The organism is Bradyrhizobium aeschynomenes, assembly GCF_013178945.1.
GTDB classification, from domain to species: domain Bacteria; phylum Pseudomonadota; class Alphaproteobacteria; order Rhizobiales; family Xanthobacteraceae; genus Bradyrhizobium; species Bradyrhizobium aeschynomenes.
Map to the genome: position 1 here is coordinate 1 of NZ_JABFDM010000010.1, position 54,999 is coordinate 54,999.

The 54,999-nt window shown below is 66.1% G+C and carries 54 protein-coding genes and 1 tRNA gene (1 of these 55 only partly in view); 24 read left to right on the plus strand and 31 right to left on the minus strand.

Annotation, left to right across the window (positions count from 1 at the left end):
* Window positions 1-1,646, plus strand: a 1,646-nt coding sequence (locus HL666_RS34300; RefSeq protein ID WP_246741621.1) for an OmpA family protein, incomplete at its 5' end; no start/stop codon positions are given.
* A gap of 239 nt (window positions 1,647-1,885) precedes the next feature.
* On the opposite strand, the gene argG is transcribed toward HL666_RS34300, so the two are convergent.
* The 5 genes from argG to HL666_RS25145 all read right to left on the minus strand — a co-directional run bounded on the left by argG (window position 1,886) and on the right by HL666_RS25145 (window position 6,736).
* On the minus strand, window positions 1,886-3,232 hold the full coding sequence (argG, locus tag HL666_RS25125) for an argininosuccinate synthase (protein WP_172184168.1): 1,347 nt from the start codon (window positions 3,230-3,232) through the stop codon (window positions 1,886-1,888).
* Between the two features lie 102 nt (window positions 3,233-3,334).
* Window positions 3,335-4,114, minus strand: a complete 780-nt coding sequence (locus HL666_RS25130; RefSeq protein WP_172113052.1) for a phosphatase PAP2 family protein — start codon at window positions 4,112-4,114, stop codon at window positions 3,335-3,337.
* Window positions 4,115-4,153: 39 nt separating this feature from the next.
* On the minus strand, window positions 4,154-4,621 hold the full coding sequence (locus HL666_RS25135) for a hypothetical protein (protein ID WP_172113051.1): 468 nt from the start codon (window positions 4,619-4,621) through the stop codon (window positions 4,154-4,156).
* Window positions 4,622-4,796: 175 nt separating this feature from the next.
* The gene (gene rlmN / locus HL666_RS25140; protein WP_172184170.1) at window positions 4,797-6,008 is read right to left on the minus strand and encodes a dual-specificity RNA methyltransferase RlmN; all 1,212 of its coding nucleotides are present in this window, start codon (window positions 6,006-6,008) and stop codon (window positions 4,797-4,799) included.
* 101 nt (window positions 6,009-6,109) lie between these two features.
* On the minus strand, window positions 6,110-6,736 hold the full coding sequence (locus HL666_RS25145) for an invasion associated locus B family protein (protein WP_172113049.1): 627 nt from the start codon (window positions 6,734-6,736) through the stop codon (window positions 6,110-6,112).
* Between the two features lie 51 nt (window positions 6,737-6,787).
* On the opposite strand from HL666_RS25145, the gene HL666_RS25150 reads away from it, so the two are divergent.
* The 4 genes from HL666_RS25150 to HL666_RS25165 all read left to right on the plus strand — a co-directional run bounded on the left by HL666_RS25150 (window position 6,788) and on the right by HL666_RS25165 (window position 10,868).
* The gene (locus HL666_RS25150; RefSeq protein WP_172184172.1) at window positions 6,788-7,060 is read left to right on the plus strand and encodes a hypothetical protein; all 273 of its coding nucleotides are present in this window, start codon (window positions 6,788-6,790) and stop codon (window positions 7,058-7,060) included.
* Window positions 7,061-7,070: 10 nt separating this feature from the next.
* Entirely contained in the window at window positions 7,071-8,045 is a 975-nt protein-coding gene (locus HL666_RS25155) for an NADPH:quinone oxidoreductase family protein (RefSeq protein WP_172113048.1), read from the plus strand.
* 511 nt (window positions 8,046-8,556) lie between these two features.
* A complete protein-coding gene (locus HL666_RS25160) occupies window positions 8,557-9,546 on the plus strand; it encodes a hypothetical protein (protein ID WP_172184173.1) in 990 nt (329 codons plus the stop codon).
* Window positions 9,547-9,692: 146 nt separating this feature from the next.
* Complete coding sequence (locus HL666_RS25165; RefSeq protein WP_172184175.1) at window positions 9,693-10,868, plus strand: TAXI family TRAP transporter solute-binding subunit; 1,176 nt, start codon at window positions 9,693-9,695, stop codon at window positions 10,866-10,868.
* A 133-nt stretch (window positions 10,869-11,001) separates the two neighbouring features.
* Here HL666_RS25165 and HL666_RS25170 read toward each other — a convergent pair whose 3' ends face one another.
* From HL666_RS25170 to HL666_RS25185, 4 genes are all read right to left on the minus strand, one after another.
* The gene (locus tag HL666_RS25170) at window positions 11,002-11,418 is read right to left on the minus strand and encodes a YkvA family protein (protein ID WP_172184177.1); all 417 of its coding nucleotides are present in this window, start codon (window positions 11,416-11,418) and stop codon (window positions 11,002-11,004) included.
* A gap of 172 nt (window positions 11,419-11,590) precedes the next feature.
* On the minus strand, window positions 11,591-12,343 hold the full coding sequence (locus HL666_RS25175) for a hypothetical protein (RefSeq protein WP_172133714.1): 753 nt from the start codon (window positions 12,341-12,343) through the stop codon (window positions 11,591-11,593).
* Between the two features lie 67 nt (window positions 12,344-12,410).
* Window positions 12,411-14,219: a vanadium-dependent haloperoxidase gene (locus tag HL666_RS25180; protein ID WP_172184178.1), complete on the minus strand. Its 1,809-nt coding sequence runs from the start codon at window positions 14,217-14,219 to the stop codon at window positions 12,411-12,413.
* 379 nt (window positions 14,220-14,598) lie between these two features.
* Window positions 14,599-14,859: a hypothetical protein gene (locus HL666_RS25185; RefSeq protein WP_172133712.1), complete on the minus strand. Its 261-nt coding sequence runs from the start codon at window positions 14,857-14,859 to the stop codon at window positions 14,599-14,601.
* A gap of 571 nt (window positions 14,860-15,430) precedes the next feature.
* Between HL666_RS25185 and HL666_RS25190 the strand changes: the two genes are divergently transcribed.
* The 3 genes from HL666_RS25190 to HL666_RS25200 are packed head-to-tail and all read left to right on the plus strand — an operon-like array spanning window position 15,431 to window position 19,894.
* Complete coding sequence (locus tag HL666_RS25190) at window positions 15,431-16,621, plus strand: hypothetical protein (RefSeq protein ID WP_246740003.1); 1,191 nt, start codon at window positions 15,431-15,433, stop codon at window positions 16,619-16,621.
* A 22-nt stretch (window positions 16,622-16,643) separates the two neighbouring features.
* Window positions 16,644-17,744: a phosphatase PAP2 family protein gene (locus HL666_RS25195; RefSeq protein WP_172133710.1), complete on the plus strand. Its 1,101-nt coding sequence runs from the start codon at window positions 16,644-16,646 to the stop codon at window positions 17,742-17,744.
* Entirely contained in the window at window positions 17,741-19,894 is a 2,154-nt protein-coding gene (locus HL666_RS25200) for a S8/S53 family peptidase (protein WP_172133709.1), read from the plus strand. The genes HL666_RS25195 and HL666_RS25200 overlap by 4 nt, the downstream gene beginning before the upstream one ends.
* Window positions 19,895-19,913: 19 nt before the next feature.
* Here the strand turns inward: HL666_RS25200 and HL666_RS25205 are convergent, their stop codons facing one another.
* Complete coding sequence (locus HL666_RS25205; RefSeq protein ID WP_172184180.1) at window positions 19,914-20,225, minus strand: 4a-hydroxytetrahydrobiopterin dehydratase; 312 nt, start codon at window positions 20,223-20,225, stop codon at window positions 19,914-19,916.
* A gap of 376 nt (window positions 20,226-20,601) precedes the next feature.
* Here HL666_RS25205 and HL666_RS25210 point away from each other — a divergent pair, with 376 nt between their 5' ends.
* Together HL666_RS25210 and HL666_RS25215 are read left to right on the plus strand one after the other, a co-directional pair.
* Complete coding sequence (locus HL666_RS25210) at window positions 20,602-21,948, plus strand: TAXI family TRAP transporter solute-binding subunit (protein WP_172113082.1); 1,347 nt, start codon at window positions 20,602-20,604, stop codon at window positions 21,946-21,948.
* 146 nt (window positions 21,949-22,094) lie between these two features.
* Complete coding sequence (locus tag HL666_RS25215; RefSeq protein ID WP_172184182.1) at window positions 22,095-23,666, plus strand: alkaline phosphatase D family protein; 1,572 nt, start codon at window positions 22,095-22,097, stop codon at window positions 23,664-23,666.
* Window positions 23,667-23,688: 22 nt separating this feature from the next.
* On the opposite strand, the gene HL666_RS25220 is transcribed toward HL666_RS25215, so the two are convergent.
* A complete protein-coding gene (locus HL666_RS25220; protein WP_172113036.1) occupies window positions 23,689-24,063 on the minus strand; it encodes a response regulator in 375 nt (124 codons plus the stop codon).
* Window positions 24,064-24,229: 166 nt separating this feature from the next.
* On the opposite strand from HL666_RS25220, the gene HL666_RS25225 reads away from it, so the two are divergent.
* From HL666_RS25225 to HL666_RS25260, 8 genes are all read left to right on the plus strand, one after another.
* Entirely contained in the window at window positions 24,230-24,991 is a 762-nt protein-coding gene (locus HL666_RS25225; protein WP_172113035.1) for a Crp/Fnr family transcriptional regulator, read from the plus strand.
* 69 nt (window positions 24,992-25,060) lie between these two features.
* Window positions 25,061-25,780, plus strand: a complete 720-nt coding sequence (locus HL666_RS25230) for a prolipoprotein diacylglyceryl transferase (protein ID WP_172113034.1) — start codon at window positions 25,061-25,063, stop codon at window positions 25,778-25,780.
* Window positions 25,761-27,173, plus strand: coding sequence for a radical SAM protein (locus HL666_RS25235; RefSeq protein ID WP_172113033.1), 1,413 nt, complete (start codon window positions 25,761-25,763; stop codon window positions 27,171-27,173). The genes HL666_RS25230 and HL666_RS25235 overlap by 20 nt, the downstream gene beginning before the upstream one ends.
* 46 nt (window positions 27,174-27,219) lie before the next feature.
* Window positions 27,220-27,468: a hypothetical protein gene (locus tag HL666_RS25240; protein WP_172113032.1), complete on the plus strand. Its 249-nt coding sequence runs from the start codon at window positions 27,220-27,222 to the stop codon at window positions 27,466-27,468.
* A complete protein-coding gene (locus HL666_RS25245; protein WP_172112831.1) occupies window positions 27,465-27,692 on the plus strand; it encodes a hypothetical protein in 228 nt (75 codons plus the stop codon). The genes HL666_RS25240 and HL666_RS25245 overlap by 4 nt, the downstream gene beginning before the upstream one ends.
* A complete protein-coding gene (locus tag HL666_RS25250; protein ID WP_246739279.1) occupies window positions 27,685-27,954 on the plus strand; it encodes a hypothetical protein in 270 nt (89 codons plus the stop codon). The genes HL666_RS25245 and HL666_RS25250 overlap by 8 nt, the downstream gene beginning before the upstream one ends.
* Before the next feature lie 281 nt (window positions 27,955-28,235).
* The gene (gene typA, locus HL666_RS25255) at window positions 28,236-30,062 is read left to right on the plus strand and encodes a translational GTPase TypA (RefSeq protein ID WP_172133704.1); all 1,827 of its coding nucleotides are present in this window, start codon (window positions 28,236-28,238) and stop codon (window positions 30,060-30,062) included.
* Window positions 30,063-30,188: 126 nt separating this feature from the next.
* Window positions 30,189-31,433: a flavin monoamine oxidase family protein gene (locus HL666_RS25260; RefSeq protein WP_172184183.1), complete on the plus strand. Its 1,245-nt coding sequence runs from the start codon at window positions 30,189-30,191 to the stop codon at window positions 31,431-31,433.
* Between the two features lie 95 nt (window positions 31,434-31,528).
* Here the strand turns inward: HL666_RS25260 and HL666_RS25265 are convergent, their stop codons facing one another.
* The 6 genes from HL666_RS25265 to HL666_RS25290 all read right to left on the minus strand — a co-directional run bounded on the left by HL666_RS25265 (window position 31,529) and on the right by HL666_RS25290 (window position 36,842).
* Window positions 31,529-32,419: a LysR family transcriptional regulator gene (locus HL666_RS25265; protein ID WP_172184185.1), complete on the minus strand. Its 891-nt coding sequence runs from the start codon at window positions 32,417-32,419 to the stop codon at window positions 31,529-31,531.
* A 109-nt stretch (window positions 32,420-32,528) separates the two neighbouring features.
* Window positions 32,529-33,599: a YeiH family protein gene (locus HL666_RS25270; protein WP_172133702.1), complete on the minus strand. Its 1,071-nt coding sequence runs from the start codon at window positions 33,597-33,599 to the stop codon at window positions 32,529-32,531.
* 108 nt (window positions 33,600-33,707) lie between these two features.
* Entirely contained in the window at window positions 33,708-34,133 is a 426-nt protein-coding gene (locus tag HL666_RS25275; RefSeq protein ID WP_246741622.1) for a thiol-disulfide oxidoreductase DCC family protein, read from the minus strand.
* Window positions 34,130-35,458: an SDR family oxidoreductase gene (locus HL666_RS25280; RefSeq protein WP_172184187.1), complete on the minus strand. Its 1,329-nt coding sequence runs from the start codon at window positions 35,456-35,458 to the stop codon at window positions 34,130-34,132. The genes HL666_RS25275 and HL666_RS25280 overlap by 4 nt, the downstream gene beginning before the upstream one ends.
* 10 nt (window positions 35,459-35,468) lie before the next feature.
* Entirely contained in the window at window positions 35,469-35,936 is a 468-nt protein-coding gene (locus tag HL666_RS25285; protein WP_172184189.1) for a DUF2269 family protein, read from the minus strand.
* 21 nt (window positions 35,937-35,957) lie between these two features.
* A complete protein-coding gene (locus tag HL666_RS25290; RefSeq protein ID WP_172184191.1) occupies window positions 35,958-36,842 on the minus strand; it encodes an alpha/beta hydrolase family protein in 885 nt (294 codons plus the stop codon).
* A 240-nt stretch (window positions 36,843-37,082) separates the two neighbouring features.
* Here HL666_RS25290 and HL666_RS25295 point away from each other — a divergent pair, with 240 nt between their 5' ends.
* Window positions 37,083-37,592 carry a GNAT family N-acetyltransferase gene (locus HL666_RS25295; RefSeq protein WP_006611902.1) on the plus strand — a complete coding sequence of 170 codons (510 nt, stop codon included), beginning with the start codon at window positions 37,083-37,085 and terminating at the stop codon, window positions 37,590-37,592.
* A 188-nt stretch (window positions 37,593-37,780) separates the two neighbouring features.
* Window positions 37,781-38,317, plus strand: a complete 537-nt coding sequence (ppa, locus tag HL666_RS25300; protein WP_172113024.1) for an inorganic diphosphatase — start codon at window positions 37,781-37,783, stop codon at window positions 38,315-38,317.
* 69 nt (window positions 38,318-38,386) lie between these two features.
* Here the strand turns inward: ppa and folD are convergent, their stop codons facing one another.
* The 3 genes from folD to HL666_RS25315 form a co-directional block, all read right to left on the minus strand.
* Window positions 38,387-39,271, minus strand: a complete 885-nt coding sequence (gene folD, locus HL666_RS25305; RefSeq protein WP_172184193.1) for a bifunctional methylenetetrahydrofolate dehydrogenase/methenyltetrahydrofolate cyclohydrolase FolD — start codon at window positions 39,269-39,271, stop codon at window positions 38,387-38,389.
* Between the two features lie 134 nt (window positions 39,272-39,405).
* On the minus strand, window positions 39,406-39,735 hold the full coding sequence (locus HL666_RS25310) for a DUF167 domain-containing protein (RefSeq protein WP_172113022.1): 330 nt from the start codon (window positions 39,733-39,735) through the stop codon (window positions 39,406-39,408).
* Window positions 39,736-39,748: 13 nt separating this feature from the next.
* Window positions 39,749-40,039: a YggT family protein gene (locus HL666_RS25315; RefSeq protein ID WP_172113021.1), complete on the minus strand. Its 291-nt coding sequence runs from the start codon at window positions 40,037-40,039 to the stop codon at window positions 39,749-39,751.
* Window positions 40,040-40,237: 198 nt separating this feature from the next.
* Between HL666_RS25315 and HL666_RS25320 the strand changes: the two genes are divergently transcribed.
* Window positions 40,238-40,313: transfer RNA gene (locus HL666_RS25320), tRNA-Ala, on the plus strand.
* 133 nt (window positions 40,314-40,446) lie between these two features.
* Here HL666_RS25320 and HL666_RS25325 read toward each other — a convergent pair.
* From HL666_RS25325 to HL666_RS25350, 6 genes are all read right to left on the minus strand, one after another.
* On the minus strand, window positions 40,447-41,256 hold the full coding sequence (locus HL666_RS25325; RefSeq protein ID WP_172133731.1) for a glutamine amidotransferase: 810 nt from the start codon (window positions 41,254-41,256) through the stop codon (window positions 40,447-40,449).
* Window positions 41,257-41,338: 82 nt separating this feature from the next.
* Window positions 41,339-42,118 carry an SDR family NAD(P)-dependent oxidoreductase gene (locus HL666_RS25330; RefSeq protein ID WP_172133699.1) on the minus strand — a complete coding sequence of 260 codons (780 nt, stop codon included), beginning with the start codon at window positions 42,116-42,118 and terminating at the stop codon, window positions 41,339-41,341.
* 206 nt (window positions 42,119-42,324) lie between these two features.
* Window positions 42,325-42,792, minus strand: coding sequence for a tellurite resistance TerB family protein (locus HL666_RS25335; protein WP_172113018.1), 468 nt, complete (start codon window positions 42,790-42,792; stop codon window positions 42,325-42,327).
* 128 nt (window positions 42,793-42,920) lie between these two features.
* A complete protein-coding gene (locus tag HL666_RS25340; protein WP_172113017.1) occupies window positions 42,921-44,336 on the minus strand; it encodes an adenylate/guanylate cyclase domain-containing protein in 1,416 nt (471 codons plus the stop codon).
* Between the two features lie 46 nt (window positions 44,337-44,382).
* Window positions 44,383-45,765, minus strand: a complete 1,383-nt coding sequence (locus HL666_RS25345) for a cytochrome P450 (protein WP_172133698.1) — start codon at window positions 45,763-45,765, stop codon at window positions 44,383-44,385.
* A 219-nt stretch (window positions 45,766-45,984) separates the two neighbouring features.
* Window positions 45,985-47,352: a hydrolase gene (locus HL666_RS25350; RefSeq protein WP_172133697.1), complete on the minus strand. Its 1,368-nt coding sequence runs from the start codon at window positions 47,350-47,352 to the stop codon at window positions 45,985-45,987.
* Window positions 47,353-47,556: 204 nt separating this feature from the next.
* On the opposite strand from HL666_RS25350, the gene HL666_RS25355 reads away from it, so the two are divergent.
* Entirely contained in the window at window positions 47,557-49,239 is a 1,683-nt protein-coding gene (locus HL666_RS25355) for an MFS transporter (RefSeq protein WP_172133696.1), read from the plus strand.
* 23 nt (window positions 49,240-49,262) lie between these two features.
* Here HL666_RS25355 and HL666_RS25360 read toward each other — a convergent pair whose 3' ends face one another.
* Both HL666_RS25360 and HL666_RS25365 read right to left on the minus strand, forming a co-directional pair.
* Window positions 49,263-49,490 carry a hypothetical protein gene (locus HL666_RS25360; RefSeq protein WP_172133695.1) on the minus strand — a complete coding sequence of 76 codons (228 nt, stop codon included), beginning with the start codon at window positions 49,488-49,490 and terminating at the stop codon, window positions 49,263-49,265.
* A gap of 129 nt (window positions 49,491-49,619) precedes the next feature.
* A complete protein-coding gene (locus tag HL666_RS25365; protein ID WP_172113012.1) occupies window positions 49,620-49,907 on the minus strand; it encodes a hypothetical protein in 288 nt (95 codons plus the stop codon).
* A gap of 324 nt (window positions 49,908-50,231) precedes the next feature.
* Here HL666_RS25365 and HL666_RS25370 point away from each other — a divergent pair, with 324 nt between their 5' ends.
* Complete coding sequence (locus HL666_RS25370; RefSeq protein WP_172133693.1) at window positions 50,232-51,278, plus strand: polysaccharide deacetylase family protein; 1,047 nt, start codon at window positions 50,232-50,234, stop codon at window positions 51,276-51,278.
* A 135-nt stretch (window positions 51,279-51,413) separates the two neighbouring features.
* Here HL666_RS25370 and HL666_RS25375 read toward each other — a convergent pair whose 3' ends face one another.
* The gene (locus HL666_RS25375; RefSeq protein WP_172184195.1) at window positions 51,414-51,812 is read right to left on the minus strand and encodes a hypothetical protein; all 399 of its coding nucleotides are present in this window, start codon (window positions 51,810-51,812) and stop codon (window positions 51,414-51,416) included.
* A gap of 432 nt (window positions 51,813-52,244) precedes the next feature.
* Here HL666_RS25375 and HL666_RS25380 point away from each other — a divergent pair, with 432 nt between their 5' ends.
* Window positions 52,245-52,823 (plus strand): hypothetical protein, encoded by a 579-nt coding sequence (locus HL666_RS25380; RefSeq protein ID WP_172113009.1) that lies wholly within the window; start codon window positions 52,245-52,247, stop codon window positions 52,821-52,823.
* Between the two features lie 22 nt (window positions 52,824-52,845).
* Here the strand turns inward: HL666_RS25380 and HL666_RS25385 are convergent, their stop codons facing one another.
* Window positions 52,846-54,252, minus strand: coding sequence for a GSCFA domain-containing protein (locus tag HL666_RS25385; protein WP_172133690.1), 1,407 nt, complete (start codon window positions 54,250-54,252; stop codon window positions 52,846-52,848).
* 427 nt (window positions 54,253-54,679) lie between these two features.
* On the minus strand, window positions 54,680-54,999 hold the 3' portion of the coding sequence (locus tag HL666_RS25390; RefSeq protein WP_172184196.1) for a hypothetical protein. The gene runs 130 nt beyond the window's last position; only the last 320 of its 450 coding nucleotides appear in the window; its start codon lies beyond the right edge, outside the window; it ends in the stop codon at window positions 54,680-54,682.

Sequence of the window (54,999 nt, forward strand, 5' to 3'; positions counted from 1 at the left end):
CGCGCCCGACGCCACCACCGCCTGCCGCCGCGCCGGTCACGCCGCCTGCTCCCGCGCGGCCGACCCCACCGGCGCCGCCCGCCGCAACTCCGGCGCCGCCGCCTGCCCCCAACGCGGTTCCGGGTCCGCGGCCGGGATCGCCTCCGCCGCCCCCTCCAGCCGCGACCACGCCGCCGCATTCGCCACCTCCGGGCGCCGCACCCTCGCCGCAGCCGTCCCCGGGCCAGACTCCTCCGCCTCCCGGAGCCGAGCAGCGTCCGGGCCGGCCGGGTGCTGGCGGGCCGCCTCCGGGCGCCCAGCCGGGAGGCCCACCGCCGCGTGGCGCGCCGACGCCGCCGGCTGGAACGGTGGCGCCTGCACCGGGAACGCCACCGTCACCATCCCCGGCAACGCCTCCGGCAGCCCAGACCCCTGCGCCGGGCACGCCTCCGGTCGCCGGCAATCCGCCACCGGGCGGACGTCCCGGCACGCCTCCGGGCGGTCCCGGCGCACCCCCGCCAGTGGCAGGACCTGGTGGGGCTGGTCCCGGTGGACCGGGAGCTGGACCCGGTGCGGGCCCCGGCGCGCCGCAGGCCGGGCCCGGCGCCGTACCTCCGGCCGGACCGCCGGCGATGTCGAATCGCCCGCCACCGCAAGTGGCTGCGCCGATTCCGGCACCGCCACCCCCGACGCAGCAGCAGCTGACGCCCATCGCGCCCGGCGCGCCCATGCAGGGACCGCAGCGGCTCGAGGACTTCCGTGGCCAGCGCCGCGAGGTTCAGGAGGGCGGTCGTACGCTGATCTACGAGCCCGGCCGCGTCATCGTGCGCGATCCGAGCGGTCAGACCTTCGTGCGTCACGACGAGCTCGAGCGCTTCCGCTACGGCGCGCGTGACATCCGCGTCCAGCAGGAGCGGGGCGAGACGCGCACCGTCGTGATCCGTCCCGACGGCAGCCAGATCGTCACGATCACCGCTCCGGACGGCCGGCTCTTGCGCCGTATCCGCCGTGACATCGGCGGCCGCGAGATCATCATCATCGACAACACCTACCGCGATCCGCAGGCGGTCGGCGGCTTCTATGTCGATCTGCCGCCGCCGGAGATCCGCATCCCCTACAACCGCTACATCGTCGACGCCGAGGAGGCGCCGCCGGACGTCATCTACGACACGCTGATCGCGCCTCCGGTGGAGCGCGTGCAGCGGCGCTACTCGCTCGACGAAGTCCGCTACTCGCCCTCGGTGCGTCAGCTGATGCCGTCGATCGATCTCAACACGATCACCTTCGAGACGGGGTCGTGGGAGATCAGCCCTGACCAGGTGGCGAAGCTGCAGGTCATCGCCGACGGCCTCAACCAGGCGATCCAGCGCAATCCGCGCGAGGTTTTCCTGATCGAGGGCCACACCGACGCGGTCGGCAACGAGACCGACAATCTCTCGCTGTCGGACCGCCGTGCCGAATCGGTGGCCACGCTGATGACGCAGCAGTTCGGCGTGCCCGCCGAGAACCTGACCTCGCAGGGCTATGGCGAGCAGTACCTCAAGGAGCAGACGCAGGGCCCGAGCCGCATCAACCGCCGCGTCACGGTCCGCCGCATCACGCCGCTGCTGAACGGCGGCCAGGCCGCGCTACCGCCGCCGCCCCCGGGCACCGCGCCGCCGCGCTGAGGCGATGGAGAAAGAAAATGGCCGGGAGCGATCCCGGCCATTTTTTCTTAGTGGCAACCCGTCGCGTCTAACTCGGTGTCGTCCCGGCCTCGAGCCGGGACCCATAGCCACCGAGTCAAGTTTTGCGATGGCTGGAGCTACAGCCAGCTTTCACCATTCCAAGCGGTAATTATGGGTCCCGGCGTTCGCCGGGACGACGTCGGTAGTTGTTGTGCGAGTCTCGCTCCGAGGCAATCAGCTCAGCTCTTGTCGCCCTTGTCGTGGCCGAGCTGGAAGATCTGCGCGCCGTCCGCGCCGGACAGCAGGCCGGTGTCCGAATAGAGCTTCAGCTTGGTGCGGGTGTCGGTGATGTCGAGGTTGCGCATGGTCAGCTGGCCGATGCGGTCGGCCGGCGTGAAGGCGGCGTCCTCGACCTTCTCCATGCTCAGCCGCTCCGGCTGATAGGTCAGGTTCGGGCTCTCGGTGTTGAGGATCGAATAGTCGTTGCCGCGGCGCAGCTCCAGGGTCACTTCGCCGGTGATGGCGCGTGCGACCCAGCGCTGGGCGGTTTCGCGCAGCATCAAAGCCTGCGAGTCGAACCAGCGGCCTTGATAGAGCAGGCGGCCAAGACGCATGCCGCTGATGCGGTACTGCTCGATCGTATCCTCGTTGTGGATGCCGGTCAGCAGCCGCTCATAGGCGATGTGCAGCAGCGCCATGCCCGGCGCTTCGTAGATGCCGCGGCTCTTCGCCTCGATGATGCGGTTCTCGATCTGGTCGCACATCCCGAGGCCATGGCGGCCGCCGACCGTATTGGCCTCCAGGAACAGCGCGACGGGATCGGTGAACGTCTGGCCGTTGAGCGCGACGGGCTGGCCCTCCTCGAAGCGCACCACGACGGTCTCGCGCTTGACGACGCAGTCCTCGCGCCAGAACGGCACGCCCATGATCGGGTTGACGATGCGGATGCCGCTGTTGAGGTTCTCGAGATCCTTGGCCTCATGGGTGGCGCCGAGCAGGTTGCTGTCGGTCGAATACGCCTTCTCGGCGCTCATCTTGTAGTCGTAGCCGTTGGCGGTCAGGAATGCCGACATCTCGGCGCGGCCACCGAGCTCGTCGATGAACTGCTGGTCGAGCCAGGGCTTGTAGATCTTGAGGTTGGGATTGGTGAGCAGGCCATAGCGATAGAATCGCTCGATGTCGTTGCCCTTGTAGGTCGAGCCGTCGCCCCAGATGTTGACGCCGTCCTCCTTCATCGCGGCGACCAGCATGGTGCCGGTCACGGCGCGGCCGAGTGGCGTGGTGTTGAAGTAGGTCGCGCCGCCGGTCGAGATGTGGAAGGCGCCGGACTGGATCGCGGCGATGCCCTCGTGCACCAGCTGGGTGCGGCAGTCGACCAGGCGCGCCTTCTCGGCGCCGAAGCTCATCGCCTTGCGCGGAATCTCGTCATAGTCGGACTCGTCGGGCTGGCCGAGATTGGCGGTGTAGGCGAAGCAGCGCGCGCCCTTCTGCTTCATCCAGAGCAGCGCCGCGCTGGTGTCGAGGCCGCCGGAAAAGGCGATGCCGACTTTCTCGCCCTTGGGAAGGCCTTTGAGGATCGTGGTCATGGGGAGTCCAACCGGTGTTGAGGGCTGCGCCGTTCAGAAATTCGGGCGCGGATAGCAGATTTCGACCCGCGGGGCACGCGATTAATGTCGCAGGAGCCGCGCTCAGGCCGCGGGGCTGGTGTCCGGCTGGCGGCGGCCGAACAGGCGGCGCATCAGGCGGAAGCCCGGCATGGCAAAACGAGTCAGCGCGGCATCGACGCCGGCATCGGTCAGGCGCGTGGACGGCCAGCGGTAGATATAGCCATGCAGCAACCAGATCACGAGGAAGGTGACGAGCCCGGCGGCGGCAATGTCGGTGAAGAAGTGGCCGCCGAACGCCATCCGCAGCACCGAGGTGGCGAGGCCGAACAGCACGGCGGCGCCGTAGGCGACCGGCCGGATGGCAGGCGGGGTGAGCGCGGCCGGCGCCAGCGTCCAGAATGCGGTGGCGCCTTCGCCGGAGAAGAACGAGCAGTTGCGGCCGCAGCCGCCGCGCGGATCCCAATATGGCACGAACTGCATGTCGCCGCCGAACTCGGTCACGACCACCGGGCGCGGCCGGCCCCAATAGGATTTGAAGGTGAAGTTGGTGAGCACGCCGGCCGATAGCGACAGGGTCAGCAGCAGGAAGGCAACGGTGCGGCCCTTCACCAGCAGCGGCCGGTCGGGACGGATCAGCTTCACGACCAGCGCGACGATGGAAGGCAGGGCAATGCCCCAGGCAATCCACATCGCCGCATCGCGGGCGAACGACGCGGTGCCGTCGAGCTTCACGGGAAAGCTGCGCGTGTGCGGATCGTAGAACAGCGCGGCGAGCTTGAGGTCGAGCTCGGGATAGACGCCGAACAACACGCCGATGACGAGCGCGAGCGACAATGCGATGAAGAGGCCGTTGCGGTTCATGACGCGCGGTTTAGCGAAAGCGGGTGGCGATGGAAAGGCTCAGCGCGGCGAACCCGACGGTAGGGGCGGCGGCGATTCGCGCCAGCGGCCGGCATTGCGGCCGGCGATCAGCCAGTAGACGAGGCCGCCGAGGATGCCCGCGCCGGTCAGGATTTCGAGCTGGCGGCGGACGATGCCGTCGAACTGGAACGTCTCGGGATCGAACGGGATCAGGCCGAGATAGCAGGCGACACCGACCAGGCCGCCGCCGATGGCGTAAGCGAGCACGCTGCGGATGGAGAACGCCTCGGTGATGAGGGCGATCAGCAGCGCCGGGATCAGCGCGAAGCCGGACACGAAGATGAAGCCGAAGCCGATGACGACCTGGAGCGCGCTCTGGTCGATCGGGCCGATGCCGATGTCGGAGAATTCCGGAATCAGGATCGCGGTGACGACGACAAGCCCCGCGACGAAGCTCGCGAGCAGGAACGCGAACGCGATCACGATGAGCCGGCCGATCAGCGCCATGGCGTCGAACCCATGTTGGTCATCGCGTGAGTCAATCGAGGACTCGCTTCCTCCACTCGTCATGGCCGGGCTTGACCCGGCCATCCATCTCCGACGAGTTTTGCGGAGGGAGATGGATGCCCGGGTCAAGCCCGGGCATGACGATGGTGCTGGGAGATGCAGGCGCGGACAATTTTCAATCCGTCATCGCCATCGCGCGCAGCGCTTGGCGCTCCCTCGCCGACAGCTTCTCGGTCTCCGACTTCAGCTGGCCGCAGGCGGCGAGGATGTCGCGGCCGCGCGGCGTGCGCACCGGCGAGGAGTAACCGGCGTTGAAGACGTATTCGGAGAACTTCTCGATCTGCTCCCAGTCCGAGCATTCATAGGCCGAGCCCGGCCACGGATTGAACGGGATCAGGTTGATCTTGGCCGGAATGCCCTTGAGCAGCTTGACCAGCAGCCGGGCATCATCAAGCGAATCGTTGACGCCCTTCAACATCACATATTCGAAGGTGATGCGGCGCGCATTCGACGCGCCGGGATAGTCGCGGCAGGCCTGCAAGAGCTCGGCGATCGGATATTTACGGTTGAGCGGCACCAGCTCGTTGCGCAGCTCGTCGCGAACGGCATGCAGCGAGATTGCCAGCATCACGCCGATCTCCTCGCCGGCTCGCTTGATGTTCGGCACCACACCGGAGGTCGACAGCGTGATGCGGCGGCGGGAGATGCCGATGCCTTCATTGTCGGAAACGATCAGCAGCGCATCGCGCACTGCGTCGAAATTGTAGAGTGGCTCGCCCATGCCCATCATCACGATGTTGGTGACGAGGCGGTTGCCGAGCGGCGTCTCGCGGTCGGCCCAGTCGTTGAGCCGGTCGCGCGCCACCATGATCTGGCCGACGATCTCGCCGGCCGTCAGATTGCGCACCAGCCGCTGCGTGCCGGTATGGCAGAACGCGCAGTTGAGGGTGCAGCCGACCTGGGAGGAGACGCACAAGGTGCCGCGGTCGGTCTCGGGAATGTAGACGCATTCGACCTCGTGCGCCTTCTGCAGGTCGTCGCCGCTCGGCAGCCGCAGCAGCCATTTGCGGGTGCCGTCGTTGGAAATCTGCTCAGCCACCACCTCGGGGCGGTCGACCGTGAAGCGCGCGGCCAACGCGGTGCGCGTGTCCTTGGAGACCGAACTCATCTCGTCGAACGATTGGGCGCCGCGGAAATAGATCCAGTGCCACAGCTGCTGCACGCGCATCTTCTGCTGCCGTTCCGGCACCCCGAGCTCACCGAGTCTCGCGGCCAGCTCCGCGCGCGACAATCCGATCAGCGACGGCTTGGCCGGCGGCACGTAGGTTTCGAGCGGAATCTTCTCGAGGGGCGCGGCGGCGTCGCGCAGCCCGGCAGTCGTTGCCATGTCGATGGGCCCAAAATGCTGCCCGGCCGCTGCGGCCGAAGGCGTTCAGCGGGGTTATATAACGATCCGGCCGGCAAATGCGACCCGTACGACCGGCGGTATCAGCGGCGGCAGTCCTGGGCGATGCGGTCGAGCGCCTGAGCGAGGCCCTTCAGCGAAAAGACGTCGGTGGTCTCGGTGCCCTTGGCGGAGACGCCCTTCACCACGGCCTCGGAGCCCTTGCGCATGGCTTCGACCATGCGCTCCTCCTCGGCGGCATTCTTGATCCAGAGCCCGTCGCCCTGAGTGTACATCGCATAGGAGGCGCCGCCGACATCGAGCGAGGCGTCGGAGCCCGGCTTCAACGCATAGCCGATCATGATCGACACCTCGTTGAACACCTTCTCGGACGGCCGGGTCGAGACGAAGGCATAGGCCGGATCACGCGGGCGATTGGCCGGATTGGTCTTGGAGGAGGAGGGCTTGGCCAGTGCGAAGCACACCTTCTTGCCGGCCGGCATCGCCGTATAGGCGCCCCAGCCCCCGAACTGCCCGATCAGCGTCGGTTCCGCGCCGCCGATGCTGGGCACCGCCGGCTTGGTGTCGGCCTTGGGTGCGGCCTTCGGCTGCGGGGCGGGCGCGGCCTTGGGCTGTGCCTTCGGTGCAGCCGTCTGGGCTGCAGCCAGGCCTGGAACTCCGAGCACGAGCGCGCTGGCCGCCAGCGCTATCGACAATCGCAAAAACAACATGATTAAGCTAAGTCCCCCGCGATCTCGTTCCACCAACATTGTGACTGGAAAATGGCCCGGATTCGCAGACGGCCTGTGGCGAGGGATAGCGGCTTCGGGCGTTGCTTGCAAAGCCGGATCGATCGGGCGGCCCGGCGCAGCTTCGAGCATGTTGTCGACATCGAGCGCGACCGCGGCCGGGAGTGCATCGTCTTGAGGGCCATGTCGTTCCGAGAGACGGTATTTGGTCGGCGGACGAAGCGGCTGCTCGCCTTGCCGATTGTCGCGCGATCGCAAATCCGGCATGACGTTCCAAAAGCCGGACACGATCCGGACAACAGCTGAAGGAGCGCCCATGAAAGCCATTCTCTGCTCGCAATTCTGCCAGCCCGACGATCTCGTGCTTGCCGACGTTCCTGATCCGGTGGCCGGTCCAGGCGAGGCGGTGATTGCGATCAAGGCTGCGGCGCTGAACTTCTTCGACATCCTGATGATCCAGGGCAAGTACCAGATCAAGCCGCCGTTCCCGTTCTCGCCTGGCGCCGAGGTCGCAGGCGTCATCGAGAGCGTCGGCGACGGCGTCACGGACCTCAAGGTCGGTGATCGCGTGGTCGCTTCCTGCGGGCACAACGGGGCAAGGCAGAAGATCGCGCTGCCGGCCGCGTCCATCGTCAGGATTCCCGACAATCTGGACTTCGACCGCGCGGCAGGCATCATCATTATCTACGGCACGGCGCTGCATGCGCTCGAGGACCGCGCCAGCCCGAAGCCGGGCGAGACGCTGGCGGTGCTCGGTGCTGCCGGCGGAACGGGACTTGCCGCCTGCGAGCTCGGCAAGCTGATGGGCCTCAAGGTCATTGCCTGCGCGTCGTCCGACGAGAAGCTCGAATTCGCCAGGCAGCATGGCGCGACGCTGACCTTGAACTACGCCAAGGAGGATCTGAAGGAAGGCCTGCGCCGGCTGACCGACGGCAAGGGCGCCGACATCATCTTCGATCCGGTGGGCGGAGCCTATGCGGAACAGGCGCTGCGCTCGATCGCCTGGGAAGGCCGCTTCCTGGTGATCGGCTTTGCCGCCGGCGACATCCCGAAAATGCCGCTCAATCTGGCGCTGCTGAAGGGCTGCGATATCCGCGGCGTGTTCTGGGGCGCCTGGACCCGGCTCAATCCGGCCAAGAACCGCGCCAATCTCGAGAAGCTGGTGCAGTGGACCGCGGAGGGCAAGCTGTCGTCCCATGTCGACCGCACCTTCCCGCTGGCGCAGACCGCCGACGCGCTCAAGGTGCTTGCCGGCCGCCAGGCCATGGGCAAGGTGATCCTGCATCCCTGAGCGGCGGGATTGAATACGGGGCCGCGGGACGCCGTCGTCCGGTTTGAGAACTCGTGCAAGGGATCGAACCGAATGCGGGCCCGCGGTCAGGCGGGATGCTCCGCGTGCCTGCCGGGATGATCGCGGCCGATTGAGGCGCCGCACAGCCCGGCAATTGTGCGAAGGCCGCCCGTCCGTTCTCCCGAATCTGCAACCTGAAGCCGAAAATCCGAAAACGAGCGTTTCTTGGTTAACGCAACCTGCACCGATTGTGGCAGGGTTAATTCACCATCTTATCCCTTGTTATCTCGCCATTTCTCGATTTGCTGCCGTGCGACGTCGCATGTGCGTCGTCACAATCAGATCAAAATATTTCCAGAATCATGCCGGGTCTCGTCCACTTTTAGTCGGATTCAATTAGTCAATTAGTTGTCGGCAGTGGGGTGCCTCTAGCAATCGTGACGTGTCTCGAGCTTCTGACGGGCTTGGGACCAAAAGTATGTTGCGTGAAGTTGAGATGGGGAAGAAGGCCATGGCTGAGCGGATGACGCGCGGGCGGTTCAACGACAGATCTTCAACCAGTCCTGATTTCAGGCCGTTCCCAGACGAACCTCCTCAGGAGCGCCCGCCGAATTATCGGTTCGGCCGGTCCGTTCAGGATCACTATCCGGCCGACGAATCGATGCCGATGTTCCTCTCCGAGTATGACGGCGGCAACCAGATCGAGAGCACCGAGTTCGAAGATCAATGGCCGACGCGGGCGCGTCGTACCTCGATCTCCTCGCGCATCCTTCTCGCCGTGGTCGCCGCCGCGGGCGTCGCCGTGCTGTTTGCACTGGTCACCTCCGACGCAACGCGCGACCTGATCGCCAGTGCCAAGGCATCGATCGTCGGCTCCGCGCCGGATCCGACCGCGCCGCCCCAGGCGAGCGGCACGGAGCTGACCGCCCGCGACATGCAGCTCAACGAGCCGGCGCGGCTGGCGCCCGAGCCTCCGGCCGCGGCAGCGGCGCCGGCGCAGATGGCCGCGGTTGCGCCGACCCGCGATGACATCGCCAACGCCTATCAGACCGCCCTGCAGAACCGGGTTCCGACGCCGCCCGCGCCAGCCGCGCCCAGCGCCGCCGCCGTGCCTCCGGCCATGGCGCCTTCGTCCATCACCTCACCCGGTGCCGGAGCTGCGATCGTGGCGCCGGGTCTCGGCGCGGTGACGGCCGCGCCGCCGCCGCCCCAGGCTCGGCGGTTGGAGCCGGATGAGCTGTCGGGCATCATGAAGCGGGCCAAGGGGCTGCTCGCCGCCGGCGATATTCCGTCGGCCCGCCTGTTGCTCGAGCGTGCGGCCGAGGCCCAGGAACCAGCCGCCGCGCTGATGCTGGCGCAGACCTACGATCCTCACGTTCTCGGGACCAAGGACATCCGCAACATCAATGCTGATCCCGCCGCGGCGCGGAATTGGTACCGGCGTGCCGCCCAGCTCGGCTCGTCCGAAGCCCAGCGCCGGCTCGATCAGCTGCAGAATTGAAGCCACGTGACGGCAGCGCTGCCGCCGCGTTTCATTTTTTCGTTTCACGCATGATCATCGCGTCGTTCATGGGCAAGTCCGGGCGAGTCCCGGCGCTGCACGCGTTCCGGCCCGCAATCATGTACCAGCTTTGATCGAGGGGACACATGCGACGTCTTATTGGAGCGGCGATGGCCGCAATGATGATAGCGTGCGGCTTTTCCGCTCACGCCGAGGAGGGCGAGTTCGATCCCGCCAAGGTCAGCGACAGCCTGAAGGCGATCTTCCAGTTCGGGTCGGTTCAGACCAAGCAGGCGCTCAACGCCAATACGGTGACGCTGATCACAGGCACGATCGGCGGCACCTATGTGCAGTTCGGCGCCGACCTGGCTTCGCTGCTCGATGACGGCAACAACCTGCGGGTCCTGCCGATCGTCGGACGCGGCTCGGTGCAGAGCGTCGCCGACATCCTGTTCCTGCAGGGCGTCGATCTCGGCGTCGTCCGCGCCGATACGTTGGACTATCTGGAGCGCAAGGGCTTCGCCAAGGACATCAAGCGCCAGTTCACCTACGTCACCAAGCTCTACAATGAGGAAATGCAGGTCATCGCGCCGCGCGCGGTGCGCAATCTCCGCGACCTCGAAGGCCGCCGCGTCAGCGTCGACCTGCCGAATGGTGGCACCTTCGTCACGGCTCTGACCGTGTTCGAGCGGCTCGGCCTGCGCGCCAACTTCGCCTATATCGAGCAGCGCATCGCCATGGAGAAGCTGAAGCGGGGCGAGCTCGACGCGGTCATCGTCGTCGGCGGCAAGCCCTACAAGTCGGTCAGCACCTTCGTGAATGACGGCCGCTTCCATCTCGTCAATGTCGACTACGACCGGCCGCTGCAGACCGATTATCTGCCGGCGACGCTGACGGCGAAGGACTACCCGAACCTGATCGCCGAAGGCGAGAAGGTCGATACGATTGCGGTCCCGGCCGTGCTCGCCGCCTATAACTGGGCGCCCAACACCGACCGCTACCGCAAGCTGGCGACCTTCGTCGACGCGTTCTTCACCAAGTTCCCGGCGTTCCAGAACCCGCCCTTCCATCCGAAGTGGAAAGAGGTCTCGCTCTCGGCGCCGCTCGCCGGCTGGCAGCGCCTGCCCTCCGCCAGCAAATGGCTGGAGAGCCACGCGATGGAAGGCGCGCAGCGCGATCGCTTCGATGACTTCCTGAAGCAGAGCAGCACCGGCAGGGCGCTGCCCAGCGAAGCCGACCGGGAAGCGCTGTTCAAGCAGTACCAGGCGTGGGAAGCCGAGAAGACCGGCAACGCCCGCGCGCAGGCGCGGCCCCAGCGCTGAGCCGCTGCCGCCTGGCGTCCGTTCGCGGTCGATATCGACGGAAGAGAAAAGCCCTGCTCGCGCAGGGCTTTTTTTGTCGTCCGCGCACCGTCTGATGCCTACGGAGGGGATGACGCAATCGGCGCCGGTCAGTTCAGCCGCTCGCCGCGCCTTCCTGTTCCAGATCGACGTCCTCGTCCGCCTCGAGCCGCGCGAGCGCCGCACGGGCTGCCGCGCGATGGTCGGGCGTGATGTGCGAGGCCACCATGCGGATGGCCGTGGCGAGCACTGCGGCATCGTCGGTGAAGCCGAGCACCGGCATGACATCGGGCAGAAAGTCGAACGGCAGGATGAAATAAGCGAGCGCGCCGAGCAGCGCGACCTGCACATGTCGCGGCGTCTCCTTGTCGAAGGCGCAGTAATAGGCGGCGAGCAGATCCGCGGCGAACGGGATCCTGGCCACGACCTGCTTGAACTTGATCCAGAACCGCCGGCGAACGCTGTCGCGATCCCGCGCCAGCCGGTCGGCCGGCTCGAAGCCAACGCTGTAATCGGTCGTATCCGGCGCCATTTGCGCAATCTCCCGAGGTCTCCGCGACACGCCATTGGCGCGGGCCCTACCCGTCATGTGGGGACCCGGTGCGGTGCTGCAAGATGATCCGGCAGCGGTGCCGCCGCAAATGGGACAGGCAGGTCACATTGACGGCGAGCGCAACCCGGCAGGCGCTGCGCTCGCCGGCATGTCATTTCGGCACGGCCTTGTAGGCCAGATAGGCCGCGTGGCTCAGGCCAAGCAGCGAGACGAAGCCGCCGTCGACCGGCGGAAACGTCGAGACCGGCGTCATGGTCTTGAGCACATTGAAGATCGAGCTGCCATAAACGATCAGCAGCAAGGCCGTGAAGGTGAGCTGCTGGACCTTGCTGATGTCGACATAGTCGGCATCGTTGGTATCCCCCCGGATGATATCGAGCCAGCGGGCGTCCCCAGGCGTCGCCTTCGTCACGACCTGGCCGCGCGAATCCGGCGGGGCCGTGAGCGTGTCGGACTTCTGGAGGTTGGCGCTGATCGTCTGCAGCCGACTCGGATCCGCCCCCTTCTGCTTCTCGCCGAGGATCGACGACGATGCGACGAAGCTGAAGCTGCCGATCCCGAGCAGCGCCCACACGCTGGCAGGAATCTGGATCTCGAGCGGGTTGGCCACGCCGATGCTGACATTCGAAAGCCCCGCCGTGAACAGTGCGCTGACCAGGAGGACGGTCCAGAGCACGATCTGGACGCGCGACAGGCTGACCTTGTTGCGTTCGTCGATCAGGACGCCGTCCCAGCGCCGCTTCTGCGCCACGCCAATGATGACGAACACCACGATCAACATGAGCAGCGTCAGCAGCCAGGTGACTGGACGTCCAAGCCCGACCAGGCTCGCGATGCCTCCGGTGTCGCCGCGCACCAGATTGGCCGCGACGAGAAAGATCAAAACGACGATCGTTGCAGACATGATGAGTCTCCCCTCGTTCGATTGCCTCGTCGTCCCAGGCCGGCCGACGAGCCGGCCTGGGACAAGCTCATTGCTCCGATGCCTCGAACACCCAGCCGTTCGGCTTGCCGGAATTGCTGTCGGTGCCGGCAGCGTAGAGTCGCAGGCGGCCTCCGATGCGGGATACGACCGCGCGGCCCTGGGCCTTGAAGAAGGTCGCGTCCTTCACACCTTCCGGAAGCTCGGCGAGGATCTTGAACTCGGTGCTGTAGCCTCGCCGTCCGATCTTCCTGGCGTAGATCGTGTGCGGCGCCGGGCCCTGGTCCGCGATCGTCAGCACGTCGCCATTCAGCCTGACCGTGAGCGTCTCGAAACCCTTGTCCTGGCTCGGAATGGTGGGCGTGGCTGGATTGGAGAAGCTCAGATGATTGCTCATTTGCACCGAGAACGCGTCGAGATCGGGCGCGGTGCTGCCGGCCAGGATCCCGTAGACGCCCTGAGCGATCGTCCGACCCAGCGGGACGCCGCCGACCGCGTCCGACTGCGTCAGCAAGCCGTCCGCGTCCGTCGCCGTCGTGCCGTCGAACCGCCAATGGACGCCGAGATAGACGCGGCTGACCGCGTTCTCGTACATCGCGTCGATGAGACGCTTGTAACGCCGGGCGTGTCGCGTTCGCCGCGTTCCGTCGGCATCGTGGCTCAGTCCGTTCAACTCGTCGGACACGAAGCTGAAGCCGATCGTGTCGGCCTGGTGGCACGGTACCTTCAGGAACAGCCGCACCATCTCGAACACGGCGCCGCCGAAGGTCGCATGCCCCGACGGATAGGCCGGGAAGTGCGGCGTGAAGTTGCGCTTCTGAGTGTTGGTGCTCGGCGCGCCGACCGGCTCCCAGAACGGATCGGCGTCGGCGTCGATCGATACGACCGGCCCGGCATCGGGGCCGAGGCCATCGCCCCTCTCACGGATGCCGATCACCGGACGCCACAGGTCGTAGACGTATTTGTAGTGCCACGCATCTATCGCCGCCTCGGCCATCGCGACGTTGACGAGCATGAGCAGCCGAAGATTGTTGACCAGCGCGGCATCCGCGGTCTGCTCCTTGTTGATGTCGGCAAGAATGGCGGTCACGATCTGGTTGTAGAGCCGCGGCGGCGTACCGATCTGGGCTGCACCGTCATAGGCCCAGAACGTCCCGATCGCGCTCTCGTCGGCGGTCCGCGCGGAGCCGTTGCGGTGGCCCTTGCTCATCACTTCCTTGTAGTGCCGGAGGTACAGCGGGTCCTGCTCGTCGAGCGCGGCGCCGTCATGGCCGGGCGGGGGCGAAAGCGGTTGATGCGCCGCCATCACGAAGTGCCGCGTCTCGCCGTAGCATTGACCGAGCAGGCCCTGCTCCTCGTTGAACGGGTCCGGACGATGGTGCCCGCGCTTCCACGAGAACATCGCCGCCTTCGAGACCTCGGAGCCGTCTTTGAAGCGGTCGGCGATGACGTTGCGTCCGACGCGGATGCCGAATTCGGCGGCCGCCTCGACGTTGCTGCTGATGGCGGCGAGCGCGCCGGACAGCGCGACGTCGAATCGATCGCGTTGCGACGGATAGAGCTCGTTGAGCACGACGAAGGCGGCTTGCGAAATCGCCGCTATGACGTCGTCGCGGGAAGCCGGGCTCGGCAGGATGATCTGGTTGGAGGGGAGGATCGGATCGCAGTTTTCCGGATTCAACGGTGCCCCGCGGGGCACCAGGCCGAAATAGGCGTCGTGCATCGCGACATGAACCATCGCAAGAGCGCGCGAGCTCAAGGTCGGGCCGCGCTGGTTGCGCGCCGCCATGGCGCCGGTGTGATCGATACGGTTTGCCTCGAGGGCTGTCGTGTTCCAATAGAGGGCAGGATCACTCATCTGTTTCTCCGTTCGTAGACGGTTGACGATTCCCGCCGTGACCCAGCACGGGACGTGCCTCGGAATCGATCCGCGGCGGGCAGCTGTCTCCGATGAAAGGTGCCGTCCCTGTCGAGGGACGGCAGTTTCAGGGAGGATTGCGACGATGAGCCTATGGTCGATGGTCAGGCGCAGCAGCGCCGGCAAACGTCTCGTGTCATGATGCCGAGCAAGTCGAGACGTGCCGTAGACGAAGTGGTCGCCATTCCGTCTGACAGCGTCGGCGATCGGCTCGTCTTCAACTAATCACGTCGACCGAAAGCGTCGTGAGTGAATTAAGCGTGAGATAATCCGGTCGGCGGCAACGCCGTCGGTGCAGCTCCGCGTAGCAGGCTGTACGTCATGACGGCGTGCCGTCCGATGCCGGTGGTTTCCGATCGAGCGGCCTGAGATCGTTCTCTCCGACGCGATCGGCGAGCAGGATGAGCCAATTCAATGTTGATTTCTGAATAGCAGAAATGTCGGCCCGTCCTGCCAATCCCGTGGCTACGTCGCGGAAATCCGACCAGCGCCGATAGAAATCGATCAGGTCGCGCGGCGGATCCCTGCGGCGGCGACGTGGGCCGCCTTCGCGGCCTTGGCTTTTGTTCGGCGCACTCATTGGGATCGCAGGCTAGCGCGTCGCGCGCTCTGGAGCCGCGTGAAAAAAGCGTGAAACGGCTTGGAAGCGCAAAACCACAATGTTAAGTTGCGAGCAGTTCATTGGCGGGGCAATGCAGATGGACGGCAAGCGGATCGAGATCAGCCTGTTCGGAGCCTGCGTCGTGCGCGCAGCGGGCCGCTCAGGCTTCGAGATCAGCGGCGCCAAGCACAAGGCTCTGTTTGCTCTTCTCGCGACAGCCCCGTTGGGGCGCCGGACGCGCAGCTTCCTGCAGACCATGTTGTGGGGAACGGCGTGCTACGACACGGGTCGTCAGAGCCTTCGGCGCGCCTTGTCGGATATTCGGCACGTCATGGGTGACGCCTTCGACGACGTTCTTCTCTGCACCAATTCTGACGTCACTCTCAATCTCGGGCGGGTCCGTTTCATCGGCCGTCCCGGAGCCGGCGAGGTTCTCGAGGGCCTTGCCATCCGCGAAGACGGCTTCAGCCGCTGGCTGAGCGCTCAGCGTCAGAATCCGGAGCAGCTCTACGCGCTCTACAGTCTGTCCGCGCAGCCTCCGCCAGCCCCGATGCTGCCGGCCGTGACGGTATTGCCGTTCCGAACCATCGCCGGCAGCCCCGATCACGCGATCCTCGGCGACTGGCTGGCTGAGGAAGCCTGCCGCTCGCTGTCGCGCTCGAACCTCCTCTCGGTCATATCCCACCTGTCGGCGCGCGCACTCGATCGGACTATCGTCGACGTGGCGATGGTCAGGACGCAGCTGGCCGTCGATTATTGCGTTGCCGGGACGCTGCGCGTCAGTGGCGGCGAGATTGCGCTCGATGCGGATCTTCTCGACGCCGAGTCGGGCCGCATTCTCTGGACGCGGCACTTTTCCGGCTCGCATGACGATTTCCTCGGCCGGTCAGCCGACGGGGTGTCGGAGATCGTGACGTCGGTGGGCCGCGCCATTGCCGACGATGCGATCACTCACGTCAGCGGTCGTCACCTCGCCAACATCGAGGACCATCGGCTTCTGCTTGCCGGCGTCGATCTCATGCATCGGCCGTCGTTGCGCGAGTTCGCCCGGTCACGCGAGTTGATCGAGGAAGCGCTCCGGCGCGCGCCGCATTCTGCCGAGACCCATGCCTGGTTCGGCAAGTGGCACGTGCTGTGTGTCTTCAACGGTTGGAGTACCGACCCGCCCAAGGACACGCAGCGCGCGATCGATTGCACGGCGCGTGCCCTCGACATCAGTCCCGACAGTTCTTTCGCACTCAGCATCGATGGCTTCGCCCAGAACAACCTGTTGCGCCGCATCGACACGGCGAGGAGCCGTTACGATGCCGCGCTTCGGCTCAATCCCAACGAGTCGATCGCGTGGCTGCTCAGCGGCGCGCTTCATGCGTTCACCGACGAGCCTGACGCCGCGGTGTTTGCTGCGACGAAAGCGCGCCGCCTCTCGCCCATCGACCCCTTCCGATACTTCTACGACTCGCTCAGTGCGAGTGCGCTGTTCGCAGCCGGCCGCTATGAAGAGTCGCTGGCGCTCTCGGACAATTCGTTACGGCTTCACGATCGGCATATTTCCACGCTGCGGACGAAGATCGCGGCACTTCATTATCTCGACCGCGACGACGAGGCACGCATCGTCGCCGCGGAGATCATCAGGCGGCATCCCGATTTCACGGTCGCTGGCTATCTGCGCGGCCATCCCGCGGGAGAGCACGAAAGCGGACGTCGCGTTGCCGCGGCATTGCAAGCAGCAGGCATTCCATGAAGTCGTTTGAAGGGAAGCTCATATGTCACAAGCGGGCGGGTTTGGTGGCTTCGGAGGATTTGGCGGGTTCGGCGGTTTTGGTGGTTTCGGAGGATTCGGCGGTTTTGGCAGCGCCAATTTCAGCGGGCTCGGCCCGTTCCTCGGTGCCGGAGCGGACCCCGTCTACGATCCGGCTCTCGTACAGGGCCTCCAGATTGCGGAGCAAGCCATCGCGCACGTCACCCACGGCCGTCCCGATCCGAAGGGACGGCAGGCGCCGTTCTCGGAGGCAGCGAACATGCGCTTCTGGGCCGATTGGGTCCGTTCTTCGGTCTATCTCACCGATTTCCTGAAAGATCTCGACTGGCACATCGACAGGCAGTCCGAAGCGGTCACGCTGCACTATGGCAGTCCGGGCTTTCTGAAGCTGGTGCGTCCGGCCATGGAAACCTTCAAGCAGCAGCTCGGAATCATGCGGCAATATCTCGATCAGCGGCCTGATCGATCATCTGAAGTGATGACGCAGCTGAGCTTCCCGACGCCGTATTTTGCGATGGTTCTCGGGCTGCAGACCAATCACCGCCACGTCTCGGAGCTGATTGCCGTCGTGCAGTTGTTGGCATCTCACGTGGCGATGGTCGCCAAGCATCATCTCGCATGTCGTCGGCCGGTGCATCTTGGTGCAACCGTGATGCCGATGATCCCCACGCCCGCACATGGCAGCTTTCCGAGCGCTCACGCAGCGGAAGCCTATGCCGTCGCTGAGATCATGGGGCACTTTGCCGCCGCCCACCAGAAGCACTTTGCCGATTTCGAGCGGCGCCGGGCGCTGCTCGCCAAACTGGCTGAACGTATCGCGGTAACGCGAACCGTTGCAGGCATGCATTTCCCGATCGACAGCTGGGCAGGCGCTCTGCTGGGCAAGGCCGTCGGCCAGATCGTTGCCGGCAAATGCGGATTGGAAGTCCAGGTCGGGTCGTTCGCATACGATGCGATCGGAAGCAGCGACTTCTTCAACAGCGATTTCGAGAAGCCCGACCGCACGCCCTTCGGCATCGAGCGGCAGAACAACAATTTCAAGGTGCGATCGAGCCCGGTGTTCGAATGGTTGTGGGAGCGGGCGGGCGAGGAGCTGGCGCGATGAAGCCGGCCGGGAAGAAGCGCGCGCGTTTCGTCATGCGGATCCCGCAAAGTCTCGGCCCGTATGAAACCTGGCTGTTCGGCGCTGGCAGGGACTACGCGCCTGCAAGCGTCGACATGTACTCGCGTCGCTATTTGACCGCGATCTCGGAGGTCGAGCCGTCGATTGAATTCAGCTTTATCCATCAGCTGGCGGCTCGTCATTCCCAACGGTTCCGGATCCCAACCTTGTGGAAACGCAACGAAGGCGGCAACGACCAATACGGGTTGCGGCATATCCCGTTCGTGATCGGCAGACCGAAATACAAGGCCAACATCGCGGAGCGGGCCGAAGCGCTCGACAGGCGGCTGCGCGAAGGAGTGAGTCCCGCGAAAGCCAAGCGACATCTCAGATCCGGCGGGGCGTTCTGTGGGCGATTTCGGGTCGGTCTGCCAATCGGCGCCGAGGCGATGAAGGACACCCTCGAGAGGCCGACTGCGCCATCCTGGCGTCCCGATGGCGAACTCCGAGCGCGTATCGGACGAGAGAAGCGGATCACGGTCGTGGCCGTGATCGACGATGGCCTGCCGTTCGCGCATCGGAACTTCCGCGATGCGACCGGCAGCCGGACCCGCGTCGAATTCTGCTGGCTGCAATCGGCCAAGGCGGTCTGCGATCAGACCAGTGTCCTGTTTGGCCGCGAGTTCACCCGCCGCGATATCGACGCCTGCATCTCGAAGTTCGGCGGCGACGAGGACGAGCTCTACCGTCACGCCGGTGCCACGGACGATACGGAGGGGCTGGCGAGCCTGCTGTCGCGGCATGCGACGCATGGCGCCCATGTGATGGATCTCGCCACGGGCTACGCGCCGGAGCGGCAAGAGAGGGCCGCGGAAGAGATTCGGATCATTGGAGTGCAGCTGCCAAACCTGCTCACGATCGACACGTCCGGGATCGGCAAGGACATGTACGTTCTGTCGGCACTGCATTACATTTTTGATCGGGCCGACCTGATCGCCAAGGGTTACGGGCAGGACCGGCTCCGCCTCGTGATCAATTTCAGCTATGGCTATTTCGGCGGCCCTCACGACGGAATGTTTGATATCGAGGGCGCGATCACCGATCTCGTTCGCGCCCGTCGCAGCCAGGGCAAGCCGACGGCGGTGGTATTGCCGACGGGGAACAGTTTTCTCGACGGTCTGCATGTCAGCGTGCCGGACGAGAGGTTTGTTCGGAGGAGTGTCGTCATTCCCTGGCGACTGCAGCCCAATGATCGCACCCCGAACTATCTCGAAATCTGGTTTCCCAAACAGTTCAAGCCACTCGGCTACACCGTGAGCGTGACGGATTCTTCGGGCGTCCAATTCCGGGGACTCCGCGTCGGCCTCGCGCGTGGCGACGAGAATCGGGTCGTTGCACTTTACGACCAGCACCGCTGCCAGGTCGGCCAGATGAGCGTCGATGAACGGAACGGCCGCTGGCGCGTGCTCGTCGTGACCGCGCCCTCGGAGCCGTACCCTGGCGAACTCCCGGCGGCGCGGGCCGGACTGTGGCAGATCACGATCAGTCGTGAGCCGGGCGCCGCGCGGCTCGAATGGCCGATCCACTGCTGGATCCAACGCGATACGGATCCGATCAGCGTCCGGTCTGGTGCGCGCCAGAGCTATTTCGATGACCCCGGCAATATTCGATTCGACGAGCGGGGAGCTCTCATGGAGCGTGATACGCCGACGGCGCTCGTGAGGCGCTTTGGCTCGCTCAACGGGCTGGCAACCTCAGAGATCGCACTGGCGGTCGCCGGATTTCGTCGCCGCTCGGCTGCCGAGGAGCAGGGGATGGTACCCTCCCGCTACAGCTGCGCAGGAACGCAAGACCTGGGACGCGTATCCTGCTCCTCTCTGTCCGACCGAACGGCAGCGCTCCCCGGTACCGTGGCCGCCGGGGTGCGGAGCGGGTCGCGCTCGATCCTGCAGGGAACGAGCGTCGCCGCGCCCCTCGTCGCGCGGCGTCTGGCAGAGGTCTTCGTGACGGCCAGCAACAAGCAGGTCGAGCGGGCCGAAGCCGACAATTATGTCAGTCTGCTGCCTGGGCCGCGGCTGGCCGAGAACGATGACCAGCTCGTCCGGCTCGGCAAGGTTGCTATGCCGCCGCATCGACAGATCGTCACATCATGATTCACCCACGCCGGTGCTTTCAATCACCGGCCCGGACGTGCGCAGCCGCAATCGCGTTCATTGCTTTTGCCAGCTCGATGTCGCGCGCGGTGACGCCGCCGGCATCGTGGGTGGCGAGCACGACCTCGACGGTGCGGTGGACGTTGCGCCACTCTGGATGATGGTCGCGCTTCTCGGCGAGCAGGGCGACGCGGGTCATGAAGCCGAAGGCTTCGTTGAAGTCGCGAAAGGTGAAGGTGCGGGTGATGGCCTCGCGGCCATCGACCTCGGACCAGCCGGGAAGGTCCCGCAGGGCGTTCGCGCGCGCCTCGGCTAACATTCGCTCCACCATGTCGAACCTCCCGTTCATCTCGTCGGTGCATCGGGGCGGCGCGGCAGATCCGGCCCTCTACGGGCATCGGCCTGCGTCGCGTCACTCGGACCGGCGCGCCAGAGTAGCAGAAACGGCATCCGGATCAGAGCCTTGTGACAAAACCGACGCGGACCCGTCATGCAACCGCCGGGATCGTCGCGCACTCGGGCTCCGGTAACCATGACGCAGATGTCACCCCGGACGGAAAAGAAATTTGCTACAGTTTCGGCCTAGCGAAGGACGAGGCCCTGCGGAGCTGCGCATAGAGCGGCCCCCAAGCGATCGGATCACCGGAGGACTGGACCTGGCAGACCCCCAGACCACGCCAGCGCAGCGCTCGCAGATGCGCCCTGCCGTGTTCGTCGTCATCGCCGGCATCCTCGCGGTCGTCGGCGCGCTGGCGGGCGCCTATTATTTTGCCATGCGTCCGGTGGTGCTGAAGATCGCCGTCGGTCCGCCCAACAGCGACGATCTCAAGGTCGTCCAGGCGTTGACCCAGGCGTTCTCGCAGTCGCATGCCTCCGTCCGGCTGCGGCCGGTTCCGACCGAGGGCGCCGGCGAGAGCGCGCAGGCGCTGGCCGCGGGCAAGGTCGATCTCGCCATCGTGCGCGGCGACCTTGAGGTGCCGAAGAACGCGCAGGCGGTCGCGACCCTGCGCAAGAACGTGGCCGTGCTGTGGGTGCCACCCGCAGGCAAGGGAAAGGGTCGCAAGGGCGCGGCCAAGATCACCAAGATCTCGCAGCTCCCTGGCCATAAGGTCGGCATCATCGGCCGCACGCCGGCCAATGCCAATCTGCTGAAGGTGATCCTGCACCAATACGGCGTCGACGCCGGCAAGGTCGAGATCGTCCAGTTTCCGATCACCGAGGCGGCCGAGGCCGTCCGCAACCAGCGGGCCGACGTCTATCTCGCCGCCGGCCCGATCAACAGCAAGATCACGGCCGATGCGATTGCGGCCGCCACCAAGGATGGCGGCGTGCCGACATTCCTGGCGATCGATTTGGCCGGAGCCATCGCGCAGAACCATCCCGAATATGAGGCGGCAGAAATTCCGGCCGGCGCCTTCGGCGGCTCGCCCGACCGCCCTGAGGATGAGGTCAAGACGATCAGCTTCAGCCACCACATCGTCGCGCGCAGAGGGCTCGCCGAGTCGACCGTCTCCACCTTCACCCACCAGCTGTTCTCGGTGCGCCAGCAACTGCTGTCGGAATTCCCTCTGGCCGCCAAGATCGAGACGCCGGACACCGACAAGGATGCCGCAATCCCCGCCCATCCCGGTGCTGCGGCCTTCGTCGATGGCGAGGAGAAGACCTTCCTCGATCGCTACAGCGACTACATCTGGTGGGGCCTGATGGCGCTGTCTGCGATGGGCTCGGCCGGCGCCTGGTTCGCCGGTTACCTCAAGCGCGACGAGCGGACGATCAACACCACGCTGCGCGACCGGCTGCTGGAGATGATCACCATCGCACGTAAGAGCGACTCGACCGAGGAGCTCGACCAGCTCCAGGCGGAAGCCGACGAGATCCTGCGCAACACGCTGACCTGCTTCGAGGACGGTGCCATCGAGCATGCGGCCCTGACCGCCTTCAACATCGCGCTCGAGCAGTTCCACAATGCGGTCGCCGATCGCAAACTGATCCTGATGAGCATGCCCGCCAACCTGCAACGCACGGGCGCGCAATTGCGCGCCGCCGGCACCTGAGCCGATCTCGGTCATCTTCGTACGGCGTCCGGCATTGGCCCCATGTGCTGGGGCGAGCGGCCTTGTAATTTCAACGTCATCAATCTTTTCTAGGTCTGCGGCGTCCTGGCAGTGCGGTTCCGCGCGCCATCCGACGAGGAGATCACATGACCATTCACATTCCACGCCCGCAGCTCCACAAGCTCTCCCGCCGCCGCTTCCTGTCGACGGCTGCTGTCGGCGTCGCGACGCTCGCGATGCCCGGTCTGAGCCGCGCCGCCGACCGGCCGCAGATCACGCATGGGGTGCAGTCCGGCGACGTCGGCATGGATGGCGGCGTCGTCTGGGCCCGCGCCGACCGGCCGTCGCAGATGATGGTCGAGGTCGCGACCACCGAATCGTTCAAGAACGCGCGCCGCCTGCCGCCCATTGCGGCGCTTCCTGAAAGCGATTTCACTGCCAAGATGCTGCTCGATGGCCTGCCGAGCGGTCAGGACATCTTCTATCGCGTCAAATTCCGCGATCTCTCGCACACCGCGGTCGAAAGCGAGGCGGTCGTCGGCCGCTTCCGCACGGCGCCGGGCAACAAGCGTGACGTGTCGTTCGTCTGGGGCGGCGATGTCGCTGGCCAGGGCTGGGGCATCAATCCCGACGACGGCGGCATGTTCACCTTCGCCACGATGAAGAAGCATCGCCCCGACTTCTTCTTGCACTCCGGCGACACCATCTACGCCGACGGCCCCATCAAGCCCGAGGTGAAGCTGCCGGACAACAAGGTCTGGAAGAACCTCACGATCGAGGAGAAGGCCAAGGTCGCCGAGACGCTCGACGAATTCCGCGCCGCTCACAAGTACAATTTCCTCGACGAGAATGTCCGCGCCTTCAATGCCGAGGTGCCGATCTTCGTGCAGTGGGACGACCACGAGGTCACCAACAACTGGTCGGCCTCCAAGGAATTGCCGGCCGCCTACAAGGAGCGCAACATCCAGCTGCTCGCCGCACGGGCCGCGCGCGCCTTCCACGAGATGTATCCGATGCGCGAGAGCATCAACGAGCCCGGCCGGATCTACCGGACCATCAACTACGGTCCGCATCTCGACGTCTTCGTGCTGGATGAGCGCAGCTATCGCGGCGCCAACGGCGCCAATCTCGAGGACAAGTATGGTCCGGCGTCCTACTTCATCGGGCCGGAGCAGCTGCGCTGGCTGAAGCAGGCCCTGCTGAGCTCGCGGGCGACCTGGAAGGTGATCGCCTCCGACATGCCGCTCAGCATCATCGTCTATGACGATGCGGCCAACAAGAAGGGCTCCGAAGCGATCGCGCAGGGAGATGGTCCCGCCCGTGGGCGCGAGCTGGAGATTGCCGAGATCCTGCGCTTCATCAAGACCGCACCGATCCAGAACACGGTGTGGCTGACGGCCGACGTCCATTACGCCGCTGCGCACTACTACGATCCGAACAAGGCGCAATTCCAGGACTTCGAGCCGTTCTGGGAATTCGTCTCGGGGCCGCTGCATGCCGGCACGTTCGGTCCGAACGAGCTCGACAACACGTTCGGCCCGGAGGTTCGCTTCATCAAGGCCCCCGGCCTCGACAAGCAGAACCTGCCGCCATCCGCAGGCATGCAGTTCTTCGGTCACGTCAAGATCGACGGCGCGAGCGGCCAGATGACCGTGACCCTGCGCGACCGCGCCGACGTCGCGCTGTGGTCGACCACGCTCGATCCGAAACTGGGCTGACGGTGTTTCGCTGCGGCGACGACTAATCGCGCCGCCGCAGCACGGCCTCTAGGCCATCGGTCGGGCAGGGCTTCGGGAGGCGCGGCCGGTCGGAAAACGCCGCCGGCACGCCGTCGGCGCCATAGCCGGTCGAGAATGCGAAGGGGATGCCGAGCGTGCTCAGCCGCTCGGCGATCGCAAAGCTCTTTTCGCGGACCAGACCGACATCCAGCAGCGCGAACTCCGGCGCGCGCTCCTCGATCATGGCGAGCGCCGTGGCAACGTTGGCCGCGATCCTGACCTCGGCCACGCCGAGGTCATTGATGGTGTCTTCCAAGCCGAGCGCAATGATCGGGTCGTCCTCGACGACCAGCACATGCTGATAGAGCTCGGGCACGCTGGGTTGCGAGCGGGTCATGTGATCTGCGGGTTCCAGGGTGAGGTTGGCTCCCGCAGCCGGCGCCTCATCACAAGCACGCTGGCGGGTTCCTGGAACCGAAGCCATCATATCGGAGTTCCTGTGTCTGTGCACTTGTGAACACAAGAAGCACGGATCACGCACATGCGTAGCGCGGGGGATTTCGATGCTGACCCAGACTGTGACGACACTTGCGCGTGAGCGACCCTATAACAATCTGCTGCGCCGATTGAGCCCACCGGATTACGCTCTGATCGCATCCTATCTGGTCGAGGACCAGGCGATGCCGAACGAGCTGCTGTATCGCCCCGGCGACGATGTGCAGATCGTCCATTTTCCCTGTGGCCCGGCGCTCACGTCCTACCTCGTTCCCAACGAGGATGGTCGCGACGTCGAGACCATTCTGGTCGGCCGCGAGGGCGCGGTCGGCGGCATCGTCAGCGAGGGTTTTCTTCCGGCCTATACGCGGATCGTCGTCAAGTTCGGCGGCCCGTTCGTCCGCCTGCCCCTGTCGCGGCTTGCCGCCGCCAAGCTGCAATCGAAGACGCTGCGCAACGTGTTCGCGCGCTATGCCGATTGCATGCTGGCGCAGATGTTTCAGTCGACCGCCTGCAACGCCATCCACTCGATCGAGCAGCGCACCGCGAAATGGATCGTCGCGGCGATGGACCGTACCGACGGCGAGCCGACGGTGCCGTTGACCCATGAGCAGCTCGCGACCCTGCTGGGCGTTGGCCGCTCCTATGTCAGTCGTGTCGTCCAGACTTTCCGCGCCGAGGGCGTTCTCGAAACCAGACGCGGCGCCTTCATGGTGCGGGATTTCGACGCCCTGAAGCAGCGCTCCTGCCTGTGCAACGAGGCGGTGAAGACCCATTTCGAGGAGGTCCTGCGCGGCGTCTATCCGACGGAGCAGGCCGCCGCCGGCTGATACGAACACGTCATTGCCATCGGCGCCGGGACCTTGCCATAGTCCGGATGCAACCGGACGATGGGAGTCATGGACGGCGCCGTTCTTCATGCGATCTTCGACGTCGCCGCCTGGCTCAGCGCGGCCGCTGCCGGCTGGTGGCTCACGCGCGGGGCGCGCGTCAGCTTCCCGAAGCCGTCGACCGAATGGCCCTATGTCGCCGCGCTCGTGTTCGGCGCCGGGTTGGGCGCCTATCTGTTCGGGACCTTGAACCTGTGGCTGTCCGGCATGACCGGGCTGGCGCGTTCGGTCGAAGGCGCGCTCGCCGGCGGCATCGTGGCGGTCGAGCTCTACAAGTGGCGGCACGGCATCGTCCTGCGCACCGGCGCGCGCTTCGCGCTGCCGCTGGCGGTCGGTATCGCGGTCGGCCGTATCGGCTGCTACGCCGCCGGGCTCGATGATTTCACCTATGGCACGCCGACGGCCCTGCCTTGGGGCCACGATTTCGGCGACGGCGTTCTGCGTCATCCGGTGCAGCTCTATGAAAGTCTGGCGATGGCGGCCTTCGCGGCATTGTACATCATCGCGGTCTTCAGGCGGAGCGACTCCATCATCGCCAACGGCTTCTATCTCGCGCTGCTGGTCTACGGCCTGCAGCGCTTCGCCTGGGAATTTCTCAAGCCCTACGGGCCGGTGATCGGCCCGCTCACGCTGTTTCATCTGTTGTCGCTCGCCATCGCCGTCTACGCCGCGGTCATGCTGGCGACCGCGCCGCAACCGAAGGCCCTGCATGAACGCGCCGCTGCGTAAGTCTCGCCCCTATGTGTTCTGGGGGCAGACGCAATCCCTCTGCGAGACCTGCCTCGAGCTGGTGCCGACCAAGATCCAGATCCTCGACAACGAGGTCTGGTACGAAAAGCGCTGCAAGCAGCACGGCGTGCAGTCGACCCTGGTCTCCGACGATGCCGCCTACTGGCGGCGCTGCAAGTCCTTCATCAAGCCGGGCGACACGCCGCTCAGCTTCCAGCGCCGCACCGAATATGGCTGCCCCTATGATTGCGGTCTGTGCCCGGACCACGAGCAGCATTCCTGCCTGGCGCTGATCGAGATCACCGATCACTGCAACCTGACCTGCCCGGTGTGCTTCGCCGAGTCGTCGCCGCAGCGCGCGCATTTCACGCCGCTGGCGACCGTCGAGCGGATGCTGGATGCGCTGGTGAAGAGCGAGGGTGAGCCCGACCTGGTGCAGATCTCCGGCGGCGAGCCGACCTTGCACCCGCGATTCTTCGACATCCTTGCCGCGGTTCGCGCCCGCCCGATCCGTCACGTCATGATCAACACCAATGGCCTGCGCATCGCCCGCGAGCCGGATTTCGTCGCGCGGCTGGCTGAGAACAAGCGCGGGTTGGAGGTCTATCTGCAGTTCGACTCGCTGTCGCGCGCCGGTCTTACCAACATTCGCGGCGCCGATCTGCGCCGCATCCGCCAGCAGGCGCTGGAGAACCTCGAACGCGAGGGCATCTCGACCACGCTGGTCGCGACCATCAAGCGCGGCGTCAACGACGACGAGATCGGCGACATCGTTCGTCACGCGCTGGAGTGGACATGCGTGCGCGGCGTCACCTTGCAGCCGGTGCAGGACGCCGGCCGCAACGCCGATTTCAACAAGGACACCGACCGTATCATGCTGTCGGAGATCCGCCGCCGCGTGATCGAGACCGGCGTGTTCGGCGATGATGACATGATCCCGCTGCCCTGTAATCCCGAGAGCATCTCGATCGGCTACGGCCTGCGCAACGGCACGACCGTGCTGCCGCTGACCTCGATGGTGCCGCAAGAGGAATTGCTGTCGGTGATGCCGAACACGATCAGCCCGGAGAAATATCCGGTCTTGCGCGACAAATTCGTCGAGCTGTTTTCGCTGTCGTCGGGGCCGCTCAACACCGGCGAGCGCGTCGCCGAATTCCTCTGCTGCCTGCCGTCCGTCCAGGTGCCCGATAATCTCGGCTATGAGCACGTGTTTCGGGTGACCATCGTGCAGTTTCTCGACCGCTTCAATTTCTGCGTGGGCAACGTCAAGCGCTCCTGCATCCACTTCGTCACCGAGCGCGGCGAGATCATCCCGTTCGACACCTACAACCTGTTCTACCGCAGCGGGGCCATCGATGGCATCCGCGCACGAATCGGGGAGGGGCGGATATGAGCAAAGCACTCATCCGTGTTGTTCGACCGATTCAAGGGTGATGACCATGACTGAACGCCCGATTCTTCCCCCCGAGCTCCCGCCACGACAGCAACGCTCCGGCTGTCTGACCGCGCTCGGCGTCGTGGCCGGCCTGATCCTGCTGTTTCCCATGGCCTGCGTCCTCGTCGTCTTCCCCAATCAGATCACGCGCAATGATCTGGTCGATCCGGTCGGACTGCTGTTCATCGGCGCTGCGCTCGCCGGCGTCGTGCTGATCGTGCTCGCCGTCAGGCGCGGGCGGGGGCCGCCATGACATCGCCTGCGCAGCCGTCGGCTGCGCGCGGCTGCCTCACGGCGGTGGCGTCCATCCTGATGCTGCTGATCGGGCTGGTGCTGCTCGCGCCGGGCTTGCTATGCTTGATCACTGAGCGGAATCTCCCGGGCCTGTTCGCCGCGCTTGCGCTCGGTGCCGTGGTGCTCGGCTTGTTTCTGGTCCTTGCCGCGATTCGCCTGATGATGCCGCGCCGCCATGGATGATGATCCGTTTCACCGCCGTCCGCCGTTGTCGCCCTTCCTGGAGGAGGTGCGCCGCGTGCGCGAACCGGCAAGCCTTGTGGCGACGGTGGGCGCGATCCTCGGCGGCCTTGCGCTGGCGTTTCCGTTCGGTTGCGTGATGGCGTTCATGCGGCGCGAATGGAACGAGTTCGGCGGCCTGTTCGGTCCGGGATCGATCCTGGCCGGCATGGCCGTCGCGGGCCTCGTGATGATCGTGTTGGCCGCTCACCGCCGCTGGGGCTGAGCGAGCACTTCCCGCAGGGCCTTAATCAAGTGCCCGGATCCGCTCCTCATTCCTGAAAGCAGTCATTGTTTTTTGGCATTTTCCGCCTATATTGCGCCGCAACGCGCGAGGTCTGCCCGGTCGATTGGCCGGGTTTCCTATTTGGGGCTGCCGGCCCCTTCCGCCGAACGAGTTTCGCGAGCGCGCGTCGCAAAGCTAACAGCTTGATTCGACTATCATAAAGCGCGCGCCCCGCCGGGGACAGAGCACGGGCTCTTGAGAAAGCTTAGAAGACACCGACCATGAACCTCCGAAATATCGCTATCATCGCCCACGTCGACCACGGCAAGACCACCCTGGTCGACAAGCTGCTGCAGCAGTCCGGTACCTATCGCGAGAACCAGCGCCAGGTCGAGCGCGCGATGGATTCCAACGATCTGGAACGCGAGCGCGGCATCACCATTCTGGCCAAGTGCACCTCGGTGCAGTGGAAAGACACCCAGATCAACATCGTCGACACCCCCGGCCACGCCGATTTCGGCGGCGAGGTCGAGCGCATCCTGTCGATGGTCGACGGCGTGATCGTGCTGGTCGATGCCGCCGAAGGCCCGATGCCGCAGACGAAGTTCGTGGTCGGCAAGGCGCTCAAGCTCGGCCTGAAGCCGATCGTGGCCATCAACAAGGTCGATCGGCCCGACGCGCGCATCACTGAAGTCGTCAACGAGGTGTTCGACCTGTTCGCCGCCCTCGACGCCACTGACGAGCAGCTCGATTTTCCGATCCTCTACGGCTCGGGCAAGAACGGCTGGATGGGCACCTCGCCCGAGGCCTCCCACGATGACGGCATGCAGCCGCTGTTCGACCTCGTGATCAAGCATGTGGCGCCGCCGGTGGTCGAGGAAGGCCCGTTCCGGCTGCTCGGCACCATTCTCGAGGCCAACCCCTATCTCGGCCGCATCATCACCGGGCGTATCGCGTCCGGTACGGTGAAGCCGAATCAGGCGGTCAAGGTGCTGTCGCGTGAAGGCAAGCTGATCGAGACCGGCCGCATCACCAAGATCCTGGCGTTCCGAGGTCTCGAGCGCCAGCCGGTGGACTTTGCCGAAGCCGGCGACATCGTCGCCATCGCGGGCCTCACCAAGGGCACCGTGGCCGATACGTTCTGCGATCCGGCGGTCGAAAGCCCGCTGCAGGCGCAGCCGATCGATCCGCCGACCGTGTCGATGTCGTTCATCGTCAACAACTCGCCGCTCGCCGGCACCGAGGGCGACAAGGTCACCAGCCGCCTGATCCGCGACCGTCTGCTGCGTGAGGCCGAGGGCAACGTCGCGCTACGCGTTGTCGAATCGCAGGACAAGGACGCGATGGAAGTGTCCGGCCGCGGCGAATTGCAGCTCGCGATCCTGATCGAGACGATGCGCCGCGAGGGCTTCGAGCTTTCGGTGTCGCGTCCGCGCGTCGTGTTCGAGAAGGATCCGGCCACCGGCCAGACGCTGGAGCCGATCGAGGAGGTCGTGATCGACGTCGACGAGGAGCATTCCGGCGTCGTCGTGCAGAAGATGAGCGAGCGCAAGGCCGAGCTGATCGAGATGCGCCCCTCAGGCGGCAACCGCCTGCGGCTGGTGTTCTACGCGCCGACCCGCGGCCTGATCGGCTATCAGGGCGAGCTGATGACGGACACCAAGGGCACGGCGATCATGAACCGCCTGTTCCACAACTACCTGCCCTACAAGGGCGCGATCCAGGGCCGCCGCAATGGCGTCCTGATCTCCAACGACCAGGGCGAGGCCGTGGCCTACGCCATGTTCAAGCTGGAGGACCGCGGCCCGATGATGATCGAGCCCGGCTGGAAGGTCTACAAGGGCATGATCGTCGGCGAGCACACCCGCGACAATGATCTCGAGATCAACGTCCTCAAGGGCAAGCAGCTCACCAACATCCGCACCACCTCGAAGGACGAGGCCGTCCGCCTGACCCCGCCGATCCGGATGACCCTGGAAAAGGCGCTGGCCTATATCGAGGACGACGAGCTGGTGGAGATCACGCCGAAGTCGATCCGCCTGCGCAAGAAGCATCTCGATCCGAACGAGCGCAAGCGCGCCGAGAAGCAGAAGGAAGCGGTGGCGTAAGCCAAATTCCGCTCTTTCCTTCGTCATGGCCGGGCTTGACCCGGCCATCCACGGTCTGGCGCCGTGGAAGCTACGGCGTGGATGCCCGGGTCAAGCCCGGGCATGACGACGGAGTTGGATGAGCCAATGTCCTTCCCATCCTCCATCGACATCGCCATCATCGGGGCGGGCGCCGCTGGTCTCGGCGCCGCGCACGCGCTGCGCGACAAGGGCGTCTCCTTCGTCGTGCTGGAGGCGCGCGGCCGCATCGGTGGGCGCGCCCGCACCATCATGGCCTCGCCTGACGTGACCTTCGATCTCGGTTGCGGCTGGCTGCATTCCGCTGACCGCAACTCTTTCGTCGCCATTGCCGAGCAGTTGGCCTTTACCATCGACAAGTCGCGGCCCCCCTGGCGCGACCAGGCCTATGAGGCGGCGTTCCCACGTGCCGAGCGCGACGATTTCCTCGGCGCGCTGGAGGCGTTCTTCACGCGCTCGGCTGACGCTGCGAAAAGTGGCCGCGACGCGCCGGCGAGCGTGTGCCTCGAGCCCGGCAATCGCTGGAACGGCATGATCGATGCGATCTGCACCTATCTCAACGGCTGCGAGCTCGACCAGATGTCGCTGCTCGACTTCGAGGCCTATGAGGACACCGAGCTGAACTGGCGCGTCCGCCGCGGCTATGGCGCACTGGTCGCCGCCTATGGCGCGGGGCTGCCGATCGCGTTGAGCTGCAATGTCAGCCTGATCGATCACGGCGACAAGCGCATCCGCCTGACGACCTCGCAGGGCACGCTGACCGCCGACAAGGTGATCGTCACCGTACCGACCAATCTCATTGCCGGCGAAGCGCTCCGTTTCACGCCGGCACTTCCCGCCAAGGTCGACGCTGCTGCCGGCCTGCCGCTCGGCCTCGACAACAAGGTGACGCTGGCGCTCGACGGCTGGGAGCACCTGCCAAAGGATTCCGGGATGCGCGGGCGCAGCAGCAGCGCGCGCGTCGGCAGCTTCCAGCTGCGTCCGTTCGGCCAGCCCTGCATCGAGGGTTTCTACGGCGGCAGCTTCGCCCGCGAGGTCGAGGCGGCGGGCGAGGGCGCATTGGCTGCACAGGCGATCGACGACGTCGTCGCATTGCTCGGCAACGACATCCGCAGCAGCCTGCGCCCGCTCGCCGAGTCCCGCTGGGGCGCCGATCCCTTCGCGCGCGGGGCCTATTCGCACGCGCGGCCCGGCCACGCCGACAAGCGCGCCGTGCTGGCCGCGCCGGTCGACGATCGCCTGTTCTTCGCCGGCGAGGCCACGCCGCCGGATTTCTTCTCCACCGCCCACGGCGCCCGCGACTCGGGCGAGCGGGCGGCCAAGGAAGTGCTTGCGTCGTTAGGCAGGCACTGACCTCTCTGCCGTCATTGCGAGCGCAGCGAAGCAATCCAGGACCGCACGGGTGGTGAGAGTCTGGATCGCGTCGCTACGCTCGCGATGAGGGTGCCTCAAACAGCGACCACCTCTCCCACCATCCGCAGGAACGCCCGCGCCGCCTGCGTCTGGTGATGCTCCCGATGGCGCAGGCTGTAGAAGTGCCGCTTCGGCAGTTCGAGATTCGCGACAGCCAGCAGCCCCGCCTTCACCGCCCGCATCACCACCAGCCGCGACAGAACCGTGATGCCGGCGCCGGCTTCGACCGCGCCGCGCACGGCCTCGTTGGACGGCAGGTCGAACACCACGTCGAGTTCGGCCGGCGTAATGCCAATCCGGCCGACCGCCGCTTCGAGCACGGCGCGCGTGCCGGAGCCCTGCTCGCGCAAGACCCAGCGCGCCGCCTTGAGATCGTGGACCGCGACCGGCGTTCCCCGGCACAGCGGATGATCGATCGGCCCGACCAGCACCATCTCGTCCTCCGCCACGGGCTGGGCTGCGAGAATGGGATCGTCGACGTCGCCCTCGACGAAGCCGAGATCGGCAGAGCCCTCTCGCACCCGCTCCGCGACCTGCTCGGTGTTGCCGATCGACAGCTCCAGCCTGATGGCGGGATGCGCGGCATTGAAGCGGTGAATGAAGGCCGGCAGCCAGTAGCCGGCGATGGTCTGGCTGGCCGCCAGCGCTAGCTGCCCGCGCTTCAGCCCGGCGAGGTCGTCGAGCACGGTTTCGGCGGCGGCGGCACGCGCGAGCACCGCCTTGGCCTCGATCAGAAACGCCTTGCCGGCCGCCGTGAGCACGATGCGGCGGCCGACGCGATCGAACAATCTGGTCTGGTAGCGCGCCTCGAGCGCAGCGACGGCCGCTGACGTCGCCGACTGCGTCAGATTGAGCTCGCGTGCCGCCTGGGTGACGTGCTCGCGCGTGGCGACGGCAACGAAGATCCGGAGCTGCTCGAGCGTCACATGGTCTCCTCAAGCATGATCCGGAAAAGTGCGCAGCGGTTTTCCGAAAAGATCATGCGCAAACGACAACCGAAACCGCGATGACGATTCATCCTGATCTCATCGCGCTTTAGGTCGTCAGCTTCACCAGCGCCAGGCTGAAGCCGGCGATGAACAGGAAGGCTGCAAAGCCCAGTGCGAGCGGCCGCAAGCCCTTGGCTTTCAGCTTGGCGAAATCGGTTTCCAATCCCATGGCCGCGAGCGCCATCGACAGCAGGAAGGTCGTCGCGGTCACGATCACCGTCTTTACCTCGGCCGGCACCGTGATGAGGCTGTTGAGCCCGACCAGTGCGATGAAGCCGAACACGAACCATGGCAGCGGCGGCTGCGCGCCGGTTTGGCCGTGCCCACCATGGCGCGCCCGGCGCGCTGCCAGCAGGCCGAGCGTCAGCACCACCGGCGCCAGCAGCATCACCCGCGCCAGCTTGGCGATGGTGCCGAACTCTCCTGCCTGCTGTCCTCCTTGGAACGCGGCGGCGACCACCTGCGCGATCTCGTGGATCGAGGCCCCGCTCCACAGTCCGAAGGCGTGGGCGTCGAGATGCAGGAGGCCGGGCAGCAGCGGATAGGCGACCATCGCGACCGAGCCGAACACGGTCACGCAGGCCACCGCATAGGCGACGTCCTCGTCATGCGCGCGCGTCACCGTGTTGGTGGCGATCACCGCCGAGGCGCCGCAGATCGAGGTTCCCGCGGCGATCAGCTCGGCGAGCTTGCGGTCGACGCCGAGCAGCCGTCCGATCCACACCGTGAACAGGAAGGTGCCGGTCAGGCTCAGCGCGATCACGAACAGCCCGCGCGCGCCGACCTCGACGATCTGTGCCGCCGTCAGTTGCATGCCGAGCAGGATGATGGCGAACCTCAGGACCCGGCGCATCGCGAATGCGACACCCGGCTTCGCGCGCGTCGGCGTGCCGACGACGTTATGCAGCGCCATGCCCGCCACGATCGCCAGGATCATCGGGCTGAACATCCCGAGGCCGGGCAGCAGGCGGAGCCCGAAGGCGCCGGCCGCGATCGCGGCCGAGAGTGCCAGTCCCGGAAGCAACCCGGGCCGACCCGGCGTCGCCGACGCGCGGGCATGTCCAGAATGAGCGGCAATTGGTGCATCGGCGGTCAGATCGTGCGAAGGGGCAGTCATGAAAAACTCTCCCAAACCAGAGGTTTGAAAGAGAATTCCATGCTCCTAATGATCGATCCAACGAATTATATCGGATATATCGTTCGATTCAATCGATTATTCGGCGTTTCATTGCTCCAGCACCCGCCGGCGGAGCTCGGCATCCGGCACGAAGCACGAATCGTATTTGCCGAAGATGTGGTAGCGATTGCGGGCGACAACGCCATAGAGGGCGTCGCGCAACGGCTTCGGCACGGTGAACAGCGCGCGCGTCCAGCCCCAGCCCTCCAGGTTCGAGAGCACGGTCAGGGCCGCATCTGATTTCAGATGAGCGCGGCCGCCATGCACGACCGCGTTGGTATCGGGCTCCTCGGGATCGATGCCGAAAGCCTGCGCCAGCCTGACGCCATAGGGCGACTGGATCGGCGTGAAGCGGAAGCGCTTCGCCGTGTCGCGCGCAATCACGAACCGGACCCAGCGCGAGCAGAACACGCAGACGCCGTCATAGAGGATCACATCATCGTCGGGCCAGTCCGTCGCCGTGTTCGTCATCATCGATTGTCCATCGTCAGCAGCGCGACCAGCATCAGCACGATCGCGGGAGCCGTCTTCACCAGCGCGCCGAGCGGTTCGAGCCAGAGGTCAGGGGTGAACAGCGCACACCCGATCATGTAGCCGAGTGAGACGAAGATGCCCGCAACGAGCCCGAGCACCGCGGTTCGCCGAAACGCGATCAGCAGCCCCACCGAGATGTCCATCATGCTGGTGATCGCCGCGAACGGAACGGCGAACCAGTCGGGCCAGCCGCGTGTGGTCAGGATCGCGGTCGTCGCCGGGAATGACACGAACAATGCAATGCTGCCCGACGCGACCCAGAACAGCACGAGGCTGACGAGGATCAGCGCCTTGACCAGGAACAGCCGTGCGAACCACTTGTCCTGGATGGTGGCGCCATGCGCGCCGACGGTCCCGGCCAGCGTTGCCGGCGCGATGCCGGTCACTGCGGTCCAGGGCGCGGGATCGCCGCGGACGCCGCGCCGGAGCTCGGTGATGGCGGTGGTGCGCATCGGCGGCATCCAGCCGAGCCGGCTCGAGATGTCACCGGCGAAAGCGCCGAGATCGATCAGCAGCGCGGGCACCGCGATGCGTGGCCAATCCGTTGTGCCGTAGCTGCGCCGAAACGCGCCGATGACGTCGCCAAGCGTCACCGCTTCGGCCTGCATCAGATCCCAGCTCACCGCCCGCACGGCCTCGTCGTCGATCGGCCGCGCGGCGAGCCAGGCGATGGTCGCGGCGATGTCGGCGACCGCCACCGGCTGGAACGGCGTCGCCGCATCCTTGGCCGGCAGATCGACCGGAAGCGCCGCGAGCGCCCGCACCATTGCGCTGCCGCCATAGGCCGAGGGCGCGATCACGAAGCCAGGGCGCAGGATCGCATGCGGAATGCCGGACGCTGCGATCAGCCCCTCCGCCGCGCGCTTGGTGGTCGCGAACGACGTGTGGTCCTCGTCGGCGATGCCCGGAATCGAGACGTGAACGAGACGGGCACTGCGACCGCATGTCGAGATCGCCTGCAGCAGCCGGGCGACGAAATCGCGATGCACGGCATTGGTGTCGCTGCCCGGGCCGTCCTGCAGCACGCCCAGGCAATTGACGACGACGTCGATCTGGTGGGCGCGAATGAGCCCCGCCAATGCCGTCGCATCCAGCGCCATGATCGGCAGCTCGATGTCGAGCGGCGATGCCTGCTGCGAGGCGGAGAACGTGCGCGCGATGCCGAGCGCCGTGAAGCCGCGCCGGCGTAGATCGTCGGTGACGAAGCGGCCGATCAGGCCGGAGGCGCCGAGCACGAGCACACGCTGAGTGGCGATGGATGTCATGCGTGCCTCGTCAGAACGGCTTTGCGACCATCAGCCAGAGAATGGCCATGACCGAGCCGAAGCCGGGAATGCCGCACAGGAACCAGCGGCGGAAGACGATGAAATAGCGTGGCGGCAAGGGTTGTGAGTTCGTGTCGGCGGCACGCGCGAGATCGCGCAGCTCGATCTGCATGAAGATCACGGGCACCCAGAACAGGCCGGCCATCGCATAGAGCGCGAGGGAGGTGAGCAGCCAGCGTTCCGACAGCGAGGTCGACGACAGCCACATCAGCACGCCGCCGGTCACCGGCTGCAGCAGCACCGCCGACAGCGTGAACAGCATGTCCGCGATCACGACGACGCCGGCGGTGCGCGCGATGAACGCGGCCTCGCCGCTCAGATGCGCCATCAGCATGAAGAATGCGATCCCCGTGCCGGTGCCGAGGATCACGATGGCGCCGAGCACGTGAAGATATTTAATGAGGAAATACAGCGTCATCGTGTCCTTGTTAGTGGCGCCTCATCGGACGCGGTGGACAGCCGCGCGCGCACGGGAGAGCGCTTCCGACACGGCCGTGATACCGCCTTGCTGCTCGGCGAGCCAATGACCCTCATGAGAGAACGGCGGCAACAGCCTGAACTCCGCGGTTCCGCCGGCGAAGGTGAATGCGTCGGCCAATTGCCGCGACAATGACGGTGGGAAGTAGCTGTCATTGGCCGCAACGAGCCAGGTGACATCGAGGCGCGCGTCGCGCCCGAAAATGCGCACTGCTTCGCGCAGTCGCTGCTCCGCGCACACGCGCCCCTCGACGTCATCGGCGTGTCCACCGCGTCCGGGCGCGAACACGATAATTCCCGAAACGAGATGCGGCGACTGTGTCGCCAACGCCAGCGCGCCCCAGCCGCCGGCGGAGTGGCCGACGACGAGCGCGCCGCCTTTCGCCACGAATGGCTGCTCGCGCATGTAGGCGAGCGCCCGGAGGATCTGTGCGGCGGTGGCGCGTCCCGCCTTCTCGTAGTTCGCTTCCTCGCAGCCGCCTTGATCTTCGACATACGGCCCGCCGGTGCGGCCATGACCGAGACGCTCCGGCACCAGTACGGCATAGCCGCGCGCGACCAGTTCGCGCGCCAGCGCCGTGTAGCTCGGCTGTGGCATCTGCGCCCGCCGCAGCGCGTTCTGCGTCGAAGCGTGGGCGATCAAGGCCAGCGGAAACGGTCCGTCTCCAGCGGGCCGATACAGCAGTGCATGCGCAGGAATTCCGGGTTCGGTGGATGGCACCAGCCATTGCTGCTGCCGCGCCGTCTCGCCCGCGGGCGCGACCGGGCCGAATGTCTGCGCCCGCGCGCCCGGTCCGGTCAGGACGGCGAGCACGAGCAACCATGAGACGCAGCGAAGCAGTGCCATTCAGCCGGACGGGAGGATGTTGAGCCTCGGCCACACTAGCCGACGCCATGGCTGATCAGATGCAGTTTTTAGTTCGACCTATGAACGTGCGGTGACAGAGCACCGTCAACTCGCGACAATGTTGCGAAATTGTCCCCTTTCGGCACAGGTTTCCGCCACGGTGATGCCGAAAGTCCACAGGTTAACCGATCTTTAACGTGGCACCTTGAAGGCGGACCGCTGACTTGCTTTGATCCCGTCATGAGCACAACCCTGATCGAAGTCCGTCCGGCCAAGGCTGCAGATGCGGCTGCGGTGGCGTCAGCCCATGATGAAGCTTGGCGTTCTGCCTACCAGGGGATCATCCCTGGCGCAGAGCTGGAGAAGCTGATCAACCGTCGCGGCCCGCAATGGTGGGACAGCGCGATCCGCAAAGGCAGCCGCGTCAGCGTGCTGGTGTTCAACGACAAGGTCGCAGGCTATGCGAATTACGGCCGCAACCGCGCCCGCAGCCTGCACTTCGACGGTGAAGTCTACGAGCTTTATCTGCGACCGGAATTTCAGGGGCTGGGGTTCGGTCGCCGGCTCTTTCAGTCCGCCAAGCGCGATCTCGCGCAGAGCGGCCTGAAGAGCATGGTGGTGTGGGCGTTGTCCGACAACGATCCCGCCACCGAGTTTTACCGCGCGTTGGGCGGCCGCATGGTCGCGCGCTCGTCGGAGCGCTTCGGGCCGAAGTCGCTCGACAAGGTCGCCTTCGCCTGGACCAACTGAGTCCGGCGGACTTAAGCTCTCGCCGCGTTAAGCGTTAACGCGGCGGTGAATTGAACTGAAGGTCAGGGATTGAGGTAGCTGTTGCGCAGCCGCGATTTTTTTGCGACTGCGAATGCGAGCGCTCGTCTTGCGGGCGTCCGACCCTCAAACGTTCAAGTCCTCAAACGTTCAAGTTCTACGGAGCATCCATGCGCATCGACGCCATCCCGATCGGGAAAGATCCGCCGCGCGAGGTCAACGTCGTCATCGAAGTGCCTGTCGGCGGTGAGCCGATCAAGTACGAGCTCGACAAGGAAGCCGGCACGCTGATCGTCGACCGGTTCCTCTATACGGCGATGCGCTATCCCGGCAATTACGGCTTCATCCCGCATACGCTGTCGAACGATGGCGACCCGTGCGACGTGCTGGTCGCCAACACCCGCGCGATCGTGCCTGGCGCAGTGATGAGCATCCGCCCGGTCGGCGTGCTGCTGATGGAGGACGAGGCCGGCGGCGACGAGAAGATCATCGCGGTGCCGTCCTCGAAGCTCACCCAGCGCTACGACAAGGTCCGCAGCTATTCGGACCTACCGGACATCACGCTGCAGCAGATCCAGCATTTCTTCGAGCACTACAAGGATCTCGAGCCCGGCAAATGGGTCAAGGTGCTGCGCTGGGGCAATGCCGACGATGCCCATCAGCTGATCAGCGAGGGCATCGCTCGCGCCAAGGCGACGAAGAAGTAGCAGCTCAGGACAGCCAAGGACGTCATTCCGGGTTCGGCTCTGCGACCCGCCCCGGAATGACGATGAGGCCTAGACCGCGGGCTTCGGCAGCCCGGCGATGGCGCAGGCGGCGCGCAGGGTGTTCACCAGCAGGCAGGCCACCGTCATCTGCCCGACGCCGCCCGGCACCGGCGTGATGGCACCTGCGACCTCAGCCACTTCGGCATAAGCGACATCGCCGACCAGCTTCGTCTTGCCCTCGGCGGTCGGGATGCGGTTGATGCCGACGTCGATCACGGTTGCACCCGGCTTGATCCAGTCGCGCTTCACCATTTCCGGACGACCCACCGCCGCATAGACCAGATCGGCGCGCGCCGTGAGTGCGGGCAGGTCCCGCGAGCGCGAATGCGCGATCGTCACCGTGGCGTTCTCGTTCAGCAGCAGCTGCACCAGAGGGCGTCCGACGAGGTTGGAGCGGCCGATCACGATCGCATTCATGCCTTCCAGCGAGCCGTGCACGGTCTTGCTGAGGATGATGCAGCCGAGCGGGGTGCACGGCGCCAGCGCGGGCTGGCCGCCCGCGAGGCGGCCAGCATTGTGCGGATGCAGGCCGTCGACGTCCTTGGCCGGATCGATGGCGTTGATCACGACCTCGGTCTCCAGCCCCTTGGGCAACGGCAGCTGCACCAGGATGCCATGCACCGACGGATCCTGGTTGAGCTTTGATATCAGCGCCAGCAGCTCCGCCTGCGAAACGTCAGCGGGCAGCCTGTGCTCGAACGAGGCCATGCCGGCGGCCTGGGTCTGGGTGTGCTTGCTGCGGACGTAGACCTCGGAAGCGGGATCGTTGCCGACCAGCACCACCGCGAGGCCCGGCGTGAGGCCATGGTCGCGTTTGACCCGCGCAACCTCCTGCGCGACCTGTGCCCGCAGATCGGCTGCGATGAGTTTTCCGTCGATGATGCGTGCGGCCATTGCTCTACCTCGTCGTTCAACACAGCCCATTGAGCGCCGGACGCCTGCCGCAAGCTCGACCCCCTCCGGGGGAGGGTAAAGACCGCCGTTGGCGAAGCGACCGCCTCGGTTCGCTCTTGCTGCGTCTGCTCTGACTATTTCCCGGTCGGCTTATGGGCTGCAACGAGGTCGCGCAAGGCCTGATCCAGCCTGGATGGATCGCCGTCGATCGTGACCTGCTTGAGCCGCGCGGTCGTGCCGGAGGTGATTCGCACCGAGGCCTTGGTGACGCCGATCGCCTTGGCCAGGAGCTCGGTCACGGCGCGGTTCGCTTCGCCGCCATCGGCGATCGCGCGCACCCGCACCTTGAGCACGCTGCGACCGTCGGACAAGGTCTCGACGCCGTCGATGGCGTCGCGTCCGCCGCGCGGGGTCACCCGCAGCGCGACCGTCACGCCGCCGGCCGCTGCGCGCCAGGGGTCCATCGCGGCGACGGCGTCAGAAGACGTTGGGATAGATGTAATAGGTGATGACCCGCTGGATCAGCATGATGATCAGGATCAGCACGATCGGCGAGATGTCGAGACCGCCGAGATTGGGCAGCATGCGGCGGATCGGCGCCAGCACCGGCTCGGTGATTCGGTACAGGAACTCGGCGACGTTGGACACGAACTGATTGCGCGTGTTGACGACGTTGAAGGCGATCAGCCACGACAGAATCGCCGAGGCGATGAGCAGCCAGACATAGAGGTCGAGAACGATCAGAACGATGTCGAGAACGGCACGCATGCGGGTCCACTCGTGGGCGAGGTCGCGAATTCGACCTGCGACGCCCGGTAGATATCGGTTCCCCCCCGCCCAAACAAGGGACCGTGCCCGTCAAGGCTAACGGGCGATGTGAGCGTTCTTGACTTGACCGCTGCGCCCACTGTAAATGGCGCCCGATCTGCCGGCCGCCTTTTCCCACCATCGAAGCGGTCGTGTCACGGGGCCATAGCTCAGCTGGGAGAGCGCGTCGTTCGCAATGACGAGGTCGGCGGTTCGATCCCGCCTGGCTCCACCACGCTTCGCCCTTCGGGTTACGCGTGGCGCAGCCACGCAAGAGCCCGAGGGGCGAAGCGTGGTGCCCGGCGAAGCCCCTTGGCGAAGCCGGGCTGACTCAGCCCTCAAAGCCAATCGTCCGGAAAGCGCGCCCGCTACTCCGCAGCCTCCGCCATCACCGCAACCGGCTCGCGCGCCAGCCAGCCGTCGAGAAAATGCGCCAGCCACACCCGCTCGGCGGCGTCGTGCACCGCGCGGCCTTCGAAATGGTGATGGCGGGGACAGGCGCCCGGCGTATCCAGCCGGGCATGGCCGCGCGTCGTCCAGCGACACATCATCGCGTAGGTGACGTCGGGGTGGAATTGCAGCCCGGTCGCGTTCTCGTATTGATAGGCCTGGACGGGAAAGTCGCCGCCCTCGGCCAGCAGGTCGGCGCCGGCGGGCAGGTCGAAGCCCTCGCGATGCCAGTGATAGACGTTGTCGGGCCAATGCGGGCACAGCTTCTGCCCGGCCCGCGTCGGGCGGATCGGATAATAGCCGATCTCGGCGCGGCCTTGCGGATGCGGGGCGACCTGCGCGCCGAGCTGAACGGCCAGCATCTGCGCGCCAAGACAGATCCCCAGGAACGGCCGCTGCTCGCGCAACGGCACCTCGATCCAGTCGATCTCGCGGCGGACGAAGTCGTCCGGATCATTCGCGCTCATCGGACCGCCGAAAATAACGGCACCTGCGTGCTCATCGAGCGTTTCCGGCAACGGGTCGCCGAAACGCGGACGGCGGATATCGAGCGGATAGCCACGGGCGCGCAGCGCGTTGCCGATGCGGCCCGGGCTCGACGTCTCCTGGTGCAGGATGATGAGGACGGGCCGGCGCGGCGCAGCCGCCGGGGCTGGCTTCGAGTGGAGATGCCGAACGTCCGCCTTGGCGGTCCCGTTCGGTTGCAGCGAAGGGTATGGCCTGAGCATCACCTGGCGATCATAGCTAAGCGAAGGTTAACGGTGCGTGAGCAAGTCGACATTGCCGAAGCAAGCGCCGGGCCAGCGTCCGTCAACTCCGTTTCAGCTGCAGCCGCCCGACCGCGTCGAGGATGAAGCCGCGCGGGAACCAGCGCAGCAGGAACGGCACGATCTTGATGCCGATCCCGGGCAGCACGACCCGCTTGTCGGCCATCAGGCCGCGATAGCCGGCTTCGGCCACAGCCTTCGGCGGCACGTTGAGAATCACCGAGTCCACTCCCGGCTTGAAGCCGGCGCGGTCCTGGAATTCCGACGGCACCGGACCGGGGCACAACACGGTGACCCGCACGCCATGCGGCGCCAGCTCCTTGCGCAGCGCCTCGGTGAACGAGATCACATAGGCCTTGGAGGCGTAATACACCGCCATGCCCGGTCCGGGCAGGAAGCCGGCGACCGAGCCCAGGTTGAGGATGCCGCCCTTGTTGCGGATCAGCTGGTCGGAAAAGCGCAGCGACAGCTCGGTCAGCGCCCGGACGTTGACCGCGATCATGTCGAGCTGCTCGGTGCGGTCGAGCTGCACGGCCTTGCCGAACAGGCCGAAGCCGGCATTGTTGACGAGATATTCCAGTTCGACTCCGGCCGCCGACAAGGCGGCCTCGATGGTCGCGCCGGCGTCGGGCGAGGTGAGATCGCAGGGAATGACGAGCGGCGCCGGGCCGCCCTTGGCGGCGATCTCCTGCGCCAGCGCCGCAAGACGGTCCTCGCGCCGCGCCGTGAGCGCCAGACGGTGTCCATTGGCGGCAAACACACGGGCCAACTCGGTCCCGATCCCCGCCGATGCCCCCGTTACGAGCGTGACACGTTCACCCACAATCCCTGCTCTTCGATCACGTTCCGAACATCATCCGATTGCGGCGGACGAGAGCATAGGCAGGCGGGAACATGCAAGCCGCCGCAAAATGCGGGCGAGCGTCCTATCGCCGCAATAGTTGCGGATTCACATAGGTTTACATGAACGGGGAAGCCCGGAACAAAATTAAAGTTTGTTCATCTGGAGTTCCGGGGGCCCGACGCGCCTCAGCCCGGGTCGCTGGCGCTGCGCCCCGCCACGCGGTGCTTCAGGTCGACGCGGTCGCGTGCGGAGATGCCGAGCAGCTCCGAGGCGCGCCAGACCACGTTGTCCTCGAACTCGGTCACCTTGCCGTCGGCATAGACCAGCTGCCACATCATCTCGACGATGCGCAGGCGGCCGGCCTCGTCGACCTCGCGCATGAGGACGCTGGTGAAACGATAGAGATCGACCGCCTCGCCCTCCGCCAGCATGGCCTGGGCGATCAGCCGGTCTGCGCTGCCGGGATCGAGCCCGAAGCGCAGCTCGATCAGGCTGTGCAGCTTGCGCCGCTCGGCCGCGCTCGGCTCGCCGTCCAGCGAGATCACGTGGATCAGCAGCGCGGTCGCCGCCAGCTGATAGCCGTTGTCGTCGAACGCCGGCGTCTGCTGCGGCGAAACGACGTCGGCGATGAATTGGCGCAATCCCTCGAGCATGGCGTCCTTCGGCTGTCAGATTCGCGGGCCGGCCAATCGGCCGTCCTGCTGACGACTATCATATGCGACCGCGAGCGGCGCTCGGCAATGCGTCGTGGCCCGGTCGGCGCATGACATTTCGGTAAGCGTTACGGTATTTCGTAGACCATCATCCGGTCGGCGATGCCGCGCAGCGCAGCCTGCTTCTGGATCGGTGCGATCCTTGCCGCGCTCAGGATGTCCGCCACGCCCGGGCTCTGGATCACCGGCGCGGTGAGATGAATCTCCTGCGCAGTCGACAGGCTCTGCACGCGGGCGGCGATGTTCACGGTCTGGCCGAAATAGTCCTGGCGGTCGTTGAGCATCACCGCGAGGCACGGCCCTTCATGAATCCCGATCTTGACCACGAGGTCCTCGGTGCCGCGCTCGGCGTTCAGCCGCTGCATCGCCGCGCGCATGCGCAGGCCGGCTGACAGCGCATGCTCGGGCTTGATGAACGTCGCCATCACGGCATCGCCGATCGTCTTTACGACCGCGCCCTTCTCGGCATTGATGATCTCGAGCAGCACGCGGAAATGCGCGCGCACCAGATCGAACGCCGCGAGATCGCCGACGCGCTCGTACAGTGCGGTCGAGCTCTTGAGATCGGTGAACAGGAAGGTCAGCGAGGTGATCTTCAGCCGCTGGTCGATGTTGAGATTGTCGGCCTTGAACACGTCGCGGAAGGTCTGGTTGGACAGCATCCGCTTGGCGGTCAGGAACGGCTTGCGCCGGCCGATCAGGTGATGCAGCGCATCCGCCGCCACCATCACCGTCGGCAGCGTGCGCACGCGCGCCTTGTTGTCGAGCGCGAGCTGCAACGGTCCGGGACGGAGCCTGGTGGTCTCGACGGCCGAGCGCCCGCCTTCATATTTGATCGAGAGCTGCTGCACCTCGTCGGTGGGCTCGCCCTGCACGTCGATGAAATGCGCGGCATGGGTGACCGGCTCGAAGACGATGATGAACTGCGGCGGCAAGGTCAGCGAGACGATGGTGTGGTCGCCGGCCTGGAGCTCGCGCGTGTCGATCACCACCTCGTTCGACAGCGCGGCCATCGAGGCCTCGTCGAACTCGACGCCGGAGCTCCAGAACACCTGCTTGAAGTAGTCCCACACCGGAAGTGAGTGCGGGTCGTGGGCGGCGATGCGCCTGACCCGCGGGCTTACCGTGAACGCCGCCTCGACCTGCTGGTCGACAGTCGCCTCGTAGCCGCAGGCGCATAGCCCGCATTGATACTCGTCGGACCGCAGCGATTTCAGCGTGCCATGCGCGTCGAGCACGCCGCCGCAGCCGGGGCACAGCACGTTCCAGGTCAGGTCGAACAGGCCGGTGCGCGAGGCATGGATGAAGCCGGAGATCACGCGCTCCTCGTCGAGGCCGGTGCGACCCGCGAAATCCAGCACGTTGATGCGGTTCAGCTCGTGATCGGCGCCTTCGGCGATCAGCCGCGCGATGGCGTCCGACACGGCCGGATCGGCCGCGTCGCCGGAAGCAGAAAACTTCACGGCCGCCGCGCTCAAGGACATCCGGATCAAATAAGGCGCGATCGATCAGAATACCAGACGCGACCGCTCACCGGGGCGTGATCCTGAACGGCGGCGAGCGGTTCGGCTGCGTCGTCACCACCCCCACGGGCATGACCGGCTCGCGATCGACGAGCTCGATCCTGAACGCGCCGACCAGCCGCGCCAGCGCGAGCACCGCCTCGACCAATGCGAAATGCGCACCGATGCAGACGCGCGCGCCGGCGCCGAACGGCAGGTAGGCGAAGCGCTCCGGCGGCGGCGCGCCCGGCATGAAGCGCTCGGGCATGAAGGCGTTGGGCGCCTGCCACAGCCGCTCGTGCCGGTGCAGCAGCCACGGCGAGATCAGCACCACGTCGCCACGCTTGACCTGGAACTCGGCGATCTGGTCCGGACCGCTCGCGGCGCGCGCAATCAGGAAAGCCGGCGGATACAGCCGCAATGTCTCGTCGATCACGGCGCGCGTGAACGGCAGCTGATCGGGGTTGCCGAGATCCGCAGCGCCGCGAGCCTCCTGCGCCAGCCGCTCCTGATTGGCCGGATCGAGCGCGATCAGATACAGCGCCCAGAACAGCGCCGTCGCGGTGGTCTCGTGTCCGGCGAGGATCATGGTCGCGACCTCGTCGGCGAGCTGCGCATCGGTGAATGCAGCCCCGGTCTCGGGATCGCGCGCCGCCCCCATCAGGTCGAACAGGTCGCGCGGCGGAGCATCCTCCAGCTTGCCGGCGGCGCGGCGCTCGGCCATCAGCGTGGCGATGAAATCGGTCCAGCGCTTGCGGAACCGCCGGCGCGCGAAGTCGCGCGGCGTCGGCCAGGACAGCGGCAGCACGATATCGAGCAGGTGCGGAGCCGCCAGCCGCTCGCCATATTCGTAGACGAAGTCGCGCAAGGTTGCGCCGTGGCGGCCCATCTCGAACGAGAACATCGTCCGTCCCGCGATGTCGAGCGTCATCCGCTGCATGATCTCGCGCAGATCGAGCGGCTGCCCGCATTGCTGCTGCAGCCGCGCCACGGTCTCGTCGGTCACCGCGATCATGTGTGGAACGAGGCCCGAGACGGCGCGCGGCGTGAACGCCGGCGCCAGCGTGCGGCGCTGGTGTTTCCAGGCCCGGCCCTCGGCGATCAGCAGGCCCTCGCCGAGCACGGGACGCAGCACGCGGACGGCGCCGACGGTGCGGGCGTAGTTCTCCCAATTGTCGACCAGCACGTGCTTGATGGTCTCTGGCGTATTGAGAATGTAGCTGGAGTTGCCCAGGAAGCGGCCGCGGATGATCTCATCCTCATAGGCGCGCTGGCTCCAGGTCGCGATCGCGTTGTCGCCCATCATCAGCACGCGACGCAAGGCGCCCATGCTGTCGGGCGCGCGTGGCGGCGCCGGAGGAATCAGCGGTGACCGGGCCTGCGACAGATAGTGGATTTCGGCGGCGCTCATCGGCGGCCCCGCGCGGTCATGATGCGCCGCGAGCGGCCGATGGGTGCCGTGACGCCGGCGCCCGGGAGCGCGCCGATGCAAGGCGAGCCGCAGCGCGGCGGACCGGCAAGGCCGGCCCGAAGGGTCCCGAAGGGAATCATGTCGTCTGCGTTGCGGTTCGAAAGGGGAAGCGCGATGTCGCGCTTCCCGCGGCTGTGATGTATCATCTTACTCCGGTAACTAATTAGTCAGCTCGATCATCGCAATCCTACTTTCCGATGCGGGCCAAAGACGGGCGGCGATGCGTTCCTCATTGAACAGTCCGATGACGGTTCGTCCGATGTCGCCCGCCGGCAGCCGCAATGTCGTTGCCGCATCCGTAGGTACTCCCTTCTGTACGTCGGCAGGCTCCTTGCCGTCGAGCAGCACGATGTCGCGCGGCAGGCCGAAATAGCCGCGCGGGCGCGACATGATGACGATGGCGCCCGCACCTGCATCGGCCTGTCCCAGTGGCCGCGCCGCGCGCAGGTGCACGACGTCGGACGAGCGCGGGAACGGTGAACGATAGAAATGCGTGATCGGCGCGCCCGGCGAGGTCAGCACGATCTCGATATGGGAGGTCGGATCGATCTCCGCAGGGCCCCAGCGCCCATCGGCGCCGGTCTGGCCGCGATAGACCGGTTCACCATTGCGTGCGCCGGTCTCGCCCGAGACGCGATAGACTTCCACGGTGGCGCCGGTCACGGGACGGTTGGTCGGCGCGCCGCCCGGCGTCCCGGTGACGAGGCCGCTGATGCGCACCTCGCGCTCCGGCTGGATTGCGATGAAGGCCGGCTCGCGGCCGGCGATGAACTTGTAGATCTCGCGGAACGCGCGCGGATGGAACGCGACCTCGCGATGATCGAGCGCGCCGACCACGAGATTGGTCGCGCCCTTCAGTGCCGGGCCCTCGGCGGTGATGCCGGTGGGCACGCCGGGCTTGCCGACCAGCCGGCCATCGGCCTGCGCATATTTGTCGAGCCCGTCGCTGCGCAGGGTCAGGAAGGCGGTGCCTTCTGTCACTTCGCTCGTGCCGGCGTTCAGCCCGCGCAGGAACGGGCCGCGGCCGTTGAACTCGCTGCCGGGGCTGTCGTCCCAATCGAACACGCCGTGATTGGGCGTGCCGCACAGCACGGCGTGGCTGACGTCGGCGCCGCCGCCATTCTTCACGACGTTGCGAATCGCGTTGCCGCCGCGCGAGCTGCCGACCAGCGCCACGCGCGTAGCCCCCGTGCGCTCCTTGAGCGCCTTGATGGCTTCAGCCAGCTCGCGGCGCTGGTCGTCGGTCGAGGAGCGGTTCGGCTGCGCCACGGCGTCGTCGTTGCGCGCCAGCGGATCGGTAAAGTTGAGCGCGGCGAGCCGCGCGCGCGGCACGCCGTTGGATTCCATCCGCCACAGCGCCGTCAGCCACAGCGCGGCATGATCACCATTGCCATGCACGAACAGGACCGGTGGAATATCGCCGGAGGCTGCCGCCGCCGTCTGCGCGGCTGCCGGTAAGGTCAGGCCGCTCGTGAGCAAGGGCAGGGTTCCCATGCTCTGCAGCATGGTGCGGCGCGTCAACTTCATCGGCGGTCTCCCTTGGGGCGTTTTTTGGGGTCTCGTTGATTTGTGTTCGTTGGCCGCCGTCGGGATGCAAGCCCCGAGGGTGAGCACTGGACAGCGGCGGACATTCGCAGGCATCACATACGTCCGGCCGGAATCAAGCGATAGTTCAATGCGACAGAGTCCGATGCGACGTTCAAGCCGAGCTGCCGACGTGGAGCGACCTGCATGAATGCACCGCAGAAACGGGAGCTGTTCGCGCCCGAGAGCATTGCCGCGCCGCTGCGGCACGCCGTGTTCCGCCGCATCTGGCTGGCGAGCCTGCTGTCGAATCTGGGCCTCTTGATCCAGGCCGTCGGCGCGGCCTGGGCGATGACGCAGATGACGTCGTCGGCCGACAAGGTCGCCCTGGTGCAGACCGCCTTGATGCTGCCGATCATGTTGATCTCCATGCCCGCCGGCGCCATCGCCGACATGTATGACCGGCGCATCGTCGCGCTGGCGGCACTGGCCCTGGCGCTCGCGGGCGCCGTGACGCTGACGGTGCTGGCCTGGCTCGGTCTCGTGACGCCCGAGCGCCTGCTCGCGCTCTGCTTCGTGGTCGGCAGCGGCATGGCGTTGATGGGCCCGGCCTGGCAGTCCTCCGTCAGCGAGCAGGTGCCGCCGGAGACGCTGCCCGCCGCCGTCGCCCTCAACGGCATCAGCTACAACATCGCGCGCAGCTTCGGCCCGGCGATCGGTGGTGTCGTCGTCGCTGCTGCGGGGGCGGTTGCAGCCTTTGCCGCCAATGCGCTGCTGTATCTGCCGCTGCTGGCGGCGCTGTTCCTGTGGCGACGCGTGGTCGAGCCGAGCCGGCTGCCGCGCGAGCCGCTCAACCGCGCCATGGTGTCGGGCGTCCGCTACATCCTCCATTCGCCGTCGATCCGCATCGTGCTGATCCGCACGCTCGTCACCGGCCTCATCGGCGGCTCGATCTCGGCGCTGATGCCGCTGGTCGCCCGCGACCTGCTGCATGGCGGCGCGCAGACCTATGGCATCATGCTCGGCGCCTTCGGCATGGGCGCCGTGATCGGCGCACTCAACATCGGGGAGATCAGGAAGCGGTTGTCGGGCGAGGCGGCGATCCGCACCTGTGCACTCACGCTCGGCGCCGCGACAGCCGCCGTGGCGCTGAGCACCGAGCCGGTGCTGACGGCGGCGGCGCTCGTGATTGCCGGCGCGGTCTGGATGCTCGCCGTCGCGCTGTTCAACATCGGCGTGCAGCTGTCGGCGCCGCGCTGGGTCGCCGGCCGCGCGCTGGCGGCGTTCCAGGCGGCGATCTCCGGCGGGATCGCCATCGGCAGCTGGGGCTGGGGCCGTCTTACCGACGCGGCCGGCGTCGAGGTCGCCCTGCTGGTGTCCGGCGCGCTGATGATGGTGTCGCCGCTGCTCGGCCTGTGGCTGCGGATGCCGCCGGTGGGCGCCCGCAACGAGGACGGCGAGACCCTGGCCGATCCGGAGGTGCAGCTCGAGCTGACGCCGCGCTCGGGGCCGCTGGTGGTGGAGATCGAGTACCGCGTCGCCGAGGACAACGCCCGCGCCTTCCACGATCTGATGCAGGAGGTGCAGCTCAGCCGCCAGCGCAACGGCGCCTATGGCTGGTCGATCGCGCGCGACATCGCCGATCCGGAATTGTGGACCGAGCGCTATCACTGCCCGACCTGGATCGACTATCTGCGCCAGCGCAACCGCTCGACCCGCGCCGAACGCGAGCTGCATAAGCGCGCGATCGATTTCCACATCGGCGCCGATCCGGTGCGCATCCGCCGCATGCTGGAGCGTCCGTTCGGCTCGGTCCGCAGCCGGGATGACGTCGACCGCACCGCCGAGCAGGCGCCGGCGGTCGCGTCAGCGGCCCGCAGCGGGCCGTAGCCGACGCATCGGCGGACCGGACGTTACTGCCCGTGATCGGTGAGCACCTTCTCGCATGCCTTGGACAGCTTGGCGCGGTGCTCCTTCAAGCAGGCCAGCACGGCCTGGTCGCCGTTGTTCATGACAGCGCGGCAATGTCGCGAGACGTCGCGCGCGCAGGCATCCTGTCCGGGCTGCTGCTGGGCCGATGCCGTTGACGCCATCAGGACGAGGGGCAGGACAAGAGGAAGGACCACCACAAATTTGCTCATGACCGACGCCTCGCTCCCGGCAGTGAAGGTTTGGCGGCGCTTTTAGTGGTCACAACCGGGCCTCGCAAGCGCCTCGGTCGCAGCCGGGGCGCGCAGGGGGAGAGCAAGGAAGGCCGTGCACGCCAGCCCTCAGTCGGCGGCGCCGGCCTCGGCGACCTTGCCGCCCCGCCGGGACACCTCCTTGTCGAGCACCGTGCGGCAGCCGCTGCTGAGCGAGGAACGGTTCTTGATCATGCAGGCGGTGATCGCCGGAATGTTCGGGATCTCGCTGCTGCAGAGACGAAAGGCGTCGCCGGTGCACATCTGCTGCGCCTCGGCGCTGAAGGCGAAGCTGGCGCTCGACGCGAAGGTCGAGAGGGCGGCGGCGCCGACGACCGTCAGAACGGCGTTGCGCAGTAGATTGGCGGACTTCGTCATGGCTGGCTCCCATCGGCTCCGCATCAGCGCGGGCCCCGTGTTCAATGCATCCATCATGGCCTGAGCGCTCTCTAGCAACAGTGACGCGGGTCACGCCAGATCGGGCCATTCAACCCCGGCCGTCGCGTGGCGCAGGCCGATCGCCGCGGCGACATGTCGCTCCGGTGAACTCCCGATGTCAGCCCCGCATGATCCTGGAAATCTTGGCCGATCCTGGTCGTGTTGGCACCGCGTTAAGGATTCGTTGGCACTAATGGAAGCTAATCGAAGGGCCGGACGGCGTTGAAGTCCGGCATCCGTATCTCGCGTTCGGGAAGAGTAACCATGCGTAATGCGTTAGGCTTGCTGCTGGCCACCGTCGTCGGGGCGCTGGCGATCACCGGTGTCTGGTATTGGGTTTCGAAGCCGAACGCCGCCAAGGCCGCAGCGCAAAGCGCGGCCGCAAAACCCTCCGAGCTCACACCGCCGCCCGCCGCGAAGGTCGCCGCCAAGGGCGCCAAGGACGATGTCGAATACACCGGCACCGTGCCGGCGCGCATGGCCGCAGCCGCCCAGGCGCCGGTGCAGCCGAAATCGACCTGCGCCAACCCGGACGCGCTCGGCATCTCGCGCACCGTCGTGGTCGACACCACCGGCGGCCCCGGCTTCGGCCTCGATCATTTCAAGCAGTTCGACTTCCTCGCCGACCGCGAGGTCGTGCTGACCTTCGATGACGGCCCGTGGCCGGTCAACACGCCGGCGGTGCTCAAGGCGCTGGCCGACGAATGCACCACCGGCATCTTCTTCACCATCGGCAAGCACGCGACCTATCATCCGGAGATCCTGCGCCAGGTCGCGGCCGCCGGTCATGTCGTCGGCGTGCACACCTGGTCGCACGTCAATCTCAACGGCAAGAAGATGACCGACCAGACCGCGAAGGACGAGTTGGAGAAGGGCATCAGCGCGGTCAAGTTCGCGCTGGGCGGCACCAATCCCGCGCCGTTCTTCCGCTTCCCGCAGCTGCAGCATCGTCCCTCGGCCGTGGCCTATCTCGGCAGCCGCAACGTGGCGATGTTCTCCTGCGACGTCGACAGCTTCGACTTCCGCTCCAAGGATGCCGATCAGGTCGTCAACACGGTGATGACCGGGCTCGACAAGAAGGGCAAGGGCATCATCCTGATGCACGACTTCCAGAAGAATACGGCGCTCGCGTTGCCGACGCTGCTGCGGCGGCTGAAGGCCGGCGGCTACAAGGTCGTCGCGATGAAGCCGAAGGGCACGCTCGACACGCTGCCGGAATATGACGCGATGGTCGGGCAGGATCCGAAGCTGCCGACCACGATGACCAATGCGCGGCCGATCTCCAGCGTGATCCAGACCGTCTCGCAGTGATGCCCCGCTGCACGGTGGCGACGCGCGAAGGCCGGGCTTTGCCCGGCCTTTCTCGTTTCGTGGCGAGAGCATGATCCGGAAAAGTGGAAACCGGTTTTCCGAAAAGATCATGCTCGGACAAAGTGATCGACGGCCTCACCAATAGATGCCGTGGCGATGCAGCTCGCGGACGATCCGGGCTTCGGTCCAGCTCTTGCGAGGCTTGCTCGCGCGCGCCGATTTCGATCGCCGCGAGGATGTCTGCACCGCACGGGCCGGCTCGGCTGAAGGCGCCGCCGCGACCGCGGGCTGCGGAGCGGTTGGCGTCGCTGCCGCCGCCGGCGCAGCCGGTTGCACGGCGGGCTGGACCGGCGCCGGCGCGGCCGGCACCGGCGCCGGGGTGACGGAGATATCGCCGGCCTGCTGCACATAGACCGGGCGCGGCGCGGGTGCGGCGGTGTCGCTCGATGACAGCGACAGGCTGCGCGTCCCGTCGGCCTGCGCGACGGTGGCGGATGCGAGCACCAGGGCTCCGACCAGGATGATCTGACGCATTGTGAAAGCTCCCCTCGTTGACTGCGGAGAGGTTTAGACGCCGGCACGCGGTATGAATGTGACTTCGGTCACGCTCCGCGCTGCAAGCCTGAATTGAACCTCAGCCGCCGGCACGTCATTGCGGCACCGGGCACCACTTTTCTCAGAACCTTTTGAGAGCTGCTGCGACTTCCGATGAGGACGAGCAGAAGCGCGGGGACGACGCGTTCGTCGATATCCAGGCCAAGATCATTGCGGCGCGTGCGCGTGGGGCGCACGGCACGCGATCGCCCAGACTTGCTACCACAATACCGTCACGGCGAGGTGTTCCATGTTCGCGGAACGATCCTGGCGGCCCGGGTATCTTTGTATGCATACGTCCTGTTCGTTGGTGCTGTTCAACAAGTTCGCCGAATCCGATAGGTCAGTCGAGTTGCGGGAAGGGGCAGGCGCATGCGCCGGATCATGATTGCAGTTCTGGTGTCGGCCGTCGGCCTGCTGGCCAGCCATGGCCAAGCGGCGGCGCAAGGCGGCGAGAACGAGGTCGAGGAGATCTACGTCGCCCGCACCGTTCGCCACGGCCGCGTGGTGCCGTCCGATTTCTGCGCGCCGACCAAGACCGGCTTTGCCCCGGCGCTGGAGGATCAGCTCACGGTCCATGCCGTCAACGTGCAGCCGGGCGATGGCCGGATGACCGGCAGCCCCGACAAGAGCATCGGCGAGATGCGGGTGTGCATCGGCCAGGCGATGGATCCGACCTTGCTCGGCACCTACACCGAAGGCCAGTTCAACGGCATCGCCTTCACCGGAATCGGCGATTGCCGGCTGGTGCGCGGCAACCAGCCGGAGGAGGGCCTGCTCACCCACCGCTGTTTCATGGCGCTGTCGGGATTGCCGGCGCCCTATGTCGGCGGCTTCCTGATCTCGAGCTCGCTGTACTCCAGGACGCCATTCGGAACCGAGAGCTCGCCGCCGGGCTATGCCCAGGCCGGCATCATGGTCATCCGGCTCTGGAAGAAGCGGCTGCCCTGAGGCAGCCGTTCGAACCTCTGGCTCAGGCCGGCGAGAACGTCTGCACGAAGGCGCGCACCGTGGCCGACACCTTGTCCTCGGAGACGTGCCAGGCGGCGCCGTCATCGGCGGCGAAGAAGCTGGAGGCGTTGGAGCCGCCCCAGCGGAACACCTCGAACGACGGCCAGTACCAGATGTCCTCGAGGCTCGAATTGTTGACGATCTCGTGGGCGACCAGCCGCATCGTGCTCTTCGACAGGCAGTCGGCCTGCACCACGGACTCGTATTCGAACGACGTCAGCAGCGGCACCGGCGACACCGTGACGATCACCTTGATGCCCGGCCGTACGCTGCGGACGAAGTCGATCAGGTAGCGCACATTGTCGACGTTCTCCTGCACGCTGGCGGTGCGGAACTTGTACTTCTCCGCCAGCGCCCGCGAGTTCAGCGCGGTCGGCCTGGGGAGCACGAAGGCGCCGGTCTCGCGGTCGAAGAAGGCCGCGGCGACGCCGAGCGTCAGGATGAAGACGTCGGCCTGCTTGATGACGGCCAGCGTGTTCTCCTGGCTCGATCCCGGCGGCAGCAGCTCGACGATGCGCTCGCGGATCTCCGGATCGATCTTGGCGCCGCGCAGCCAGTCGACGAACACGCGGTTGGCGAAGGTCGTGTTGATGTACTCCGAGATCTCCATGTGGTGGCTGTTGTAGCCGCTGTCATTGAGGCTCTTGGAGAGGTTGCGCGCGAAGCACGACCCCATGGTGAAGAAGCGCGTGCTCTTGTCGAGGAATTTGGGCGCGGCGGCGAGGTTGACCGCGATGTGGTTGGTGATCAGCGTCTGCAGGTCGCCGAGGAAGTCCTTGGTCTCGGGATAGCGGCCGACCTTGGCACGGCCTGCCTTGGCGTCCTTGACCTTGCCCTTCTTGGCGTTCGAGCGCGAAAGCTCCAGCGTCTCGCGGTTGATCGGGTTGTCGTAGGCCGGATTGAGCTTGATGGCCTTCTCGAGCGCGGCGACAGCCTCCTCGAACTCGTTGTTCTGAGTCAGGATCTCGCTGAGCGAGAAATAGTCGGCGGCGTCGTTGGAGGCTGCCGCGAGCTTGCGGAACAGCTCCATCGACCGCGTGAACGGGCCGACATGGCTGCAGCGCACCGCCGCGCTGCGGATCAGATGCAGATTGCCTTCGGTGGCCTGCTCGAAGATCTCCGGGTTCTCGTCGAGGATCGCCAGCATCATGTCGCGCGCCTCGGCGCGCTTCTTGTGCGAGCCGTCGTCGATCAGCTGCGCATAGATGAAGCGCGCGTTGATGTCCTTGGGCTCGAGCTCGAGTAGCTTCTGGAAGGCGAGCTGCGCGCTGACGAAGTCCTTGTCCTCGATATATTTGTAGGCGAGCGTCCGGATCTGGCCGACGATCGCTTGAAACTGGGTGTGGCTGTCGAGGGCAGTGGTGCTCATGTCGAGGCTCGCCTTTGTGTCTCGCTCGTCGCGCGTTGCGTTCCGGCCGTCGATCCGGCGTGCGGCGGCCAACAGAGCCGCCATCGCCAGGCGTCGGGTCGAATCGTCACGCGCGCAGGCGTTGCGGCGCCGCGAGTGGGACGTCCCGACCATGGCCTTTCGGATACTGATCGCCACCGGCACGGCCGCTGGCGTACGCCCGAGCGCGACCGGCGCCTGGGGGATTCGAACGTGACGGATGGTTTCGTCCGGATCGCCGCCTGCTGCCGGTGCGGGTATCTGCCCCGCGGCTCGCGCCGAACGATGGGGCGATTTGGGTTAAGCAATTCTTAACCGGTCACGGACGGCCGGAATACTTAGGGAAATACGTGGCCGGAAGGCTGGTGTAGCAAGAGGGAGCCCCACGATACATATCCCCCTGACTTCCTCAATTCGAGGAACCTTCGTGATGAACTGGAGCGACCCGTGGCGGTTCTCGAACCGTCAGCGTCCATGGGCCTTGATCGTGCATCTCGGGCTCGGGGTCATCGGTCCAACCGTAGCGCAGTCGTGCGCCTGCTTCGAGCCGAGTGCGAATCCGCACGATGAGCGGCTTCTCGGATTTGACGCCATGAGCCGCGAGTGCCGCGCGCAGCTGCTGCCACCGCCTTTTGGTTAAGAGACCCGTATGGCACATGTCTTCACAGCAGCAATAGATCCTGCCGGTGCGAAACGTAAGGCAGAGGTCAAATTGTTCGCCATGACCTC

What these genes read in the sequence shown, in the direction of transcription:
- HL666_RS25360 (WP_172133695.1), bottom strand. Translation starts at nt 49,490, where the DNA reads ATGAGCAAATTTGTGGTGGTCCTTCCTCTTGTCCTGCCCCTCGTCCTG.
- HL666_RS25240 (WP_172113032.1), top strand. Translation starts at nt 27,220, where the DNA reads ATGACTGAACGCCCGATTCTTCCCCCCGAGCTCCCGCCACGACAGCAA.
- argG (WP_172184168.1), bottom strand. Translation starts at nt 3,232, where the DNA reads ATGACCACGATCCTCAAAGGCCTTCCCAAGGGCGAGAAAGTCGGCATC.
- HL666_RS25185 (WP_172133712.1), bottom strand. Translation starts at nt 14,859, where the DNA reads ATGAGTGCGCCGAACAAAAGCCAAGGCCGCGAAGGCGGCCCACGTCGC.
- HL666_RS25235 (WP_172113033.1), top strand. Translation starts at nt 25,761, where the DNA reads ATGAACGCGCCGCTGCGTAAGTCTCGCCCCTATGTGTTCTGGGGGCAG.
- HL666_RS25165 (WP_172184175.1), top strand. Translation starts at nt 9,693, where the DNA reads ATGCGACGTCTTATTGGAGCGGCGATGGCCGCAATGATGATAGCGTGC.
- HL666_RS25150 (WP_172184172.1), top strand. Translation starts at nt 6,788, where the DNA reads ATGGCCCGGATTCGCAGACGGCCTGTGGCGAGGGATAGCGGCTTCGGG.
- HL666_RS25200 (WP_172133709.1), top strand. Translation starts at nt 17,741, where the DNA reads ATGAAGCCGGCCGGGAAGAAGCGCGCGCGTTTCGTCATGCGGATCCCG.
- HL666_RS25335 (WP_172113018.1), bottom strand. Translation starts at nt 42,792, where the DNA reads ATGCTCGAGGGATTGCGCCAATTCATCGCCGACGTCGTTTCGCCGCAG.
- HL666_RS25220 (WP_172113036.1), bottom strand. Translation starts at nt 24,063, where the DNA reads ATGACCCGCTCGCAACCCAGCGTGCCCGAGCTCTATCAGCATGTGCTG.
- HL666_RS25315 (WP_172113021.1), bottom strand. Translation starts at nt 40,039, where the DNA reads ATGCGTGCCGTTCTCGACATCGTTCTGATCGTTCTCGACCTCTATGTC.
- typA (WP_172133704.1), top strand. Translation starts at nt 28,236, where the DNA reads ATGAACCTCCGAAATATCGCTATCATCGCCCACGTCGACCACGGCAAG.
- HL666_RS25130 (WP_172113052.1), bottom strand. Translation starts at nt 4,114, where the DNA reads ATGAACCGCAACGGCCTCTTCATCGCATTGTCGCTCGCGCTCGTCATC.
- ppa (WP_172113024.1), top strand. Translation starts at nt 37,781, where the DNA reads ATGCGCATCGACGCCATCCCGATCGGGAAAGATCCGCCGCGCGAGGTC.
- HL666_RS25160 (WP_172184173.1), top strand. Translation starts at nt 8,557, where the DNA reads ATGGCTGAGCGGATGACGCGCGGGCGGTTCAACGACAGATCTTCAACC.
- HL666_RS25250 (WP_246739279.1), top strand. Translation starts at nt 27,685, where the DNA reads ATGGATGATGATCCGTTTCACCGCCGTCCGCCGTTGTCGCCCTTCCTG.
- HL666_RS25195 (WP_172133710.1), top strand. Translation starts at nt 16,644, where the DNA reads ATGTCACAAGCGGGCGGGTTTGGTGGCTTCGGAGGATTTGGCGGGTTC.
- HL666_RS25175 (WP_172133714.1), bottom strand. Translation starts at nt 12,343, where the DNA reads ATGTCTGCAACGATCGTCGTTTTGATCTTTCTCGTCGCGGCCAATCTG.
- HL666_RS25270 (WP_172133702.1), bottom strand. Translation starts at nt 33,599, where the DNA reads ATGACTGCCCCTTCGCACGATCTGACCGCCGATGCACCAATTGCCGCT.
- HL666_RS25225 (WP_172113035.1), top strand. Translation starts at nt 24,230, where the DNA reads ATGCTGACCCAGACTGTGACGACACTTGCGCGTGAGCGACCCTATAAC.
- HL666_RS25230 (WP_172113034.1), top strand. Translation starts at nt 25,061, where the DNA reads ATGGACGGCGCCGTTCTTCATGCGATCTTCGACGTCGCCGCCTGGCTC.
- HL666_RS25275 (WP_246741622.1), bottom strand. Translation starts at nt 34,133, where the DNA reads ATGATGACGAACACGGCGACGGACTGGCCCGACGATGATGTGATCCTC.
- HL666_RS25310 (WP_172113022.1), bottom strand. Translation starts at nt 39,735, where the DNA reads ATGGACCCCTGGCGCGCAGCGGCCGGCGGCGTGACGGTCGCGCTGCGG.
- HL666_RS25145 (WP_172113049.1), bottom strand. Translation starts at nt 6,736, where the DNA reads ATGTTGTTTTTGCGATTGTCGATAGCGCTGGCGGCCAGCGCGCTCGTG.
- HL666_RS25365 (WP_172113012.1), bottom strand. Translation starts at nt 49,907, where the DNA reads ATGACGAAGTCCGCCAATCTACTGCGCAACGCCGTTCTGACGGTCGTC.
- HL666_RS25375 (WP_172184195.1), bottom strand. Translation starts at nt 51,812, where the DNA reads ATGCGTCAGATCATCCTGGTCGGAGCCCTGGTGCTCGCATCCGCCACC.
- HL666_RS25290 (WP_172184191.1), bottom strand. Translation starts at nt 36,842, where the DNA reads ATGGCACTGCTTCGCTGCGTCTCATGGTTGCTCGTGCTCGCCGTCCTG.
- HL666_RS25245 (WP_172112831.1), top strand. Translation starts at nt 27,465, where the DNA reads ATGACATCGCCTGCGCAGCCGTCGGCTGCGCGCGGCTGCCTCACGGCG.
- HL666_RS25180 (WP_172184178.1), bottom strand. Translation starts at nt 14,219, where the DNA reads ATGAGTGATCCTGCCCTCTATTGGAACACGACAGCCCTCGAGGCAAAC.
- rlmN (WP_172184170.1), bottom strand. Translation starts at nt 6,008, where the DNA reads ATGGCAACGACTGCCGGGCTGCGCGACGCCGCCGCGCCCCTCGAGAAG.
- folD (WP_172184193.1), bottom strand. Translation starts at nt 39,271, where the DNA reads ATGGCCGCACGCATCATCGACGGAAAACTCATCGCAGCCGATCTGCGG.
- HL666_RS25155 (WP_172113048.1), top strand. Translation starts at nt 7,071, where the DNA reads ATGAAAGCCATTCTCTGCTCGCAATTCTGCCAGCCCGACGATCTCGTG.
- HL666_RS25370 (WP_172133693.1), top strand. Translation starts at nt 50,232, where the DNA reads ATGCGTAATGCGTTAGGCTTGCTGCTGGCCACCGTCGTCGGGGCGCTG.
- HL666_RS25190 (WP_246740003.1), top strand. Translation starts at nt 15,431, where the DNA reads ATGCTGCCGGCCGTGACGGTATTGCCGTTCCGAACCATCGCCGGCAGC.
- HL666_RS25350 (WP_172133697.1), bottom strand. Translation starts at nt 47,352, where the DNA reads ATGAAGTTGACGCGCCGCACCATGCTGCAGAGCATGGGAACCCTGCCC.
- HL666_RS25205 (WP_172184180.1), bottom strand. Translation starts at nt 20,225, where the DNA reads ATGGTGGAGCGAATGTTAGCCGAGGCGCGCGCGAACGCCCTGCGGGAC.
- HL666_RS25345 (WP_172133698.1), bottom strand. Translation starts at nt 45,765, where the DNA reads ATGAGCGCCGCCGAAATCCACTATCTGTCGCAGGCCCGGTCACCGCTG.
- HL666_RS25380 (WP_172113009.1), top strand. Translation starts at nt 52,245, where the DNA reads ATGCGCCGGATCATGATTGCAGTTCTGGTGTCGGCCGTCGGCCTGCTG.
- HL666_RS25280 (WP_172184187.1), bottom strand. Translation starts at nt 35,458, where the DNA reads ATGACATCCATCGCCACTCAGCGTGTGCTCGTGCTCGGCGCCTCCGGC.
- HL666_RS25385 (WP_172133690.1), bottom strand. Translation starts at nt 54,252, where the DNA reads ATGAGCACCACTGCCCTCGACAGCCACACCCAGTTTCAAGCGATCGTC.
- HL666_RS25215 (WP_172184182.1), top strand. Translation starts at nt 22,095, where the DNA reads ATGACCATTCACATTCCACGCCCGCAGCTCCACAAGCTCTCCCGCCGC.
- HL666_RS25295 (WP_006611902.1), top strand. Translation starts at nt 37,083, where the DNA reads ATGAGCACAACCCTGATCGAAGTCCGTCCGGCCAAGGCTGCAGATGCG.
- HL666_RS25355 (WP_172133696.1), top strand. Translation starts at nt 47,557, where the DNA reads ATGAATGCACCGCAGAAACGGGAGCTGTTCGCGCCCGAGAGCATTGCC.
- HL666_RS25170 (WP_172184177.1), bottom strand. Translation starts at nt 11,418, where the DNA reads ATGGCGCCGGATACGACCGATTACAGCGTTGGCTTCGAGCCGGCCGAC.
- HL666_RS25260 (WP_172184183.1), top strand. Translation starts at nt 30,189, where the DNA reads ATGTCCTTCCCATCCTCCATCGACATCGCCATCATCGGGGCGGGCGCC.
- HL666_RS25325 (WP_172133731.1), bottom strand. Translation starts at nt 41,256, where the DNA reads ATGCTCAGGCCATACCCTTCGCTGCAACCGAACGGGACCGCCAAGGCG.
- HL666_RS25340 (WP_172113017.1), bottom strand. Translation starts at nt 44,336, where the DNA reads ATGTCCTTGAGCGCGGCGGCCGTGAAGTTTTCTGCTTCCGGCGACGCG.
- HL666_RS25285 (WP_172184189.1), bottom strand. Translation starts at nt 35,936, where the DNA reads ATGACGCTGTATTTCCTCATTAAATATCTTCACGTGCTCGGCGCCATC.
- HL666_RS25135 (WP_172113051.1), bottom strand. Translation starts at nt 4,621, where the DNA reads ATGGCGCTGATCGGCCGGCTCATCGTGATCGCGTTCGCGTTCCTGCTC.